General features: G+C 34.2%; 49 protein-coding genes (2 of these 49 only partly in view). 36 read left to right on the forward strand and 13 right to left on the reverse strand.

Translation table 11 applies throughout. The annotated features are described in order from the left end of the window. Window positions 1-675 carry the 3' portion of an HAD family hydrolase gene (locus tag CLU83_RS07235; RefSeq protein WP_100430986.1) on the forward strand. The gene continues 3 nt to the left of window position 1, outside the view, so only the last 675 of its 678 coding nucleotides appear in the window; its start codon lies off the left edge, out of view; its stop codon occupies window positions 673-675. A gap of 180 nt (window positions 676-855) precedes the next feature. Here the strand turns inward: CLU83_RS07235 and CLU83_RS07240 are convergent, their stop codons facing one another. Beyond that, window positions 856-1,863, reverse strand: a complete 1,008-nt coding sequence (locus tag CLU83_RS07240; protein ID WP_100430987.1) for an LLM class flavin-dependent oxidoreductase — start codon at window positions 1,861-1,863, stop codon at window positions 856-858. A gap of 641 nt (window positions 1,864-2,504) precedes the next feature. On the opposite strand from CLU83_RS07240, the gene CLU83_RS07245 reads away from it, so the two are divergent. Beyond that, a complete protein-coding gene (locus tag CLU83_RS07245; protein WP_100430988.1) occupies window positions 2,505-2,723 on the forward strand; it encodes a hypothetical protein in 219 nt (72 codons plus the stop codon). A gap of 476 nt (window positions 2,724-3,199) precedes the next feature. Next, a complete protein-coding gene (locus CLU83_RS07250) occupies window positions 3,200-4,087 on the forward strand; it encodes a carbon-nitrogen hydrolase (protein ID WP_100430989.1) in 888 nt (295 codons plus the stop codon). Window positions 4,088-4,159: 72 nt separating this feature from the next. Here the strand turns inward: CLU83_RS07250 and CLU83_RS07255 are convergent, their stop codons facing one another. The 3 genes from CLU83_RS07255 to CLU83_RS22035 all read right to left on the reverse strand — a co-directional run bounded on the left by CLU83_RS07255 (window position 4,160) and on the right by CLU83_RS22035 (window position 7,887). Further along, window positions 4,160-5,419: an OmpA family protein gene (locus tag CLU83_RS07255; protein WP_100433654.1), complete on the reverse strand. Its 1,260-nt coding sequence runs from the start codon at window positions 5,417-5,419 to the stop codon at window positions 4,160-4,162. Window positions 5,420-6,193: 774 nt separating this feature from the next. Further along, a complete protein-coding gene (locus tag CLU83_RS07260) occupies window positions 6,194-7,453 on the reverse strand; it encodes an OmpA family protein (protein ID WP_100430990.1) in 1,260 nt (419 codons plus the stop codon). 287 nt (window positions 7,454-7,740) lie between these two features. After that, complete coding sequence (locus tag CLU83_RS22035; RefSeq protein WP_157802024.1) at window positions 7,741-7,887, reverse strand: hypothetical protein; 147 nt, start codon at window positions 7,885-7,887, stop codon at window positions 7,741-7,743. A 32-nt stretch (window positions 7,888-7,919) separates the two neighbouring features. On the opposite strand from CLU83_RS22035, the gene CLU83_RS07265 reads away from it, so the two are divergent. After that, a complete protein-coding gene (locus tag CLU83_RS07265; protein WP_100430991.1) occupies window positions 7,920-8,960 on the forward strand; it encodes an agmatine/peptidylarginine deiminase in 1,041 nt (346 codons plus the stop codon). 76 nt (window positions 8,961-9,036) lie between these two features. Here the strand turns inward: CLU83_RS07265 and CLU83_RS07270 are convergent, their stop codons facing one another. Further along, on the reverse strand, window positions 9,037-11,310 hold the full coding sequence (locus CLU83_RS07270; protein WP_100430992.1) for a M1 family metallopeptidase: 2,274 nt from the start codon (window positions 11,308-11,310) through the stop codon (window positions 9,037-9,039). Window positions 11,311-11,569: 259 nt separating this feature from the next. Here CLU83_RS07270 and CLU83_RS07275 point away from each other — a divergent pair, with 259 nt between their 5' ends. Together CLU83_RS07275 and CLU83_RS07280 are read left to right on the forward strand one after the other, a co-directional pair. Next, complete coding sequence (locus CLU83_RS07275; RefSeq protein ID WP_100430993.1) at window positions 11,570-12,421, forward strand: aldose 1-epimerase family protein; 852 nt, start codon at window positions 11,570-11,572, stop codon at window positions 12,419-12,421. A 16-nt stretch (window positions 12,422-12,437) separates the two neighbouring features. Further along, complete coding sequence (locus tag CLU83_RS07280) at window positions 12,438-12,989, forward strand: GNAT family N-acetyltransferase (RefSeq protein ID WP_100430994.1); 552 nt, start codon at window positions 12,438-12,440, stop codon at window positions 12,987-12,989. Between the two features lie 141 nt (window positions 12,990-13,130). On the opposite strand, the gene CLU83_RS07285 is transcribed toward CLU83_RS07280, so the two are convergent. Beyond that, window positions 13,131-13,355 carry a VF530 family DNA-binding protein gene (locus tag CLU83_RS07285; protein ID WP_100430995.1) on the reverse strand — a complete coding sequence of 75 codons (225 nt, stop codon included), beginning with the start codon at window positions 13,353-13,355 and terminating at the stop codon, window positions 13,131-13,133. A gap of 70 nt (window positions 13,356-13,425) precedes the next feature. Between CLU83_RS07285 and smpB the strand changes: the two genes are divergently transcribed. After that, window positions 13,426-13,878 (forward strand): SsrA-binding protein SmpB, encoded by a 453-nt coding sequence (gene smpB, locus CLU83_RS07290; protein ID WP_100430996.1) that lies wholly within the window; start codon window positions 13,426-13,428, stop codon window positions 13,876-13,878. A gap of 151 nt (window positions 13,879-14,029) precedes the next feature. Here the strand turns inward: smpB and CLU83_RS07295 are convergent, their stop codons facing one another. After that, entirely contained in the window at window positions 14,030-14,683 is a 654-nt protein-coding gene (locus CLU83_RS07295; RefSeq protein ID WP_100430997.1) for a M15 family metallopeptidase, read from the reverse strand. Window positions 14,684-15,022: 339 nt separating this feature from the next. Here CLU83_RS07295 and CLU83_RS07305 point away from each other — a divergent pair, with 339 nt between their 5' ends. The 17 genes from CLU83_RS07305 (at window position 15,023) to CLU83_RS07385 (ending at window position 33,956) form a co-directional block, all read left to right on the forward strand. Then, entirely contained in the window at window positions 15,023-15,640 is a 618-nt protein-coding gene (locus CLU83_RS07305; RefSeq protein ID WP_100430998.1) for a TetR/AcrR family transcriptional regulator, read from the forward strand. 106 nt (window positions 15,641-15,746) lie between these two features. Beyond that, window positions 15,747-17,000, forward strand: a complete 1,254-nt coding sequence (locus tag CLU83_RS07310) for a TolC family protein (protein ID WP_232727004.1) — start codon at window positions 15,747-15,749, stop codon at window positions 16,998-17,000. A 16-nt stretch (window positions 17,001-17,016) separates the two neighbouring features. Continuing rightward, window positions 17,017-17,955 (forward strand): HlyD family secretion protein, encoded by a 939-nt coding sequence (locus CLU83_RS07315; protein WP_100431000.1) that lies wholly within the window; start codon window positions 17,017-17,019, stop codon window positions 17,953-17,955. A 4-nt stretch (window positions 17,956-17,959) separates the two neighbouring features. Beyond that, window positions 17,960-18,886 (forward strand): ABC transporter ATP-binding protein, encoded by a 927-nt coding sequence (locus CLU83_RS07320; protein ID WP_100431001.1) that lies wholly within the window; start codon window positions 17,960-17,962, stop codon window positions 18,884-18,886. A gap of 11 nt (window positions 18,887-18,897) precedes the next feature. Beyond that, on the forward strand, window positions 18,898-19,641 hold the full coding sequence (locus CLU83_RS07325; RefSeq protein WP_100431002.1) for an ABC transporter ATP-binding protein: 744 nt from the start codon (window positions 18,898-18,900) through the stop codon (window positions 19,639-19,641). A gap of 1 nt (window position 19,642) precedes the next feature. Next, entirely contained in the window at window positions 19,643-20,749 is a 1,107-nt protein-coding gene (locus CLU83_RS07330) for an ABC transporter permease (RefSeq protein ID WP_100433655.1), read from the forward strand. Continuing rightward, the gene (locus CLU83_RS07335; protein ID WP_100431003.1) at window positions 20,746-21,870 is read left to right on the forward strand and encodes an ABC transporter permease; all 1,125 of its coding nucleotides are present in this window, start codon (window positions 20,746-20,748) and stop codon (window positions 21,868-21,870) included. Before CLU83_RS07330 ends, CLU83_RS07335 begins: the two co-directional genes overlap by 4 nt. A 391-nt stretch (window positions 21,871-22,261) precedes the next feature. After that, window positions 22,262-23,611 carry a sigma-54 dependent transcriptional regulator gene (locus CLU83_RS07340; protein ID WP_100431004.1) on the forward strand — a complete coding sequence of 450 codons (1,350 nt, stop codon included), beginning with the start codon at window positions 22,262-22,264 and terminating at the stop codon, window positions 23,609-23,611. Window positions 23,612-23,615: 4 nt separating this feature from the next. Next, window positions 23,616-24,758, forward strand: coding sequence for an FIST signal transduction protein (locus tag CLU83_RS07345; RefSeq protein WP_100431005.1), 1,143 nt, complete (start codon window positions 23,616-23,618; stop codon window positions 24,756-24,758). Window positions 24,759-24,760: 2 nt separating this feature from the next. Then, window positions 24,761-27,805, forward strand: coding sequence for a PAS domain-containing hybrid sensor histidine kinase/response regulator (locus CLU83_RS07350; protein ID WP_100431006.1), 3,045 nt, complete (start codon window positions 24,761-24,763; stop codon window positions 27,803-27,805). Window positions 27,806-27,949: 144 nt separating this feature from the next. Beyond that, complete coding sequence (locus tag CLU83_RS07355) at window positions 27,950-28,384, forward strand: response regulator (RefSeq protein ID WP_100431007.1); 435 nt, start codon at window positions 27,950-27,952, stop codon at window positions 28,382-28,384. A gap of 199 nt (window positions 28,385-28,583) precedes the next feature. After that, the gene (locus tag CLU83_RS07360; protein ID WP_157802026.1) at window positions 28,584-29,696 is read left to right on the forward strand and encodes a glycosyltransferase family 4 protein; all 1,113 of its coding nucleotides are present in this window, start codon (window positions 28,584-28,586) and stop codon (window positions 29,694-29,696) included. Window positions 29,697-29,868: 172 nt separating this feature from the next. Then, window positions 29,869-30,018, forward strand: a complete 150-nt coding sequence (locus CLU83_RS22805) for a hypothetical protein (RefSeq protein ID WP_369828798.1) — start codon at window positions 29,869-29,871, stop codon at window positions 30,016-30,018. Further along, a complete protein-coding gene (locus CLU83_RS07370) occupies window positions 30,011-31,237 on the forward strand; it encodes a glycosyltransferase family 4 protein (RefSeq protein WP_100431010.1) in 1,227 nt (408 codons plus the stop codon). Before CLU83_RS22805 ends, CLU83_RS07370 begins: the two co-directional genes overlap by 8 nt. 2 nt (window positions 31,238-31,239) lie before the next feature. Beyond that, on the forward strand, window positions 31,240-32,313 hold the full coding sequence (locus tag CLU83_RS07375; protein ID WP_100431011.1) for a glycosyltransferase family 4 protein: 1,074 nt from the start codon (window positions 31,240-31,242) through the stop codon (window positions 32,311-32,313). A 563-nt stretch (window positions 32,314-32,876) separates the two neighbouring features. After that, complete coding sequence (locus CLU83_RS07380) at window positions 32,877-33,443, forward strand: Crp/Fnr family transcriptional regulator (protein ID WP_100431012.1); 567 nt, start codon at window positions 32,877-32,879, stop codon at window positions 33,441-33,443. A 108-nt stretch (window positions 33,444-33,551) separates the two neighbouring features. Beyond that, window positions 33,552-33,956, forward strand: coding sequence for a hypothetical protein (locus tag CLU83_RS07385; RefSeq protein ID WP_369828756.1), 405 nt, complete (start codon window positions 33,552-33,554; stop codon window positions 33,954-33,956). 267 nt (window positions 33,957-34,223) lie between these two features. Here the strand turns inward: CLU83_RS07385 and CLU83_RS07390 are convergent, their stop codons facing one another. From CLU83_RS07390 to CLU83_RS07405, 4 genes are all read right to left on the reverse strand, one after another. Beyond that, window positions 34,224-36,041: an alkaline phosphatase gene (locus CLU83_RS07390; RefSeq protein ID WP_100431014.1), complete on the reverse strand. Its 1,818-nt coding sequence runs from the start codon at window positions 36,039-36,041 to the stop codon at window positions 34,224-34,226. Window positions 36,042-36,336: 295 nt separating this feature from the next. After that, window positions 36,337-38,079 (reverse strand): RagB/SusD family nutrient uptake outer membrane protein, encoded by a 1,743-nt coding sequence (locus tag CLU83_RS07395; protein ID WP_100431015.1) that lies wholly within the window; start codon window positions 38,077-38,079, stop codon window positions 36,337-36,339. 15 nt (window positions 38,080-38,094) lie between these two features. Beyond that, complete coding sequence (locus tag CLU83_RS07400; protein WP_100431016.1) at window positions 38,095-41,064, reverse strand: TonB-dependent receptor; 2,970 nt, start codon at window positions 41,062-41,064, stop codon at window positions 38,095-38,097. A gap of 176 nt (window positions 41,065-41,240) precedes the next feature. Continuing rightward, complete coding sequence (locus CLU83_RS07405; RefSeq protein ID WP_100431017.1) at window positions 41,241-44,933, reverse strand: two-component regulator propeller domain-containing protein; 3,693 nt, start codon at window positions 44,931-44,933, stop codon at window positions 41,241-41,243. Between the two features lie 279 nt (window positions 44,934-45,212). On the opposite strand from CLU83_RS07405, the gene CLU83_RS07410 reads away from it, so the two are divergent. From CLU83_RS07410 to CLU83_RS07465, 12 genes are all read left to right on the forward strand, one after another. Beyond that, a complete protein-coding gene (locus tag CLU83_RS07410; RefSeq protein WP_100431018.1) occupies window positions 45,213-46,523 on the forward strand; it encodes a TolC family protein in 1,311 nt (436 codons plus the stop codon). Between the two features lie 121 nt (window positions 46,524-46,644). Beyond that, window positions 46,645-47,754, forward strand: a complete 1,110-nt coding sequence (locus CLU83_RS07415) for an efflux RND transporter periplasmic adaptor subunit (RefSeq protein WP_100431019.1) — start codon at window positions 46,645-46,647, stop codon at window positions 47,752-47,754. Between the two features lie 185 nt (window positions 47,755-47,939). Beyond that, window positions 47,940-51,176, forward strand: coding sequence for an efflux RND transporter permease subunit (locus CLU83_RS07420; RefSeq protein WP_100431020.1), 3,237 nt, complete (start codon window positions 47,940-47,942; stop codon window positions 51,174-51,176). Window positions 51,177-51,253: 77 nt separating this feature from the next. Beyond that, a complete protein-coding gene (locus CLU83_RS07425) occupies window positions 51,254-51,559 on the forward strand; it encodes a hypothetical protein (protein ID WP_100431021.1) in 306 nt (101 codons plus the stop codon). A gap of 16 nt (window positions 51,560-51,575) precedes the next feature. Next, window positions 51,576-51,761, forward strand: coding sequence for a DUF2892 domain-containing protein (locus CLU83_RS07430; protein ID WP_100431022.1), 186 nt, complete (start codon window positions 51,576-51,578; stop codon window positions 51,759-51,761). Between the two features lie 196 nt (window positions 51,762-51,957). Next, window positions 51,958-52,260, forward strand: coding sequence for a helix-turn-helix transcriptional regulator (locus CLU83_RS07435; RefSeq protein ID WP_100431023.1), 303 nt, complete (start codon window positions 51,958-51,960; stop codon window positions 52,258-52,260). Window positions 52,261-52,345: 85 nt separating this feature from the next. Further along, entirely contained in the window at window positions 52,346-52,582 is a 237-nt protein-coding gene (locus CLU83_RS07440; protein ID WP_100431024.1) for a thioredoxin family protein, read from the forward strand. 2 nt (window positions 52,583-52,584) lie between these two features. After that, window positions 52,585-52,971, forward strand: coding sequence for a rhodanese-like domain-containing protein (locus tag CLU83_RS07445; RefSeq protein WP_100431025.1), 387 nt, complete (start codon window positions 52,585-52,587; stop codon window positions 52,969-52,971). 16 nt (window positions 52,972-52,987) lie between these two features. Further along, a complete protein-coding gene (locus CLU83_RS07450) occupies window positions 52,988-53,962 on the forward strand; it encodes a permease (protein ID WP_100431026.1) in 975 nt (324 codons plus the stop codon). 2 nt (window positions 53,963-53,964) lie between these two features. Further along, a complete protein-coding gene (locus CLU83_RS07455) occupies window positions 53,965-54,423 on the forward strand; it encodes a DinB family protein (RefSeq protein WP_100433656.1) in 459 nt (152 codons plus the stop codon). A 34-nt stretch (window positions 54,424-54,457) separates the two neighbouring features. Beyond that, entirely contained in the window at window positions 54,458-54,871 is a 414-nt protein-coding gene (locus CLU83_RS07460) for a nitrophenyl compound nitroreductase subunit ArsF family protein (protein WP_100431027.1), read from the forward strand. A gap of 1 nt (window position 54,872) precedes the next feature. Next, on the forward strand, window positions 54,873-55,577 hold the full coding sequence (locus CLU83_RS07465) for an aromatic aminobenezylarsenical efflux permease ArsG family transporter (protein WP_100431028.1): 705 nt from the start codon (window positions 54,873-54,875) through the stop codon (window positions 55,575-55,577). A 238-nt stretch (window positions 55,578-55,815) separates the two neighbouring features. Here the strand turns inward: CLU83_RS07465 and CLU83_RS07470 are convergent, their stop codons facing one another. After that, a complete protein-coding gene (locus CLU83_RS07470; protein ID WP_100431029.1) occupies window positions 55,816-57,234 on the reverse strand; it encodes a carboxymuconolactone decarboxylase family protein in 1,419 nt (472 codons plus the stop codon). A 30-nt stretch (window positions 57,235-57,264) separates the two neighbouring features. Further along, on the reverse strand, window positions 57,265-57,671 hold the end of the coding sequence (locus tag CLU83_RS07475; protein ID WP_100431030.1) for an alpha/beta hydrolase. 505 nt of this gene lie beyond the right edge of the window; the window shows 407 of its 912 coding nt (coding positions 506-912); its start codon lies beyond the right edge, outside the window — the gene reads right to left on this strand; it ends in the stop codon at window positions 57,265-57,267.

Raw genomic sequence — 57,671 nt, forward strand, 5'->3', positions numbered from 1 at the left:
AAATTTAAAGGCGTTATTTTTGATTTGGACGGCACATTGGTTAATTCGCTAGAAGATATTGCAGATGCTATGAACAGTGTTCTTCAAAACCTGAACTACCCAACTCACAGTTATGAAACTTATCAGTATTTCATTGGCAGCGGTCTTAGAAATCTAGTAAGCAAATCGTTGCCAGAAACCAATAACGATGAAAAACATATCGACAGCTGCTACCAACTGATGATTGAAGAATATAGCAATAATTGCACCCGCAAAACAAAAGCATACGATGGGATTATCGAATTATTGGATCAGTTGATTTCAAATAATATAAAACTAAGTGTCTTTTCGAATAAATCGGATGAGCTTACCAAAAAAATCACTGCCGATTTGTTTCCTGGCTATTTTGATAATATTGTTGGTTTGAGTGTCGAAGCACTAAAAAAACCAAACCCTTCTGAAGCTATAGAAATAAGCAAAAGACAGGGATTTAAAACCGAAGAAATCATTTTTGTCGGAGATTCTGGCATTGATATGCAAACAGCAGCAAATGCCAATATGCTTGCAGTGGGCGTGTTATGGGGCTATCGTCCAGAAGAAGAATTGATTGCTACAGGAGCAAAATATGTAATAAGCAATCCTTTGGATTTAATGAAGGTTTTACAGCCCGATAATGCTGCTATATTGACACAATAGTAGTTTTTATAACTCGAAAATGCCTTATATTTTTTGCTTCTGAGAAACACTAATCGAGCTTAGCCAATATCAAATATGCGAATCAAGGGCTATATACAGCTTTTTGGTTCTAAGCGAAAACCTAACAGGTTTTAGAAACCTGTTAGGTTTAATCAGATTAATAACAACACTTGATTGGCATTAAATACTGTCCACAACTTCTTTATGCATCCGCAGACTTTTCAACTTATCCTGATGGCTGTATATCGGACTGCTAATCATCAATTCGTCAATGCGGGAATGTTGGATAAATTCCTTTAATTCCTTGGTTAATGTTTCTTTACTGCCTATAAACGAACCAGCCGTCATTTGGTTGACATGAAAGCGGGCTTCTTCGCTCATGTTATTCATCAAATCGGTCAAGGAATCCACTGGAGGCTGTAATGGTTTTCGGGTATTCTGAACTAAATTCTGAAACATTTGATACAAACTGGTCGATAGGATTTCGGCTTCTTTATCCGTATCGGCAGCAATTGCATTGACGCATGCCATGGTTTTGGGTTCTTGTAAATATTCTGATGGCTTAAAATTTTCCCTGTAAAACTCAAAAGCGGGAATCATTTGCCTAGGTGCAAAATGTCCCGCAAAAGCATACGGCAATCCATACGCCGCCGCCAATGAGGCACTGTCCATACTCGATCCTAAAATCCAAATAGGAACGTTTGTCCCTTCGGCTGGAAAAGCTCGGACACTAGCCGTAGCATTTTCCTCAGAAAAATAATCCTGCAATGCCGACACATTCTTTGGAAACCGCTGTGACTCCTCAAAAAAGTCTTTACGTATGGCCTGCGCTGTCTGCGAATCTGTTCCGGGTGCTCTTCCCAAACCAAGGTCAATCCGGTCAGGATACAAAGTCGCCAATGTCCCAAACTGTTCGGCAATAATCAACGGAGAATGATTAGGCAGCATAATTCCTCCCGATCCCACTCGTATATTTTGTGTCTGGCTCGCCACATATCCTATCAAAACCACCGTTGCCGTACTCGCCACATGTGCCATATTGTGATGCTCCGCCAGCCAAAAACGTTTATAGCCCAAAACATCAACAAGCTGAGCCAGTTCTCTGATTTTTTGCATCGTTTCGGCAGCATTGCTTCCTTCGGTAATTATAGCTAACTCTAATAAAGATATCGGTATTGGGGTTTTCATAGACATTTCAAGTTTACACAAATTTAGACATTACCGCCAATGGTATTTAGCCCAAGATGTTAATTGAATTATAATTTTTACCGAGTTTATGCCTATTCTTTTGGAGCAGAAGTATTTGTTATTTCATCAACAGTAGTCCCGCTGTCCGCTTCAATCTTGTGAACCGAACCCCGGTTCACAAGGATTTTTACTTCTATCGGGGCTAGGCGAGATGTTTTGTTTTTCAGTTGAAATGATTCAGTTTGCGATTATTAATAGCAAGATTTTGGTTTTGAAATGAATTACCCCGAGGCAGAGCCATCGAGGTATCAATCGGAAGAAAGTAAATTTTTAGTTTTATGAAAACCTTAGGTTTTCAAACTTTCCTCTTTAACCCCGAGGCAAAGCCTCGAAGAATTCTACTGATTAAATACATATATTTACTACAAACATAACGCAAAAGCCACTCAAATTAAATGGCTATATACTACATTGGAGCAGGTATATACTAGTTAGTGGCAAGCTTGTCAAAATTGCAACTAAAAAATAGATTTGTTAATATCTCGAAAAAAATGTTTATAAAAAATAACTATCATTAATTATCTTATTATTTGATTTGTCTATTTTTACATTAGATTATTTATCAATAAAAAACCAGAATTATGAAGTTTATAAAAGTAGTTGCAAGACCTTGTGATTCTCAAGGTAATGAAAGAAGACAGCAGTTATCTCCACAAGAATCATTTTATTTAAATATTGATCTTATCGGAGGAATTTCCGAAACGAGAATCATGCTAAAAGGAGGAAATATATTAATGCTTGGAGGAAATTATTTTACAGATTTTAATTTAAAAGATAAAATAGATTTCGAAAATCTATAGTTAACTGCTAAAAACAGGTGATATTCAATTGCGCTCGCTATACGAAGTTTCTCTACTACGTAACACACGCTGAGCAAGCAATCCGTAATTAAAATCTTTGAAAAATTTTGATAATTATTTAGGAACTACCAATGACATTTTTCAGCATCCCAACAATCTACAAACTTGTCCTGCTGACGAAGGAAGCCTCTCCGCTAGTCGCTCCGCAGTCCAAGTAAAAAAAATCACTTTGTCGAATAGGACTGTAGAGATGCTTCCTTCGTCAGCATGACAATATTGTGTGCAGATACTATACGTTCATACATTTTAAACAGGTTAAAACAGTAACAAAATTTAAAATTCAGTCTAAATCCGCAAAATCTGTGTAATCTTCAGACTATTGAATAATGTGACTTAAACTTTTTCAAAAAATCCAAAAGTCAGTACCGCTGCTCTTCATAAAAAAATAACTATTTTTGCACTCTAATTTTTTTACCATGTCAAAGAAGAAATACAAAATAGCGGTGATTCAATTGAATCTAAACGACGTTGCCGAAAACAACCTTAAAAAATGTTTAAGCTGGGTTCGGGATGCAGCCAGTCAAGGTGCTGAAGTGATTTCGTTGCCGGAGTTATACAGCAGTCATTATTTTTGTCAAAGTGAAGATGTAGATAATTTTGCTTTGGCAGAACCATTGTACAGCACTTCATTTATTGCTTTTAGTGCTTTGGCAAAAGAATTAGGTGTGGTAATCATTGTTCCTTTCTTCGAAAAAAGAATGGCAGGAATTTACCATAACAGTGCGTACATCATTGACACAGATGGATCTGAAGCTGGTTTATACCGCAAAATGCACATTCCAGACGATCCTCATTTCTATGAAAAATTCTATTTCACTCCAGGTGATTTAGGTTTCAAGGCCTTCCCTACCGAGAAAGGAAAAATAGGAACTTTAATTTGTTGGGATCAATGGTATCCGGAAGCTGCACGATTAACTGCTTTGCAAGGTGCCGATGTACTATTTTACCCAACAGCAATAGGATGGCATCCATTAGAAAGAGAACAATACGGCGAAAACCAGCACGGAGCATGGATGAATGTTATGAAAGGTCACGCTGTTGCCAATGGCGTGTATGTAGCTGCCGCTAACCGAATTGGATTAGAACAATATATTGAAGGAACAGCAGGAATTCAGTTTTGGGGATCCTCTTTTATAGCTGGACCGCAAGGTGAAATTTTGGCGCAGGCCTCACATGATAAAGAAGAAATTCTTATTGCCGAAGTAGATTTGGATCTACAGGAAAATGTACGCCAAAACTGGCCTTTCTTTAGAGACAGAAGAATCGATGCCTTTGGGGATATTACCAAAAGAGCTATTGATTAATACAATTTAACATATTTAAAAAGCCGTTTCAAAAAAATTGAAACGGCTTTTTCTATTTAGTTGTTTTAGAATTTATTTTACTTGAAAACTAACTCTTCTTACGATTTGACGTGCCTCTTTAGAATTTTTATTTACAGAAGTATCTTCTCCATTAGCGATTACATTTAATCTAGAAGCATCAATTCCAGATTTCACAGCTATTTCTTTCACAGCTTCAGCTCTTTTTCTTGATAATTCTGTATTGTAGCCTGAACTTCCAATTTCGTCAGCATATCCTATAATATCAGTACTTTTTGACGGATTGCTTTGCAGATATTTAACTAAGAAAGCAACGCCGGACAAAGAAGCATTAGTTGGTTTTGTTGAATTAAAATCAAAATAGACATTTACATATCCTCCGTTAATCAGTTCCTCTATATTATTATTTGATGGAACATTACCGCCATTTTTCGCATACGTTTTGTCTAAGTAGCTTTCTAATTCATCTGGAACACCATTTTGATTATGATCTATGGATTGTCCTTTTGTATTTACAGCAACTCCGGTAATAGAGTTTGGTTCTAAATCATACAAATCGGCTACACCATCTTTATCAGAATCCAAAAGACTGGTTTCTAACAGACTTAATCTTCTTTCTAAATCATCGGAGATTGTTTTTCCACCAATCCAGTCAGCATGTTTCTCGTTCTTTCCTAAGTAAACAGTTAAACCAGCAGTTAAATTTATTATTACGCCGTCAATTGCTGTTGAAGATGATGCTTTCATTCCGTCAAAGTTATAATTCTGGCTTCCATGAACAATTCCGCTTAGATCTGCAGTTAGAGCAACTCGATTGCTTAGCCTAACTTGACCTGTTAGACCAAAAATTCCATTAACCATATAGTCCTCACCTTCAAAACCATTTTTAGAGGTCAATTGTGAAGCTCCCAGACCTGTATGAAGTAACAATCCAAATGTATTGGTGAAAGTTTCAAAATTTAAAGCTCGTCCAAGATTAACAACTCCCTGCAGACTCGTTCTTAAATAGGTGCTTTCAAACGGTGGAGTATTATCTCGTTCACTAAATTTGTCATATTCAAAATCAAGTTTCCAGCCAAATTTAGGACTTAACATATACCTCGCTCCTAAATCTATATGAGTCGGATTAAAGGTAGGAGTAAAATATTTGTTTGTTATCGCTCTAATCGGTTTATTTGCACCGGCATTTAGTTCAACTGACCACTTATTATACGCTGTATTATCAACTGAAGATTGAGATGAAGTGGTACTCACATCCTGTGCAGTTGCTGCTAATGATAATAATAAAGATAAAAAAGATAATTTTTTTTTCATAATATAAAAGTTTAATTCAAAACGATTTAAATCAAAGTTTAAATACATTTTAAAATTGTTAAAGAATACTAATATTAATTAAAAAATTTGGGGCTTTTTTAGAATTAACTGAAATAGCAATTATTTAAATTTACTTATTTCATTAATACAGTTTCATTATGTAATGAAGAACTGATAGGTAATTATTTTATTTTTAATTTTTAATTTTTTAATAAAAGATATTGAAGGCTCTCTTATCAATTAAGATTTATTTTTGTTTTTTTCATATTTAGATGTAATAGTATGCAACCAAACATCAATAAATATCAAGACTAAACAATAGCGCAGCAGTTTATCATAATGTTGTTTTTTTAGTGAGTATTTAAATTAGGTTTTCAAATTTAATATAAATATGTGAGTTATTTTATACCGTATTCCTTTTTTTTTAAATTAATACACTGAATTTTAACATATTCACCTCTAAAAATATTGATAAAAAACCAAAAATGATACCTTTTATGCTTTTTTATCAATAAATCAAAATATTAATAAATTGATATTTTGATAAAAAAAGTAATTATTTAACGACAAAAAATATCTAAAATGAATTTTAATGCGCTATTAATTACATATAAACAATAAACAGCCAGTTCCATAATTAATCAGAATCTAAATACACCTTCAAACATTAAAACGGAATACTTTAGACATACTGCAAAGGAATTATGTGCAAAATTTCCATAAAAAAGCCGTTCCAAATAATTGAAACGGCTTTGACCAATTGAAATTAAAAATTTATTTTACTTGAAAAGTAACTCTTCTTACGATTTGACGAGCTTCTTTAGAATTTTTATTTACAGATGCATCTTCTCCGTTGGCGATTACATTTAATCTGGAAGCATCGATTCCAGCATTTGTAGCTATTTGTTTTACAGCTTCAGCTCTTTTTCTTGATAATTCAGTATTGTAGTTTGAACTTCCTATTTCGTCTGCATATCCAATAATGTCTGCATTTTTAGACGGGTTGCTTTGCAGATATTTAACTAAGAAAGCAACACCAGGCAAAGAAGCATTTGTTGGTTTTGACGAATTAAAATCAAAATAGACATTTACATATCCTCCATTAATTAATTCTTCAATGCTGTTATTATTTGTTGTGGCATTGCCATTTTGTCCATACGTTTTTTCTAAGTAGCTTTCTAATTCATCCGGCACGCCATTTTGATTAGTATCTATAGATTGCCCTTTAGTATTTACAGCAACCCCCGCAATAGAATTTGGCTCTAAGTCATACAAATCCGCTACACCATCTTTATCAGTATCTAAAAGACCGTCTTCAATCAATTGAACTCTTTTTTCTAAACCTTCATATTTATCTGTCTCTCCTACCCAGTCAGCATGTTTTGCATTTTTACCTAAATAAAACGTCAAACCAACTGATGCATTTAATAATAGTCCATCCAATGTACCCGTGTTTGTTAGGCTCATTCCGTCAAAATTATAATTTTGTCTCGTCGTAATTATTCCGGTAAGATCACCAGTCAAAACAGCTCTATCGCTTAATTTAATCTGTCCAGTCACACCAATAATTCCATTACCAGCATAATCTTGTCCATGAAAATCATCTGAAGTTAATTGAGAAACCCCAAAACCGCCATGAAACAGCAAACCAAAAGTATTAGTCCAGTCCTCAAAGTTCAATGCCCTCCCCGCATTAATTACTCCTTGAATACTTGTTCTTAACTGAGTACTTTCAAACGAAGGAGTATCGTTTCGTTCCTTAAATTTATCGTATCCAAAATCCAATTTCAGACCAAATTTTGGATTAAACATATATCTTGCACCTAAATCAGCGTGAAAAAGATTAAGACTTGCTGTACTGTAACCTGGTGAAATTGTTCTGATCGGCTTGTTTACACCTCCATTTAATTCAATCGACCATTTATTATAAGCAAGATTGTCAATTGAAGGATTTACTGTAGTTGTTGCAACGTCTTGTGCGTTTGCAGTAAAAGATAAAGTCAAAAGCGATACTAATAATAAAGTATTTTTCATAATATTCAAATTTAAGTTTTGGTTTCTGTTTTAAAATTCTCATCAAAATTATACTTTGAGTCGTAGAATATGTTATATGCGGTGTTACATAATTTCCACGTTTATTGCCCAATAAACAATTACAAATGAGATAAACAAAACAACTCAAAGACATCTATTGATTATTTATCAAAAAGTGCTTTTTTTAATCTTTCAAAAAAAATTAGGACATATTTAAGGAGAGAAACAAAAGACTCTATCAGGATAAATGGTTTCCTGCTGTCCGCTATATTCCCGATTAACAAAAACTACAGCAAAAGGCCTTGTTTTTCTAAATCGGGAGATGCCGCTTCTATCAGGACTAAAAGGAGATAATTGGCATTTTTGGCAACAGTCCAAATAACTTTCAGCCAATAACTCACAATTCCTACTTTTATTAATCCTGCTGTTTGCATATCTTTGCACGCATTTCAATCAGCATTTATCTATGACTACAGTTACAAGACGATTTCCTGCAGAGTGGGAAAAACAGCAAGGAATTTTATTGTGTTTCCCGCATAATGGCAAAGATTGGCCAGGAAAATACGAAGCCGTACAATGGGCATTTGTTGAATTCATCAAGAAAGTTGCAGCTTATGAGCAAGTTTTCTTGATAGTTGCCGATGAAAATCAAAAAAGCAAAGTAAGCGAAATGCTGGAAACAGCTCACGTAAAAATGAGCAATATCTCTTTCATTATACACAAAACCAACCGTAGCTGGATGCGTGATTCCGGGCCAATTATTGTAAAAAATGGTACAGAAAGAGAAGCATTGAATTTCAATTTCAATGGTTGGGCCAAATACAAGAATATCAATTTAGACAAACATGTTCCTGCCAAAGTTGGCGAATTTTTAAACATTCCTGTAACTCAGGTGATGTATAAAGGCAACCCCGTAATTGTTGAAGGCGGTGCTATTGATGTGAACGGCCGCGGTACTTTATTGACTTCCGAAGAATGTTTGATGCATCCTTCTATTCAGGTTCGAAACGATAATTTTACTAAAGAAGATTACGAAGCTGTTTTCAAAGAATATTTAGGAGTAACAAATGTGATTTGGTTAGGCGATGGAATTGAAGGTGATGATACCCACGGACACATCGATGATTTATGCCGCTTCATAAACGAAGATACCATAGTCACCATAATAGAATTAGACCCAAAAGACAGCAATTACAAACCATTGCAGGACAATTTAAAACGACTGCAGAATGCTAAACTGGAAAACGGAAAAGCGCCGATTATAGTTTCTCTGCCAATGCCAAAACGAATTGATTTTGAAGGATTGCGTTTGCCTGCCAGTTATGCCAATTTCTTAATTTTAAATAAGTGTGTTCTGGTTCCAACATTTAATGACAGTAATGATAGAATTGCTTTGAACATTCTTGCAGAGTGTTTTCCAGACCGCGAAATCATCGGAATTAGTGCTGCTGATTTTATTTGGGGATTCGGAACATTGCATTGCCTAAGCCAGCAGATTCCTGAATAAATTAATATTCTATAAATAAAAAAGACTTGCAGATAAAATTTCTGCAAGTCTTTTTTATTATTACGAAGCACCTTTTTTAATCTCTTGTAAAAGGTAGTTTTTGATCGGAACTGATAATCATATCAAATCCAATTTTAGCTTCATTAAACTGAAATGTAACTCCTGCTTCTTTAGATTCAAACGAATCCTTTCCTATTGGTGTCAATGAAAATTTCGGATAGTTTGTAATTTCTGCAAAAAGTACACTGTTGTTCTCTGTAATCTCTATTTTCAATGGAGCGGCTTTAGTAGAAAACTTTCCTAAATAACCGTCTAAAATAATATCTTTCTCAATTACTCCTTTATCAGACTTCCAAGTATTATTGCTTTCATCCACATCAGGAAATACATGACCTGGATCAATAATAACACTTTCTATTTCTTCAGTAGTATTTACTTTGAAAGACCAATCCACATTACGCTGCCAGATTTCGACAGGCAAATTAACACGGGTTATTTTTCCGATTTTCGTTTTTACATCTAAAACCACAGGCATAGCCATTTTTTCAAAGTTTTCGATAGTAATTATTGCTCCTTTGCTTGGATCATTTTTCACATATTTAACCGAATTTACTCCTTGGTCCAAACGCCAGTTGTTAACAAACCATCCTTTCCAAAACCAGCTTAAATCCTCACCTGCCACATTTTCTATCGTTCTGAAAAAGTCATCTGGAGCTGGATGCTTGAAAGCCCAACGTTCAACATAAGTTCTAAAAGCCAAATCAAAACGTTCAGGTCCTAATATTTGTTCTCTCAACATTACTAATCCGGCACTAGGTTTAAAATAACACAAAAGACCAATATTCTTTTCTTTCATATTGTCTGGAGAGCTCATTACCGGCTCAGTATTAGGATTTGTAAAATAATCGGCATTTTTATGAAGATCCATTACTTTACTTTTATACTCGCCGTTATTAAAATCAACCGAACTTATTGAGTTGATAAAAGTATTGAATCCTTCATCCATCCACCCAAATAAGCGCTCATTAGACCCTACAATCATTGGGAACCAGCCATGACCAAATTCATGATCTGTAACTCCCCATAAATCTTCACCTTTGGATTCCCAACCGCAAAAAACAATTCCCGGATATTCCATTCCGCCTTCATTTCCTGCCACATTGGTAGCTACTGGATAAGGATATTCAAACCATCTTTTAGAATAATTTTCAATCGAAGTTTTTGTATATTCAGTAGCACGTCCCCAAGCTTCAGTTCCAGCACTTTCAACTGGATAAGCTGATAATGCAAGTGATTTTTGACCGCTTGGCAAATTAATTCTGGCTCCATCTAAAATAAACGCTGGTGAAGATGCCCATGAAAGATCTCTTGCATTCTTGATTTTAAAATGCCATGTTTTTTCAGAAGCAGTTCCTGTTTTTGAAGCATTGGCAGCTACTTCTTCGGCTGTACGAATCATTATTGTTTTTTCGCTTTGCTTTGCCTCAGCAATTCTTTTTTGCTCGGTGGCAGTATATACGACCTTTGAGTTTTGCAACTCGCCTGAACAAACTACAATATGATTAGAAGGTACAGTAATATTCACATCAAAATCACCATATTCCAAATAAAACTCTGATGCTCCTAAATATGGGTTGGTATTCCATCCTCTCAAATCATCATACACGCACATACGCGGATACCATTGCGCTATGGTAAAAATTTTGCCGTTTTTAGTATCCAAAACTCCCGTTCTATCTGAACCTTCTTTTGGAGAAATAAAAGAGAAATCAATTTTGATGCTTACCACACCGCCTTTTGGTTTCAAATCATCTGGAAGAAAAACCTGCATTCTGGTATCGGTAATAATGTATTTTGCCTCTTTTTCAACAGATTTCCCCTTTGAAACAGAAACTATCTTAACGGATTTAATTTTATGCCCTCCGTCAAAAATTTCACCTCTTGCACCATTACGGCTTCCGTTAAGAGGTATAAGCGCATTTCCTCTTGAATCGGCTTTGAATAAATTTTGATCCAAATGCATCCAAACAAATGACATTTTATCATTACTGTTATTGGTATACGTTACAATATCTGTACCAACAATTTCATTTGTCTTTTCGTTTAATTTCGCCGTTAATTTATAGTCCGCTCTATTTTGCCAATAGGCATAACCCGGCTCACCGCTTGCCGAACGTGTCGGTGTTGCATCTTTGGTGTAAAAAAATGGCCCAAAAGCATCATGATAATCATACTTAGAAACGGGTTTAGAAGAAGAAGTGCCAGAAGCAGGAGTTTCCTGACTCCAAGAGGTACTAACCACAATTAATAAAGCCATTTGAAATAAGGCTCCAAAACGATTGTTTTTCATATGCAGATATTTATGTTTTTTTAATTGAAACAGTATTTAACAAGTACAATAATACCTAAACTTTTGTCTTTTTATTTATACATATTTCATGTTTTTAATCATTCAAAAGCAAATTAATGGAAAAAAAATTGATTTTCTAATTAAAATTAAGAATTTGATTGATTTTAGCTTCAAATAAAAATTTAGTTTTTCTTCTTTAAATAAGAATTATAAAATATCTTTACAAATAGCATTTTACCAATTAAAAATAACAATTATCGTGACCACTACCATATCAAACTCCATTTTAACTGCTGAAATAAAACATACAGGAGCCGAATTATGCTCTTTAAAAGATAATTCAAATAAAGAATACATCTGGAATGGAAATCCTGAATTTTGGGGAAAGCATTCTCCTGTTTTATTTCCAATTGTGGGCACTTTAAAAAACAATACCTATCAGCATAACAATATCGAATACCATTTATCCCGTCATGGTTTTGCCCGTGAAATGGAATTTAAATTAATTGACAAACAAGAAAGCAGCGCTACATTCTCATTAGTAGCTTCTCCAGAAACCAAAGAAAAATATCCTTTTAATTTTGATCTGCACCTAATTTATACACTGGAAAACAAAACATTGAAAATAGAATACAAAGTATTCAACAAAGGGGAATCAAAAATGTTTTTTTCAATCGGTGCGCATCCTGCATTTGATCTGCCAAATAATTTTGAAAATTACAGCTTGGCTTTTGAAACAAAAGACTCTTTAGATTATTATTTATTGGAAGATGGTCTAATTTCGAATGCAACAAATGAATTATCATTGGACAAAAATGAATTGCATTTGAATTATAAACTATTTGAAAATGATGCTTTGGTTTTTAAAAATATAAAATCCAAATCGGTTACTGTTTTAGAGAATTCTACACCGTTTTTGAAAGTGAGCTATCCTAGTTTTCCAGATTTAGGAATTTGGACGCCGCCAAATGCTCCTTTTATTTGTATTGAACCTTGGTTTGGATATTCTGATACTGTGGATAAATCCGGTTCGCTTTTAGATAAAGAAGGAATTCAGATCTTGGATCCGAATAAAACTTTTCATTCTGCTTTCAGCATTGAAATTCTATAAAACAATTTAAAAAAGTATGCTAGAAATCAAATTTTTACCTTTTCCAGTATTAAAAACTGAACGATTATTATTGCGCCAAGTAAACGTTAATGATGCGGAGACACTTTTGGCTCTGCGTTCCAATGACGAAGTCATGAAATATATTCCAAGACCGTACCTTAAAAACAAAGAAGATGCCCTGGAAATTATTGTTCTGTTTGATAATAAAATAGAAAACGGAATTGGCATTAACTGGGGAATTACATTCTTGGATAAACCCGAAGAAATCATAGGAATCATTGGTCATTACCGCATGAAACCTGAACATTATAGAGCCGAAGTGGGCTATATGCTTTTTCCTGAATACAATGGAAAAGGAATTGTTTCGGAAGCACTGCAAAAAGTGGTTGATTATGGTTTTAATGACATGAAACTGCACTCGATTGAGGCAATTTTGGATCCTGAAAATATAGCTTCGGAAAGGGTTTTGTTGAAAAATGGTTTTGTAAAAGAAGCTCATTTAATTGAAAATGAATACTACGACGGTCGTTTTCTGGACACTATGATTTATTCTAAATTGAATAAATAAACAGCAAACACCATTATTTCCTTATGAAAATCAATGCCCTAGCCCAAATGGAAACGGCATCCTGTTGTCCTGTCTCGTCCCAAAAGACGAGAAGGACAACAGATATAGTAGACAGCTGGAAATAGCTCCTAACTATTTGGATTATATTTTTGGAATGGTTTTTATATAGAGCTCTTCGACTTGTTTTCGAGCCCAATCTGTTTTTCGCAAAAAGGTAAGACTTGACTTTACACTTGGGTTTTCGTTGAACGATTTTATTTTAATCAGTTCCCCCAAAGTGTCAAATCCATAATATTCCACTAATGTTTCCACTATTTTTTGAAGTGTTACTCCGTGAAGCGGATTCTTTGATTGTTGTTTTTCCATAATGCAAATTTATGGCATTTTACCAAAAACAATTGGTCTTTCATTAATTAGTTCCTAAATTTGCCATACTATGCAAAAAAATGTAAACATACTCAATAAAAGAGCCCGATTCGATTATGAAATTCTGGAAACCTACACTGCAGGAATTGTATTGGCTGGAACCGAAATCAAATCCATTCGGTTAGGCAAAGCCAATATTACTGAAAGTTTCTGCGAATTTAGCGGCACTGAACTTTTTGCCATCAATACGTACATTGAAGAATATAGCTTTGGAAATCAATTTAATCATAAAGCCCGAAGTGAGCGCAAACTGCTTTTGAACAAAAGAGAATTAAAAGGTTTGGCTCGAAGTGTTCAGGCCAAAGGATTGACTATTGTTCCCTTAAAATTATTTACCAATGAAAAAGGGATAGCCAAATTACAGATTGGTCTTTGCCGAGGCAAAAAAACATACGACAAGAGAGAATCGCTAAAAGAACAGGATACCAAAAGGGATTTAGACAGAATCAAAAAGGCTTATTAAATAAATCCTGTTAATTTTTTTTTAATGTTATTTATTACAAAAAATATTGCAATTACAATAATTAAAAGCTAATTAAGGATGAAAAATAAACATAAAGAAAGAATATAAACCTAACTAATTTGATGACAATAAAGAACAGCTGGCCTTAAAATTATTTGCATTCCCATTTAAAATTAGAAACAGAATCATTCAGACCAGCTTTCAAATTGTAATGCCACCATTCTGAATCAAACGAATTGAAGTGTTCCTTGATCATAATTTTCTTCAGTAAATTTCTGTTATTTCTAATAATTTTCGAAAAACCAGGAAAATCATGACTGGCTTCTTTACCAAAAAAATCAAACGGAGTACCCATATCAAGTTCCTTTCCATCAAAATCCACGAGTGTTATATCGACCGCTCCTCCTCTATTATGAATAGAACCCTTAGCTGGGTTTGCAACATATTCTGGATTTGGAACAATTGCCCACATTCTTTTCTGAATATCCAACGGACGGTAACAATCAAATAATTTAATTTTAAAACCTTTCTTCATAAATCTTTCGTTAGCCAAAATCAATGCTTTTACAGTTTTGTAACGCAAATAACATTCGGCACAATCATAAACTTTAGATTTCAGAAAATTATCATCAGTAGCATATTTCATATCATACACAAAATCTTTGCTGTAATCTTTCAAATTTACAAAAGCAGTATCATTAACTGTATTTGAAGGCAAAATTCGAGTAGCTGCAGTCTGGGCAAAACTATTCCCAAAACACACAAAACAAAAAACAACAAACAAAGGTTTCCAATAAAATATCATATCAAATAAATTTTCATAAAAATAGGAATTTTAAAATGGTGCTGGAAAACATTTGTAACAAAAAGTTCCAGCAATAGCATTTGACCAAAATCTATAGCCCAAAATGACGACCCCAATATCTTTTTTTTAGGTCAGGAAATTCCACTTGCCGTTTTCTTGAAGAACCTTCATTAGTTTTAACTATTCTTGGAACCAATACTGCTATTAACTACAACTTTAATCAACTAGTAATCAATAATTTTAACAATTTAAACAAAATGTTTAATCAAATGATTAAACATTTTGTTTAAATAAAAAATCTTTCATACATTTATAATGTAATTTAATTCAAAACTCACAATGAGTAACCAAAAGCCCGATACCAGCACAGAAGAAAAAATTAAGGAAGCCGCTAAGACAGTTTTCTACAAAAAGGGATTTGCTGCAACCAGAACTAGAGACATTGCTGAAGAAGCCGGTCTTAATCTTGCTTTATTAAATTACTATTTCAGAAGTAAAGCCAAATTATTTGAACTTATAATGACTGAAACTTTAACGATTTTTGTTAAAAGCATGAGAACAATATTGAATGAAGAAAACACTACACTGGAAGAAAAAATAGAACTGCTTTCATCAAATTATATTGACTTTATAATCAAAGAGCCAGAATTGCCCACATTTATTGTAACCGAAATTCGTCACAATCCTGGTGGGATTTTAAAAAAACTTCCTGTAAAGGAAACTCTTATTGATTCTGCGTTTTTAAAACAACATCAGCAAGCAGTAAAAGAGGGCAGAATCACTGAACCTAATCCGTTACATTTTTTAATGAATCTGATGGGACTCGTAGCATTTCCTTTTATAGCAAAACCAATAATTATGGGAACAAGGAACCTGCAGATAGAGCAATTTAATGCTCTAATGATTCAGCGCAAAAAACTAATTCCTGTATGGATTAAGGCTATGATGGAATCATAATTTTTTCTGGACATACTTTAATTATATAATTAGATCGCGATAATAAATACGATAAAAATTGACAATTTAACACTTAATAATTATGCATATTAATTGTTTAAAAAAAATGTGCACTATACTGTTCATTTCAATGGCAGTTTATAGCAGTAATGCACAGACCGAAATTCTTACCCTTGAAAATTGTCATCTACTGGCAAGAGAGAATTATCCCGCCATTGCTAAGCTGGACTTAATAAACAAAAGCAGTGATTACGATATTCAAAATGCTAACAAACGTTATCTTCCTCAAATATCATTTTCAGGACAGGCATCTTATCAATCAGAAACAGTAAGTTTTCCTGATGCATTAGGACAAGGAGGAATACTTCCTTCGATAAGTAATGACCAGTATAAAATACAAGGAGAAATCAACCAGCTTTTGTTTGATGGAGGGAACACAAAAAATCAAAAAAAATTGATAAAAGCAAATTCAGAATTACAACTCCAGAATCTCGAAACGAATTTATATGCCATAAAACAGAGAATTAATAGCATCTACTTCTCTATTCTTTTGATGGACGCGCAATTAAAACAAAATGAGCTGAACATTGAAAACCTTCAGACTCAAGTACAAAAAACAGAAGCTGCACTTAAAAACGGCATTGCTTTTCAAAGCAGTCTAGATGAGCTAAAAGCAGAAATCTTAAACATTGAAATGGCAAGAACAGAATATCAATCTAATAAAATTGCATACCTAAAAATGCTTTCCTTATTCATTGGCAAAAAACTTTCGGCATCAAGCCAATTACAGCTTCCGCAGCCAAATTATATTTCTGCCGACATAAACCGGCCAGAACTGAAGGCGTATGATTTGCAAAAAACAATTTATGATGCGCAGGAAAAACAGTTACAATCGGACTACCTGCCACAAATGAGTGCCTTTTTTCAAGGTGCATACGGAAGGCCGACACTAAACATTATTGAAGATAAATTTGGCTCTTGGTATGTAGCAGGAATAAAACTTAACTGGTCTTTAGGAAGCTTATATACTTTATCAAACAAGAAAAATATTTTTAAACTAAACCGCCAGACAGCTGAAGCAGATAAACAGACATTTTTACTAAACACAAAATTAGATCTTTCGCAGCAGGATGAACAGGTCAAAAAATATTCTGAATTAATTCAGCAAGATGAACAGGCAATTGCTTTAAGATCATCTGTATCAAAATCTGCTGAAGCACAACTCAATAATGGCGTCATTACAACCCATGAGTATATCCAAAAGGTAAATACTGAACATTTAGCGAGACAAACTAAAATACTTCACGAAATACAATTGCTGCAGGCAAAATATAGTCAAAAATTTATCTCTGGTAATTAACAATAAACAATATAAAATGAAAAAATCATTATTACTCATCACAATTGCACTAATTTTTATTGGCTGCAGAAAACAGAATGAATATGATGCATCTGGTAATTTTGAAGCCAACGAAGTAATTGTTTCAGCACAACAGAATGGAATTCTTCTGTCCTATTCTGTCGAAGAAGGTTCTCAGCTAAAAAAAGGCGAAAAAGTTGGTCAAATTGATATGCGTACTATTGAGCTTCAAAAAGAACAGGTTGAGGCGAGCATTAGTGCATTGTCACAAAAAACAATAAATCCAAATAATCAATCGGAATTAGTTAAACGCCAATTATCTGTTCAGGAAGCACAACTCGAACAACAGCTACGGGAGCGCACCAGAACACAAAATCTTGTAAAAGCAGATGCAGCAACTCAAAAACAGCTCGACGATAATAATGCCGCAATTGATCAGTTAAAAAAACAAATAGCTGTGACTAAACAACAATTAACGTTGAATACCTACAATACAAATACACAAAACCGAAGCATTTTAAGCGAAAAAGAACCTCTTAAGAAATCTGTTGCACAATATCAGGAACAGCTTAATAAAGGGCAGATTATTAATCCTATTGACGGAATAGTTCTGGCAAATTATGCACTGCAGGGAGAATTACAGGTTATAGGAAAACCTATTTACAAAATCGCAAATACAGATACGCTTAATTTAAGAGCTTATATTACGGGAACACAGCTGCCAGAAATTAAAACCGGACAGCAGGTAAAAGTACGAATTGATCAGGGAGAAGATAAATACAAAGAGTATTCTGGAATTATCACATGGATTTCAAACAAATCTGAATTTTCGCCAAAAACAATCCAAACTAAAGAGGAAAGAGCCAATCTGGTTTATGCGATTAAGGCAAAAGTAAAAAATGACGGCTATCTAAAAATTGGAATGTACGGCGAAATATTGTGGTCTAAACAATAAAAAGATGTATTCAGTAATTGCAAAAAATATAATCAAAACATACGGTGATGTAAAAGCTGTAGACGATGTTTCTTTTGAAATCAAAAAAGGAGAGCTCTTTGGTCTCATTGGTCCAGATGGAGCGGGAAAAACATCAATATTTCGGATTTTAACTACGCTCCTGCTTGCCGACAGCGGAACAGCATCTGTAGAGGGCCACGATGTGGTAAAAGATTATCAGGCAATACGAAACCGCGTGGGTTATATGCCCGGACGTTTTTCGCTATATCAGGATTTAACGGTAAAAGAAAACCTGACTTTCTTTGCAACGGTATTTGGAACTACAATTGAGGAAAACTATGATCTTATCAAAGATATTTACGATCAAATAAAACCTTTTAATGACCGCAGAGCAGGAAAACTTTCCGGCGGTATGAAACAAAAACTGGCGCTTTGCTGTGCGCTTGTACACAAACCCGAAGTTTTATTCTTAGATGAACCCACAACTGGGGTCGATGTCGTTTCTCGCAAAGAATTTTGGGAAATGCTGGCAAAACTTAAAAAACAGAATATTACTATAGTCGTTTCAACTCCTTATATGGATGAGGCTGATCTTTGTGACCGCATTGCGCTGATTCAGGGAGGAAAAATCATGTCGATTAATGAACCGCAAGTGATTGTTCAGAATTTCCCTAAGCATCTTTTTGCAGCCAAATCTGATGATATTTATGCACTTTTGAAAGATTTACGTGCTGATCCAACGATTGAAAGCTGTTATGCATTTGGTGAATATCTGCATTTTACGCTGATTTCAGATACCGATGAAAAGCTGGTTTTAAAAGAAATTTCAAACAAGCACAATCATGAAGGATTTGAAGTAAAAAGAATTACGGCTTCGATTGAAGACAGTTTTATTCGCTTAATGAAAGAGCAAACTGCAATACAGCATTAAAAAAATACCCAATGGAAGATAAAGCAATAATCTGTAAAAATCTCACTAAACAATTTGGCGATTTTAAAGCAGTTGACAGTATCAGTTTTGATGTTGACAAAGGAGAAATCTTTGGGTTTCTTGGAGCAAATGGAGCCGGAAAAACCACGGCAATGCGTATTCTTTGCGGACTTTCTTTTCCAACATCTGGCGAAGCTTCAGTTGCAGGTTTTAATGTGTATAAACAACAGGAACAGATTAAAAAAAATATTGGTTATATGAGTCAGAAGTTTTCCTTGTATGATAATCTAACGATATTAGAAAATATTGAATTTTATGGTGGCGTATATGGCGTTTCCCGTCCAGAAATTAAAGAACGAAGCAAAGATCTTGTCGAAACTTTGGGACTCGAAAAAGAAGCTAAAAAACTCGTTGGCGCACTGCCTTTAGGATGGAAACAAAAGTTAGCTTTTTCCGTGGCAATATTTCATCGACCAAAAATTGTGTTTTTGGATGAACCAACAGGCGGTGTTGATCCAATTACAAGAAGACAATTTTGGGATATGATTTATGAAGCCGCAGCAACGGGAATTACTGTATTTGTTACAACACACTACATGGATGAAGCTGAATACTGTGATCGCATAACCGTTATGGTTGACGGACGTGTAGAAGCTTTAGACAGCCCCACAAATTTAAAAAAGCAGTTTAATACTCACTCAATGGATGATGTTTTTTATCAACTAGCAAGAGGTGCTAAAAGATCAGGAGATTAAGATGAAACAGTTATTAGCCTTTATTAAAAAAGAATTTTATCACGTATTCAGAGATCGCAGAACACTGCTGATACTTTTTGGCCTTCCAATTGTGGAGATTATTTTGTTCGGCTTTGCACTAAGCAGTGAGGTGAAAAATATTGGTGTTGGCATTCAAGACAATGCGCATGATGTAAATTCACAGCAAATAATCAACAAAATACAAACCAGTACTTATTTCAAAGTAAAAAGCCCTATTATTAATTATAAAGATATAGAAAGCCGTTTTAAAGAAGGCAGTATAAAGTGTGCAATAATAATCCCTTCCAATTTTAGTGCAGATTTATATCGTAACGGTGGAGCTCACATACAAGTTATAGCGGATGCTTCTGATCCCAACACGGCAACTATAGTAACTAATTATCTTAAAACCATTATAGCAATTTACCAGCAGGAACTTAACCCAAATACAAAGCTGTCTTATCAAATCATACCTCAATTGAGGCTGTTATATAATGAAGAACAAAACGGTTCGCTTAACTTTATTCCAGGTGTTATTGCACTAATCTTTATGATTGTCAGTACCGCATTAACATCCGTAGCAGTGGTAAGGGAAAAAGAACTGGGAACCATGGAAATTTTATTGGTCTCCCCTTTTAAACCTATTATGGTTTTAATAGCAAAAGCAATACCTTATTTGGTTTTATCTTTGATTAACTTTATAATTATACTATTGCTCTCTGTCTTTCTGCTCAATATTACAATACAAGGAAACCTCCTGCTTATTTTTGGCGAAAGCATCTTATTTATAATTACCTGTCTTTCTTTGGGCTTATTAATTTCAAATATCACAAATTCTCAGCAGACTGCTATGCTTATATCGATGATGGGGATGATGCTCCCTACCCTATTATTAACAGGATTCATGTTTCCACTAGAAAATATGCCTTGGATATTTCAGGTTATCTCACATGTTTTGCCTTCTAAATATTATTATGACATTATGAAAGCTGTTATGCTGAAAGGTCTTGGTTTTAATTATGTTTGGAAAGAAACACTTCTTCTCGCAGGAATGTCAATTGTACTATTGACAATTGCTTTAAAGAAATTTAAAATCAGATTATCATGAAAGAACTTGGCTTTTTGCTACAGAAAGAATTTCGCCAGATACTCAGGGACAAAATTATCCTGGCTATAATGTTTGCGGTTCCAACCATTCAGTTAATCATTATGCCGTTAGCGGCAAATTTTGAAGTAAAAAACATCAACGTTGCTTATGTTGATCACGATCATAGCACCTATTCTCAAAAACTAATCAATAAAATTGGTTCCTCAGGATATTTCCGAATTGTTGACTGTCCTCTTTCTTATAAAGAAGGATTAAAATTGATTGAAGAAGGCAATGCCGATGTTGTCCTTGAAATCCCAGCTGGTTTTGAGCGCGGTTTAGTCAGAGAAGGCAGTCAGCAGGTTAATATTGCTGTAGATGCTATTAATGGAACAAAATCTTCAATAGGAAGTGGTTATTTAATGTCAGTAATTGCAGAATTTAACTCCAGCCTTGATGTCAATATTAAATCACCTAGAGGAATTATTTACACCCAAGCGGCATCTGCAAGCATTGAAAATTCAAACTGGTACAATCCTAAGGCAGAATATAAATACTACATGGTTCCAGGAATTTTAGTTTTACTGCTCACTATGATCGGAGGTTTTATTACAGCCCTTAATATTGTAAAGGAAAAAGAAATCGGCACAATCGAACAAATCAATGTTACGCCCATAAAAAAATGGCAGTTTATCTTGGGTAAACTTATTCCGTTTTGGATTGTTGGCATAATAGTTTTTACTGTAGGCCTTATTGTTATGTATGTCATATATGGAATCTTTCCACAGGGAAGTTTAGCCCTGTTATATTTATTTGCAGGTGTTTATTTAATTGCTCTTTTGGGTCTTGGCCTGCTGATTTCTACTTTTGCAGATACACAGCTGCAGGCGATGTTTATAGCATTCTTCTTTATGATGGTTTTTATGCTGATGAGCGGTTTATTTACAAGTACCGACAGCATGCCTGACTGGGCAAAAACTATCTCTGATTTTACGCCGGTTGCACATTTTATTACTGTTGTTCGTCTTATCGTTTTAAAAGGAAGCGGTTTTAAAGAAGTAAGCGATGAATTACTGTATCTTATCGTTTTTGCTGCCGTCTTAAATAGCCTTGCAATCTACAACTATAAGAAAACTACATAAAAAAGGGTTGTTTTGTGAAAAAAAGAATATTATTTAGAATCCCGCAACAAATTATTTTTTAGTTTTCTAACACAAATTCTCCTTTTCCGGAGACAGCCTAAACATGATTGCCATTGTATCTTCAACGAGTCTTTATGGTAATCATTAGTCAGCCAAAAAGTTTATGAAGCAGTATGGATTTATTTCCTATATCCTGAACAAAAGCAAATTCAATATGTGCATTGCAAACTGCCCTTTTAATCCCCAGTTTTGTTTTTTTTTGTTAAAAATAGCCATCGAGGTTAGGTCTGCAAGACTTTAAGTTACTGAAATAGTAGTATTTATCATAAAAAAAAGAAAACCTTTACTTTTTTTTATATCTTTAATAGACAAAAGTAAACGAAGAAATGCTATGAGCCTAATAAAAATATTTCTAATTGAAGACGATGTTTTTTTTGGTGAAACCTTAAAATACCATTTAACGTTAAATCCAGATTTTGAAGTCCATCTTTACTCTTCTGGAAAAGAGTGTTTAAGCCATTTATATCTCAAACCAGACATCCTTTGTTTAGACTTTGGTCTACCTGATATTACGGGAGATTTACTTTTTAAAAAGATAAAAGAAACCAATAATTCGATTCCTATAATCATCATCAGTGGACAGGAGGATATTGAAGTAGCTGTCGAATTCTTAAAATCGGGTGCCAAAGATTATATTGTAAAAAATAGCCACACCAAAGACTTACTGTGGAACGCCATTATTAAAATAAGAGAAAATTTAAGTTTAGCTCTTGAAGTAGAAGAACTTAAGGAAAAATTAGAACAGAAGTTTAGTTTTGAAAAAACAATTATTGGCCAAAGTGATGCAATTAAGAGTGTTTTCAATAAAATAAACAAATCGATCAATACCAATATAAATGTTTCCATAACCGGAGAAACTGGAACTGGCAAAGAGGTCGTTGCCAAAGCTATCCATTATAATTCCGATTTAAAAGACAAACCCTTTATAGCGGTAAATATGGCCGCAATTCCAAAAGAGTTAATGGAAAGTGAGTTCTTTGGGCATGAAAAAGGAGCTTTTACGGGTGCTGATAATAAAAGCATCGGTAAATTTGAACAGGCAGACGGCGGAACTATTTTCTTAGATGAAATAGCCGAATTGGATTTAAATCTTCAAAGTAAATTACTTCGTGTTTTACAAGAAAGAGAAGTTGTACGTTTAGGCGGTTCGACAAAAATAAAATTCAACGCCAGGCTGATTATTGCTACTCACAAAGATTTAGCTCAAGAAGTTAAAAAAGGAAAATTTAGAGAAGATTTATATTATAGAATTATTGGATTACCTATTGAGCTGCCTCCTTTAAGAGAAAGAGGAAATGACACTTTATTACTGACAAAACATTTCATTGATCTGTTTGTAAAAGAGAATAAAATGAAACCTATTATCTTATCAAAAGAAGCTAAAGATAAATTATTGAAATATCCTTTCCCAGGAAACATTCGAGAATTGAAGTCGGCTATAGATTTAGCATGCGTGATGTGTGAAGCAAATGAAATCGTGGCTGATGATTTTTCGTTTAACAGCATTCATGACACCAATTTTTTTCTTTCAGAAGAGAAAACACTAAAAGAATATAACACTGAAATTATTTTACATTATCTCAATAAGAATAATAACGATGTATTAAAAACGGCCAAAAAACTTGACATTAGTAAGTCAACCATATACAATTTAATTCAGTCATTGGAAATTAAAAAATAAAATCATGAAAGTAACAACAGCTTTATACAAAGAGAATTCTTTTATTGAAAGAGAGAATGAAGAGGTCTTAAATTTTGATCAAGCGCAATTAGTGCTTGGATTTGGATCACGAGATTTAATATCAAGTCCGATCTCATTTGAATTTATAAAAAATGAATTTCCAAATTCAGAAATACTTTTATGTTCGTCCTCTGGAGAAATTTATGGCCAGCAGGTTATTGATAATACGATTTCGATAATAGCTATGTCCTTTTCAAAAACTACATTAAAAACATCAGAAGTTGATATTGATGATTACTCCTCCAGTTTTGAAGCAGGAATCTCATTAATTAATACATTCCCACAGGACGATTTAAAATTAGTATTTGTCCTTTCTGATGGTGGAAAAGTAAATGGCAGCGAACTGGTAAAAGGGATGAACCACGTCAAAAAAGAGTCCGTATTAATTACTGGAGGGTTGGCTGGCGATGGAGCCAAATTTGAAAAAACTTATGTAGGGTTAAATAAAATTCCCGAAACAGGGAAGATTATTGCAGTAGGTTTTTATGGCGATAAATTAGAAGTGTCTCATGGCTCCATTGGCGGTTGGGAAAGTTTTGGATTAGAAAGAACCGTTACCAAAGCTACCGGAAATGTATTATTTGAAATCGATGGCAAAAATGCACTTGATTTATACAAAACATACTTGGGTAAATATGCGGATGAACTCCCAGGGTCAGCGTTATTATTTCCTTTATCCATAAAATTAGACGAAAGCGAAGATCCAATAGTACGAACAATTTTATCAATAGACGAAAAAAATCAATCCATGACTTTTGCAGGTGATATTCCAACAGGAAGCAAAGTGCGCTTTATGAAAGCTAATTTTGATCGATTGATCGATGCAGCAAGCGATGCCGCTACTACCTGTTTAAAAATGAATAATACCAATCCAAAATTAGCCATCTTAATTAGCTGCGTGGGAAGAAAACTCATTCTAGGCAATAGAACTGAAGAAGAAATAGAAGCCGTTTCAGAAATATTTGGTGAACAAACAAAACTCACTGGTTTCTACTCTTATGGCGAAATTTCTCCTCTAAAACCCATGGCAAATTGCGAATTGCACAATCAAACGATGACTATTACTTGTTTAAACGAAAGAGATTAAATATGGATTATCATAAACATTTGCAAAAACAAATTAAAAGACATCTACCGCTTGAATTGGCTGATGATCCTTCCATACAATCATTTATCCAGTCTATAAACGATTCCTACTTAGCTTTTGAAAGAGATAAAGAATTGATGGATCATTCTTTTCAGGAAAGTGAGAAAGAATATAATGAAATTAATCTAAATTTAAAAAAGGAATATGCTTTAAAACAAGAATCCATTTCTAATTTATATGATAGTCTGGAAACTTTAGATGAAAATTATGCAGGCATAAACCCAGATGATGATGTTGATGATTTACTCTTTATTTCTAAGTATTTGAATAAGCAGATTGAAACTAAAAAAGCCATCGAAGATAGTCTGTCCAGAACAGTAGAATTACTAAAAACATTATTTGAGAATCTTCAATCCGGTATTTTGGTAGAGGATGAAAATCAAAACATCTTATTTTCAAATCAACTTTTTTGGGATCAAAAGAAAAAATCGGTGACTCCCGAAGAAACAGAGGGAATCAATTTTTCGGTACTATTTGAAGAAAATAAATTCTTATACAAAAACCCTGAAGCCTTTGTTTTAAGAGTTAAAGAACTTTTGAAAAATAAAAAAATCGTTACTAGAGAGTTAATAGAAACTATTGACAATCAATACTTAGAGCGCGATTTTATTCCAATTTTTATAGACAAAGCACACAAAGGCCAATTATGGAAATATACAGATGTTACTGATCAAATACTAAATCAGAAACTTCTTGAACAAAGCGAAGAACGAAGCAGACGAATTATGAATGCTTCTCTAAATGCTATAATCACAATAGATAACATAGGTAAAATTACATTTTGGAACCAACAGGCAGAGACTATTTTTGGATGGAAAAAAGAAGAAATATTGGGCAAAATATTTACAAATTACATTGTCCCACCCTATAATAAAGAAAATTATGATAATGGTATCAAGCAATATCTGGCCAATGGCGAAGATACTTTTTTAAACAAACAGATAGAACTGGATGCGATTAATAAAGAAGGAATTATATTCCCCACTGAAGTCTCTATTATTCCAATTACTCAAAATGGAGAAACTTTTTTTTGTTCCTTTATTCAAGATATTTCCAAAAGAAAAAAAGCTGAATCCAACTTAAAATTTCAAGAAGAAAAGTATCGAAACATTATTGCAAATATGAATTTAGGTTTAATAGAAGTAGATAACAATGAGATTATACAATTTGTCAATCAGAGTTTTGCAACCATGTCTGGGTATGAAGTGAGTGAACTTTTGGGTAAAAACCCAACAGACGTTTTTATTTTTGGAGAAAATAAAGAAAAAATATCCTCGAAAATTACTTTACGCGAACAAGGCATATCTGATTTATATCAAGTTCCCATTAAAAACAAAAGAGGAGAACTAAAATGGTGGACAATAAGCGGCGGACCCAATTATGATGACAATGGAAACCTTATTGGTTCAGTGGGAATCCACTTGGATGTAACGGAACAAAAGCAATTAGAAATTGATCTTGAAGCCGAAAAAATAAAAGCTCAGGAAGCATCCAAAGCCAAAGAAACGTTTCTAGCTAATATGAGTCATGAAATACGTACGCCTCTTAATGCTATTATTGGTTTTTTACGGGAATTAGAAAAGCAGGAACTTACAGACCTTCAGAAAAAGTATATCGAAAACAGCTCTATTGCATCCAAACATTTGCTTTCTATAATCAATAACATATTAGATATTTCTAAAATTGAAGCTGGCGAAATGGTACTTGAAAAAGAAGATTTCATTTTAAAAAATTCCATTAAAAATGTAATCCAGATTCTCAAACCAAAAGCTCTAGAGAAAGGGCTAAAACTCAATTTTAAATTATCTGATCAAGTAAATAAGGTATTGAAGGGAGATACCTTACGATTGGAACAAATACTTTACAACCTGATCGGGAATGCTTTAAAATTTACTTCAAAAGGCAAAATATCTGTTGGATGCGACGTCATTAAAGATAATAACACCTTTCAGGAATTATGCCTATCCATCTCCGACACAGGAATAGGGATGGACGATAGTTTTATCAAAAATATTTTTAGGAAATTTTCGCAAGAAGATAAAACCATTACTAGAAAATTTGGAGGAACGGGTTTAGGTATGGCCATAACCTATGAACTTATCCAATTGATGGATGCCAAAATAGCTATTGAAAGCAAAAAAAATGAAGGAACTACTATTCGCATTTATATCAACTTTATAAAAGGAAATCCTGAAAACATCTCTAATTTAAAACAGCAGGAAAAAAAGATAGACCTTAACGGGCTTTCCATTTTATTAGTTGAAGACAATGAAATGAATCGAATGGTAGCACAAAATACGCTTCAATATTATGATTGCACCGTCACAGAGGCTGAGAATGGAATGGAAGCAATTAATATATTAAAAAATCAAAATTTTGATATTATATTGATGGATCTTCAAATGCCTGAAATGGATGGTTATGAAACTACCAAAATCATTAGAAGCGATTTTAAACTAACGACTCCTATTATTGCACTTACTGCAAATGCTTTTAAAGCAGAAATTGAAAAATGCAAAAATGCAGGAATGAATGATTATGTTACAAAACCTTTTGATGAAACTATTCTTTTAAATACCATTGCAAAATATACTGTACATAAACAAATTGTAACTCTTAATGAAAATGAATCTTTGAGTAATGAAAAACTGTACAATCTTAACTCTTTAAATAATTTAAGCAGAGGGAATTCGGAATTTGTAATGAAAATGGTTCGTCTATTTATAAAACAAACAGTAAGCGAAATCGAAAATATCACAAACGCATTGGCAGTTGATGATTTTCCCGAAGTGAGCAGATTAATTCATAAAATAAAACCAAGCGTAGAAAGTTTAGGTATTACATCCATCCTGGATGAGATCAAATTACTTGAAAAAATAGCTAAAGAAACTACTGATAAAGAACAAATTATCTCCCTTTTTTCAATTATAAAACCTGCATTACTGCAAGTTATTACCCTCCTTCGGGAAAATGAACTAGACAAATAACCTTTATTTTTTCATCATTATTGGAATTATTTTCCAAAATTTGGAAAAAAGAGCATAACCCAAAAACCCTAACACCCTTGTTTTAATGGCGTTAGGGTTTTTGGCTTGATATTGGCATAGCTGTTATCAAAACAGCACTATACCATGGAAAATTCAGGTCAATTCAAATTCTTTATCGTAGACGACGATATATTTTGTGCCAATATGTACGAGCAATACTTATTAAACTTAAACTATACTGATATTACTTGTTATAATAATGGAAATGATTGCTTAAACAATCTTGATCAAAAACCAGATATTATTTTCTTAGATCATAATATGGAGGACATTACTGGTTTTGAAGTATTAAAAAAAATAAAAAGGCAAAATCCTAATATCTATGTTGTCATGATTTCGGGTCAGGAAAACATCGCAACAGTCATTGATGCTTTAAAATATGGTGCTTTTGATTATATCATAAAGGATAGTATTGTTAGTGAAAGAATGAATTTGATTATCACTAAAATCATTAAAGTAAAAGAAGATCTTAAAAAATCTAATCCTATTATCATAAGGCGATTTTTGTTCTTTTTCTAGAATTATTTTCAAATATCATATCTGTTTATGGAATATATAACTCAAGTTTTTTGAATATGTGCTTTCTTTTGTTTTCTGCTTTTTTCATTTCTTATTAAACAGTTTTGGACTTTACAGGGTTATTACAGGTCTTATTATTAATCAAATCATTATGATTTTGTTTTGGCAAAATCAATTGAAAAAAAAATCAATTTCAATCATGGAAATAATACACATAGTACTCGGAAAAGCCAATCTTGAAAGAATGAATGGCGTGAATAAAGTAGTGCATCAATTGACCTCCAAACAAACTGAATTTGGAGAAAAAGTATCAGTGTGGGGAATTACAGATGATTTACTAAATAATTATTGTGACCGCAATTATGAAACCGAATTATTTTTAAAAAAAAATAACCCTTTTGCTATATCCAAATTCTTGAAAGAGTCTATTTTGAGCAAAAAAAACAAAGCTATTTTTCATTTTCATGGCGGATGGATACCTGTTTTCTATACCCTCTCAAAATTATTGCATCAAAACAACATTCCGTTTGTTTACACTCCGCATGGCGCTTACAACGCTGTTTCTATGCAAAAAAGTTCCTTGAAAAAGAAAATATATTTTTCATTGTTTGAGAAAAAACTACTTGAAAATTCGACTAAAATTCACTGTATTGGACAAAGCGAAATAATAGGCCTAAAAAAAATATTCAAAAACAAGAAATCTATTTTACTGCCTTATGGGTATGAGAATAATACCGCCATCTCAATCGAAAAATCAAATAATCCTGAAATCATTTTTGGCTTTATCGGACGGTTGGATATTCATACCAAAGGTTTAGACACTTTATTAGAAGCATTTCAAAATTTTCAAAAAAAAGTTCCAAACTCAAAACTTTGGATTATAGGAGATAGCTCAGAAAAAGTGATTTTGGAACAACAATTAAAAGACAAAAGCTTTGCAAAAAACGTTATTTTATTTGGAAGAAAATTTGGAGAAGAAAAAAACGAACTACTCAAAAAGATAGATGTCTTTGTTCAACCTTCCCGTAATGAAGAATTACCTCTTTCGGTAATTGAAGCCGCAAGTTTTGGTAAACCTTGCATTGTAACTGATGCCACAAATATTAGCCAATTAATTACTAAAAGCCAAGCAGGAAAAACGATTTATGCCCAAAGCGGTAATTTGCTTGAAAAGGCAATGTTTGAATTATTCTCTTGCTGGAAAACTCCAAACGCGTTTATTGAAATGCAGTACAATGCTGTCAAAGTGATATGTGAAAATTACAATTGGAAACAATTAATATCCCGATTTAACATCGAACTATATCATTAAAAAATCCTTTGGTTAGGCAATCAGGTGTCTTTATCTGCTTTGAGTAAAAATGGCATTCAACTTGAAAATAATGTAAGTATTGGGGAATTTGCCTATCTGGAAAGCGATAAATGTTTCCATAAGACACTAGGGAGTAACTAAAAAAGGCGTTAAAATTAGTAAAAATTGCTGGATAGGAAGCAAAGTAACCGTTCTAGATGATGTACAAATAGGAGACGGAAGCATCATTGCTGCTGGGAGCGTGGTAAACAAATCATTTTCTGGAAACAGCATAATTCGTGGTATTCCCGCCAAACTTTTAAAAAACAGAAATCATGAGTAACAAAACTATTGTAGCCACTTGCTATGCTGTAAATCCATACAAAGGTTCTGAAGACGGAATGGGATGGAATTTTGTTTACCAAATTGCCCGATTCAATAAAGTGTATGCCATTACAAGAGAAAACAATCAAGAATCCATTGAGAAATACATGAGTCAAAACCCAGATTCTGTTTACAGCAATATTACGTTCCTTTATTTTGATTTACCGTATTGGATGCGTTTCTGGAAAAAAGGAGGTCATGGTGATATGCTTTATTATTATATGTGGCAAATAGGAATTGTACGTTTCATCAAAAACAAGAACATTCAATTTGATATTGCTCACAATGTAAACTTTCATAATGATTGGACTCCAAGCTTTTTATATAAATTAGGAAAACCAATGGTTTGGGGGCCGGTGGGTCATCATCCTATTATTCCTGAACAATATTTGAAATTCGCTTCTGTTGCATCTAAATTTAAAAACAGTTTAGCTTGGCTAGTGAAAAAATTCCTTTGGAAATGGTCTCCCAGCTTAAATAAAACCATTAAAAAGGCCAATCATATTTGGTGCATGAATAAAGGTGTTCCAAGTGTTTTAAAATTAAAAAATGAAAATTTTTCTATTTTTCCATCAGTAGCTTCGGAAGATTTTTATATCGATGCTATTCCAAAAAAGGAAAACTTCCATATTATAAGTGTTGGTCGTTTTGTGACCTTAAAGGGATTTGACTTAGCACTACACTCCTTTTCTGCATTTATTAATTCGCTTACAATATCCGAAAGAAAAATATGCAAGCTCACTCTCGTGGGATCTGGACCTGAAAAAAAATTATATAAAAAAATTATAATCCAAAACAACATTCAAGCCTATGTAGAAATTATTGAATGGATTGACCGATCTGAATTAATGAAATTATATGAAAAATCGGCAGTTTTTCTATTCCCATCCCATGAAGGAGCTGGAATGGCTGTCGCCGAAGCATTGTCTTTTGGATTACCAATCATTTGTCTAGAAAATGAAGGATCTGGACAATACATTGACAGCAGCTGCGGATTTGCAATTCCTGAATCAGATTATCTTGAGACCGTCATGGATTTAAAAAAAGCAATTCAAAAATTATATTCGAATCAAGATCTATTACATCAAATGAGTACCAATGCCCGAAAAAAATATAAAAAACGATTTACTTGGAATAGTCGAGGGGAACATTTAAAAACCATTTATAATCAATTATAGTCATGAGAATCATAGCCATCCATTTATTGAACGATTATAGCGGAAGCCCAAAAGTATTGATGCAATTACTAAAAGGCTGGTCAAAAAAAAATATAGAGACACATCTGTATACTTGTAGCGGGAGAGAAGGATTTTTACCTAATGTTGATCAAGTAAAAAACCATTTCTATTGGTATCGTTTTGCAAAAAAACCTTATTTAAGACTTTTGTTTTTAATAACGAGCCAATTTTTACTAGCTGTACAATTACTAATAAAATTACAAAAAAAAGACATTGTCTATATTAACACTATTTTCCCTTTTGGTGCTGCAATTGCGGGTAAAATAAGAGGCTGCAAAGTTATGTATCACATTCATGAAACTACAATGAAATCAAAAATTTTAAAACTATTCCTTTTTAGAATTGTAAAAATAACGGCTTCGGAAGTGGTTTATGTTTCACATTTTTCAGCAAATCAAGAACCTTTGAATGTGAAAAAAAATGTAATCTATAATATCCTTGAAAGTAGCTTTATAAAACAGTCCCGTTTGAATTTTAATACCAAAAAACAATCCAAAATAGTGTTAATGATTTGTTCATTAAAAGCCTGCAAAGGAATAAATGAATTTCTAAAATTAGCGCAGATAAATCCAATATTTACTTTTAAATTAGTTGTAAATGCCTCCCAAAATGAAATTAATGCTTATTTCGAAAAAGAAAATATCCCGAGTAATTTAATCATATATCCTACTCAAAAAGATACCCATCCCTTTTATAAAGAAGCGAGTGTGGTTCTTAATCTGTCCGATACGAATTTATGGGTGGAAACTTTTGGACTAACCATTCTTGAAGTAATGGTGTATGGATTACCTACGATTGTTCCTCCTATAGGTGGTGGTGTTATCGAACTCGTTGAAGAAGGCAAAAATGGATACCTAATAGACTGTAAGAATATAGCTCTCATTTCAGAAGAACTAAATACGCAGTTGTTAAATTCTACTTTATATTCTCAAGTGAATGAAAGTACATTAGCTTACCGCAAGTACTTTTGTGAAGACTATTTTGAAAATGAGTCAATCCGAATTCTTTCCAATTAATTCATTTTTATTCCAAAATATGGAAATTATACAAGCATGCCAATTAAACAAACTCCCAATTTTATTGGGTTTACAAAAAACAGCATGATTATTGGAATATAGATATCAAATGAAACTAATATCAATTATAACTGGTTTTTTTATTTTTTAGTTTTTATTGATGGTTAAAAAACTCCAAGAATATAAAATGACTTTAAAAAATCAGAACAGAGATAATTCCAAAAACAAATCCTAAATGTTAAGATCCGCCGAAGGCTTTACCACCCTTCGGCTTCTTTTTTGAATTTTCTTGGTCAAACTAATAAACTACTTCGGGGCAGAGCTACCGATATATTAATTGGGAAATATAATTTTAGTTTTATGAAAAACTAGGTTTCCAAACTTTCCTTTACCTAAACAGATCCAGTCACCATTGCCTGAGTCATTATTGGCAACAATATTTATTGCCTTTGTATCTTTCGCGTCAATGAAAAATCATCAAATATTTTATAGTCCTCTTTCTTATTTTGTTTTTCTTTGTTCGAATTTTAGCTTCCCTATAATAATTAAAAAAAAAAGATTTGATGGATGAAATAAAAAAACACTTTGAAAAACAGGTTTCAATTTCAGACAGGGACTGGCAATTATTTTCTTCCAAACTAGTCAGAAGGGAATTCTTAAAAAAAGATTTTATAATTAAAGCCGGAGAAAAAGAAAATTACCTTTCCTACATAGAAAAAGGCATTGTACGTTTTAGCATTCCAACAGCATTGGATGAGCTGACTTTTGGATTCGCATTTGCTGAAAATTTTGTGAGTGCCTATGATTTTTTCCTAACACAAAAACCTTCCAACTATAACCTGCAAACCATAACAGACACAATATTATGGAGCATCAGTTTTGAAGACCTCCAGCATATTTATGCAGAAACCACTGTTGGCAACACTATTGGCAGGCTGGCGAGCGAGTCTTTGTTTCTGAAAAAATCAAAAAGGGAATTATCTTTGTTAACGGAATCGGCAGGAGAACGCTATTTGAATTTGTTTACTGAACAGCCTCACTTACTAAAGCTCATACCGCTCAAATATATTGCCTCCTATATTGGCATTACGCCTCAGGCACTCAGCAGGATCAGGAAGCGAATTTCTTAACCTAAGTTCATTGTTTTGTATTGTTCAGAGTACCAACTTTGTACTGTAAAATCAACATTTATGAAACCATTATTTGTATTACTCAGCTCTTTTGTCTTATCTATCTTTGTGACAAGGATTCTAAACCATAGCTATGACCTGCGGTTATCGGCACGAATTGCCATGTTCTTGATGCTGCTCTTTACTGCCGTGGGGCATTTTATTTATGTAAAAGGCATGGCGATGATGATACCCGATATACTTCGCGCAAAAACAGAATTGGTATACCTCACAGGCATACTTGAAATCCTTTTGGGAATTGGGCTTCTAATTCCTGACATCAGCATTTACTCCGGATGGATTTTAATTGTTTTTTTGGTGCTCATACTGCCGGCTAATATCAATGCCGCTCTAAAAAACATTGACTACCAAACGGGCACTCATGAAGGAAGCGGCATCTATTATCTTTTGTTTCGAATTCCACTGCAGGCTCTTTTTATTATCTGGACATATTTGAGCTGCATTAAAATATAAAAGCATGTTTCTTTGCAACGCTTTTCAGGCAAAACAATAAAAATGTATCTACCGCTGCATGAGATTACATCTAAGACCAGGCACAGCATAAAACCCTCCGCAATTCTCTGAAAGAAAGTCGAATTGCGGAGCGCCAGGTCTATTACTTTGGATATTGCTTGAAATATGTGATTGATTGCTAAAAAATGTTTTCCAAATGAATTATGTCACCGATTAGTTTAATGTTCAAAAATTGATTCCAGAAGCTTTACAGAAAAAAAGACAATTTTAAAAAAGAGCCACCATGATTTTGACATAAATATCAGTGTTCTGATACACTCCTGTAAAATTTTGAGCTCCAGATCCATAAGCAAAAACAGGAACTGGAACAGCTGTATGGTCATTTGTACTAAAACTTCCATGAACATATCCTTTTGTTATACTGCCATCTATTAATGATAATCCGCCTGTTTCGTGATCAGCTGTTACAATTAATAGCGTTTCAGGATTTTTATCTACAAATTCCATTGCTTGTCCAACCAATTTGTCAAAATCAAGCATTTCGCGAACCACATATTCTAAATTATTTTTATGCCCGCCATAATCAATTTGTGCACCTTCGGCCATAATAAAAAATGGATTTTTTGTTTGAGAAAAAACATTCGTTGCTTTAACTAAAGATTTGGTTAAAAAATCTCCCCTTCCCTCTTTTATAGAAACGACAGCCGAATCATCTAAAACTATAATTTTATTGTTTTTAATGGTATCCAAACTACTGAATTTCTCCGAAAAGGAATACCCTTTTTCAATCAGCAATTTAGTTAAGTCTTTTCCGTCTTTCCTAGCCTTAAATTCTTTTAGTCCGCCACCTATAAGAATATCCGATGGATTGCTTAAAAAATCATAGGCTATTGGCTCACCGTAACTTCTTTCAGACTGATGTGCGTAAAAAGCGGCGGGAGTTGCATCGGTTATATTACCCGAAGAGATAATGGCTGTTTTAAAATTTTTCTTTGCTAACTGCTGTGTAATTAATTCTAAGGGTTTTCCGTTTTCATCCACACTAATAAATCTGTTATTGGTTTTATTTCCCGTTGCCATCGCTGTTGCTCCAGCAGCCGAATCGGTAATATAACTATCCAATGCTCTAGTAATTGAAAATCCTTGAGTTGGAATATTAAAGAGGCTTAATTGTCCTTTGTTGGCTGTGTAACCAGCATAAATTTGAGCTAATCCCATTCCGTCTCCAATAAGAAGAATCACATTTTTTGGTTTCTTCTTAACGAAAGCTACCACGTTTTTAGGTATATATGCTGTATGGAATTCTGTATTTTGATAAAATGCTGTTTTAATATTATTGATAAATTGTACCAGTGCCACAACATTATCCGTACCAATAAAATCAACTTTTAAATTCATCAAAGTCATCCATGTATTGACATTGTCCTGCGTGTCCCAGAATCTAATTTTTTTGTGCTGATCGTGTACTTTTTTAATTGCCGCTTGAATCTTTTGTAAATCGGCTTGTGTCAAAGTACCTTTACCATTCCATACGACAAGTTTTTTTAAATCCTCACTGATCATTTCAACGCGGGACAATTCTTCGGGCGAATAATTTTCATTAAGCCTTCCGTCAAAATAGATAAATTCCGGATATGTGGCCCAATCCTGTGGCAAAGGTCTGTTTCCTGAAATAACAATTTTTACATTTTTGCTGGAAATTATTTCCGGAAATGTTTGTAACTGCTGCACAATTTCTTTTAGGGCAGCATCGGCATCAGATTTAATGTCTATCATCAAAATTAAAGGCTTATTATCAGGATATACTTTGCCTGTCAGACTTTTTAATTTATATGAAAGCGTCTCAAGATATAATTTTTTTAGCGTATTGTGCGGCACAATCTCTTTTGGAGTATGAGCGACAAACAGCTCATTATTAATTAAAAAAACATCCGCTTCGATGACGCCAGCCTCATTAGAATATGCTCCATAAAAAGGCAGTGAGGATGCATAATCATTATGCGAATGAATATTAGAAGAATTGTATTCCTGTGCTTCTGCAAACAGGAAAAATTGGAGGCAGAAAAGGGTTATTATTTTTTTCATCGAAAATAGAAATTTATTCATTTGCAAAGCCGTAGGTAACTTTGGATAGAATTTTATTTATTGCAATTGTAGTATATAATTTGTCTTTTATCTCTTTTTACAGCTGCAGACTTGAAATAAGCCTGCAGCGTAAAAAACTAAAAAAACAACATGAAACAAACGATTACCAGCATTTTTCATTAACTTGACTTCGGCTGGCATTTTTTTATATATTATTAGTAAAAAATTTGAAGGCTGATTAGTATCTATTTAAAGAAAACTAATAGCCCTCAAATTAAATATATAATCACCTGAATTAATATCCTTGGTTTTGTATTAGATATCCAGGAGTATTAGACGCACCATCAATTGCTACCTGAGGAATTGGGAATAATCTTTTATTTACATCGGTATCCGCTTTTTCAGTCCATTTATCTTCAAAATGTCCAAAACGAATTTGGTTGGTTCTTCTTAAACCTTCCCAATAAAATTCAAAACCGTATTCTCTGTACAAAATATCTAAATTGACAGCCGGAAGAGCCGCTGGAATTGGAGCGCGTGCAGTTCTTGAGGTTCTTACTTTATTCATATCGGCTAATGCCCCTGCATTATCTCCTTTTCTTAATTTAGCTTCAGCGCGCATCATAAAAATTTCAGCATATCTAAGCAGCACCATATCAACACTGCTGAAATAATTTCCATCAGGAGAAGTATGACTGAATTGGTATTTAGATACTCTATATCCAGCAGCATGCATACTGCCTTCCTTAGTGAAATCAACTTTCAGAGTAAGATTCACATAGCCTACATTTTTGTCAGGTCCATTTCCTTTTATCTGTTTAACAGGATAAATTCTGTAACCGCCGTCGCATTTAAAAAAAGCTCCATTAGCATCTTTTCTTGGAGACCAAGGAATACCTCTAAGGATTCCTCTGTCTATTTCAAAGGTCTCGGCTTTTACACAATAATAATGATCCTGATCGTTTAATGGTGAAAATCCTGTAAGATCTTTTAAATTTGCCGGTACTTTTGCATTATTTTTGTAAAATCGGGAATCAGCATCCGCAGGATCTACATTGCCATAAGCATTAACCCATGTTTGATAAAAATCTGATGTTATAGCCGGTCCATCTGTTCCATCTGTCTCAATTGATTCAGGTCTAGCGAACATTGATCCTGGTATTGACCAATATGCCCAACGATTGTGCTCATCTTTTAAAACACCGCGCTGATCTATTGCAAAGATTAATTCTTTATTTGAATTGTTAGCATCATCAAATAAATCAAAATACTCAGGAGATAAACTGAATTTACCTGAATTTATAATATTATCTGTATACTTAATGACCTTATCCATATCAGCATCAGTAAATGTTGGTTTACCATAAGGATCACGGTAAACAGCAGCATTTAGATTCAATCTTGCAAGAAGTCCCCAAACTGCAGCCTGAGTCATTCTTCCTGGTCCTTTAGTAGTATTAATAACATCGGCTACAGACAATAACTCACTTTCGATATAAGAAACGGCATCTTGCCCTCTAAGTATTTCTGAAGTACTAGCTGATGATTCTTTTTTAAACACAAGTCCCCAGCTGTCTAATGTCTGCATGTTCAAATAAGCTCTCAGTGCTTTCATTTCATATAGTGCTCCTTTTGCTTCTGTATTTCCTCCTTCTGCAAGAGGCGTCAATACTTCAATAGCAGATAATGTTCTGGAGATATTTTTAGTAAGAGCATTCCAAGTACTTGCAACCAAGTCATTAGTAGCTGTCGTTGTATGTGCGTGTACTGCTAAATATTTACCGCCATCATACCAGTCTGTTCCTCCTCTGTAAGGCAAAATACCTTCGTCGCTGGCAATTAACTGCAAACCAAAATTGTTTGTGTGATACCATGTTGCTTTTAATTGTCCATAAGCGGGAGCAATTGCACCGCTAATTGCTTCTGCCTTTCCTGCGCCGTTTAAGGATTCATCAAGCACCTTTTCTTCTAAGTCAGTACAGCTCCAGTTAAAGAATAAACTGAATGCAAGACCTGCTACTATTATTTTATTTTTCATGTTCTGTATTTTTGATTAAAATGCTGCGTTTAAGCCAAATGAAATGGTTCTGCTTCTTGGGTAACTGAAGTAGTCAATTCCAAAAGACTGAATTTCGTTTACTGAAGTTCCTGTGTTAATTTCAGGATCATAACCATTGTATTTTGTAATTACAAATAAGTTTTGTCCAGTTATCGAAAGACGTATGTTATCCATTACATTATTCAATCCAATTAATTTTGGGCTTAAATTATAGCCCAGTGTTGCATTATTTAATCTTAAGAAACTGCCGTCTTCTAAATATCTCGTAGAAACGGTATTGGAATTAATCGTTGCTTCATTTAAATATTGTGAAGCTCTGTCAGTAGTGTTAAAAGAATTTGCTAAACTTCCTCTATTGAATGATGTCATTGCTACGTGGTTGTAAATTTTATTGCCGCCAGTACCATTAAAATTTAATCCTAAATCAAAATTCTTATATTTAAAATTCAAATAAAAGGCATATATATAATCTGGTAATGCACTTCCTGCAACAATACGGTCATCATCCTTAATCGTACCATCTGGATTTGTATCTGCAAATTGATTCCTGCCATCGGCACCAATTCCTGTAAATTCATACATATAAAAAGAACCAATAGGATGTCCGTTTAGCACACCGTTTATAGTAGCTCCTGATTGTCCGCTTCCTTGTGCCCCTCCAGTTGTTAATATTTTATAAGGAGAGTCTTCAACTTTGTTATCTGTAAATGATATATTCCCACCAATGCTATAAGAGAAATCTTTGCTTTTGTCACTGCTGTAATCTAACGCAACTTCAATACCATTGTTTTTGATCTTCATATTCGGAATGTTTGTCCAATAGGTTGATGCAGGCTGAATAGGGTCTACAGGTGCTACTTCTAATAAAATATTATCCGAAATTTTGTTAAAATAATCAACAGTACCCGATACTCTATTATTGAATAAACTAAAATCTAAACCTATATTGGTTTGTGTTGAAACCTCCCATTGAAGATTTGGATTAGCTAAACGAGTATATATTGAACCATAAGGATACCCGCCTAAATCTTTAGTCGCTGGATCTAATGGATAAGTATCATATCCACTGTTACTTTCTGTATAACTTGCTTTGGTTTTTTTAGAAGGAATCTCTTGAGAACCGGTCTGCCCCCAGCTCGCTCTTAATTTAAGATTGTTAACCGTTTCAGAGTCTTTTAAAAAATCTTCTTTCGTTATATTCCAACCCAATGCTACAGATGGAAAGTATCCATAACTGTTGTTTGAGCCAAATTTAGTAGACCCATCAGCACGGATGGTTGTTGTAAGCAGATATTTATTTTCATAGCCATAATTTAATCTTCCGAAAAAAGACTGAAGTTCATTTTCTGTAGCAGATGATGATTTGGTTGTAAGCTCAGTTGCTGCTCCTATTTGATTTTTTGGTTCTACACCATTATCCGGAAACCCCTTAAAGCTATAATTCTTTTGATTTAATTGGATATTCTGGTATGAATGACCTGCTAAAACTGTAAAACTATGAACTTTAACATTAAAATTATAGGTTAATGTGTTTTCGTACAAAACATTATTATTCGTAGTGATAATATTGTTCAAAGTACTTACGGTAGTGTTAGTTGCCGATGTATATGGCAAAACCTGTATATCTCTTTCAGACATAGAATAATCAACACCAAGATTAAATTTATAAGTTAATCCTTTTATGAATTCATAAGATGGTGCAATATTCGCTAAAATACGATTGTTATTCGTTTCATCAGAATAAATTCTCTGACTGATTATAGGATTCAAAATATCATTACTCAAATTAACATTTGGTTGGCCATTAACATAAACTGCATCAGTCGGATTCATAGTCAGCATGTTACCCACTATAGTTCTGGCATCTGGTCTTGAATTTTCAAGTTTTGAGGCTGTCATATTAAAAGCAACATTAAACTTATCGTTCAGTGCTTTTTGACTTAAATTTAAACGTCCTGAATAACGTTTTAAATCACTATTACTCAAAATACCCTGCTGATTATCTATACCAACTGATGCTGCATACGTTGATTTATCTGTTCCTCCGCTCATCGATAAATTAACGTTTTGTGAAACACCTGTTCTGGTCAATTCATCCTGCCAGTCTGTATTTGCTCCGCCATCTTTCAGACTTCCATTTACCGCAGTAACTTGTTTTCTAAATTCATCAGCACTAAAGACATCGACTTTACTGGCCATTGTTGAAAGTCCTGTAGTCATAGAAAGGTTTATTTTAGCCTGCCCTTTTGCTCCCTTTTTAGTTGTTATTACCACCACGCCATTTGCAGCTCTCGAACCGTAAATAGCAGAAGCTGATGCATCTTTAAGTACTTCAATACTTTCAATATCCTGTGGATTAATAAAATTTAGGGGATTTGAAGCAACACCATTACTAGAATTGTCAAGGGCAAATCCGTCTACCACATAAAGAGGTGTTGTTCCTGAACGCAAACTTCCAACTCCTCGAATAATAATATCTTGTGAAGCTCCCGGTTCCCCGCTTGAGGCTGTCACATTAACACCGGCAACTTTACCTTGAATCAGTTGTCCAGCATTGGCCACCACCCCTTTGTTAAAATTTTCACTTTTTACCGAAGAGATAGCTCCGGTTACATCAGATCTTTTTTGGAAACCATAACCTACCACTACTACTTCATTTAAAGTACTAACTTCTTCAGTTAGCGCAACAGTCAATTTTTGAGTGTCCGAATAAGGAACTTCTTTTGTTTTAAATCCTAAATAAGAAAAAACTAAAACACCCCCATTTTGCTGTACTGTAATTTTAAAATTACCGTCAAAATCTGTTGTAACAGATCCTTTTGGCTCTCCTTTTACATAAACAGAAACACCAGACAATGGTGTTTTTTCGGTATCAGAAACCACAGCTCCTGATACTGAGACCTGCGAGTAGGAATATGACATACATCCTAAGGCAAGAATTAACAATGCATAAATTTTTTTCATTTAAATACTTTTTTATGTTTCGTCAAAAGTATTTTAAGCGCCTTGCTAAATGGGGTAATTTTGATTCATAAAAGAGGATTTTAGATTCAAATTAGGATAAAATTAACGGCAAAAAAGGGGGGTTTTGTTCCCTAACATTGAACTAACTTTATGTAAACACAGGGCTAACAAAATTCTTAAGAGAATGCTTTATATTCTTTAGGACTTTTTCCAAAATATTTCTTGAAAGATCGCCCAAAATACTTTGGGTCATTATAACCACACTCAAAACTGATCTCAGAAACATTTAATTTCTTAGTCCTTAATAGTATCTCCGCCTTTTGTAATCTAAAAGAGGTTATTACATCTGAAGGAGATTGGTTTAATGTTTCTTTAAATATACGATAGCATTTTACCCTCGAAATTCCCAAATGCTCTACAAGTGTTTCCACATTAAAAGATGAGTCCTGAAGCTCCTTTTTTATCATTTCCAAAGCTTGTTTAACCAGCTTGTCATTATTAGTTATCAAAGGATCATCCTCTGTTAAAATTTCAAATATTTTTTGCTGCATTTTATTCTCCTGCTGCGTTTCTTTATTTTTATCAATCAGTGAGGCTATCTTTTTTGAAATAAACGAAGCACTGGCAGGTAATTGAATTAGAGTTTCTATTCCAAGCTCTAATAATTGTTCATGCAGCTCATAATTAATATCTTCAGATATATAAATCATGGGCATTTTCAGACCTGAATTTTTTCTATTAGAATTTAAAAAATAAACCAGCTCTTTTGAGAATGTTGCCTGGTAAAATACCAAGGCAGAAAAGTTTATCTGTTTTATAGCGGAGTTTAAATTAGCCACTGAATTCTCAAAAAGCAAGTGATAATTACTACTCTCCAATACCTGATTTGCGGCAGTATAATCCGATTGATCGCTAAAAACTAAAAACAATTCTTTATCCGAAGATAATTGATCCTGACTGTTAAAATGCTTCCACGAAATTGTTTCTTTCATTTTTAAATTTTCGGAAGCAAATTCTAAAGGAATTTGTAAAGTACTTTTAAATTTCCCATCCGAATTATCAAAAAATTCCCCTTTTAAGTCTTCCAATAATACATGCAGCGCTTTTAAATAGGGACTGTAATGTAAAATATTGTACCAATTATTTTTTAAGATTATGCTATCAGAAACTACAGTGACTTTTAAAAAATTATTTTCATACCCAATTTCGATATTTAAGGTACTGTCTGTTTCAGAATATTTACTTATATCATTGAAAAAATACTGCAGTAATAACTTTAATCGCAATACATCTATGGATACAAAATTAGGCGAATTGTCAATTTCACAATTTAAGTTAACCTGATTGCGCTGCAGCTCTTTTTTTAATTTTTGAATACTATTCTTTAAAATAGGAAAAAGATTAATTGCTGATTTTTTTACAGAGCCAATATCTTTAACATAACTCAAATAATTCCATCCCGAAATAAGATCGGCCAGTTTACCTGATTGGAAAAGTAAATCCCGCTCTGCTTCGTTGTCTTTTTTATGTGAATTTGAGATTTTAATAATCTTAGCAATTGGATCTTGAAATTCTGCCAGCATAAATGCTCTGAATTTTTCTATTTCAAAATTTTCGTTCTTAAGATCGCTGTGAAGCCTTAAAAGTTTTTCTTTCTGCTCTAGTATTTTTTTGTTCTTTTCATCCAGTTTTTCATTAATTGCCTGCAAATCTTTTTTCTGACTTTCAATAACTGCAGTCCTGGCCTGTATTTTTGCCACAAGATATTTTTGCTGCGCTGCAGCAGTTTTATTTTTAATATAAATCAACAGCATACAGCTAATTAGAATAATAACTGATAATAAAATATAAAACAGAACAGTCTCATAAAATGCTTTACTAATATGGAGAGTAAAAAAAACTGGCTGAGCAATCCCATTTTTACCTTGTTTTATAAAAAATTGGTAATCCCCAGAAGATAAATTGGCATATTCTATTTTTCTGATATCCTGCAATAAAATCCAATTTTTATCTCTTCCTTCTAATTTATAATAAATTTCACATTTACTTTCTTTAGGAAATACAATAGGCGTTATTTCAATTTCTAATTCATTATTAGTGAAACTTTTTTCTATTGCAGCTAAATAATTTTCGTTGCCATCGACAGTTAATTTGATTTTTTCAGTAGAATTATTGGAGTGAATATTGTTCGGATTGAAATAATTAAGTCCATTTACCCCACCAAAAAATAAAAGCCCTTTATTATCCTTATAGTAGGCTCCTTCTGAAAATTCTGGTGCCTGCCATCCATGATTTGGATTATAAGACGTGATTTTAAAAGTTCTTTTATCAATAGATGCAATTCCTTTAGTGGTACTAATCCAAACCTTATCTCCGTTATCGATAAGACCATAAACCATATGACTTGGAAGACCATCAGACTCAGCAATATTTTTAACCAATCCCTTTTTTTTATTAAAAATACTGACACCGCCTAAGGAAGCAATCCAATAATTATCAGTAGTCTTATCAATCAGGACTGAATAAACACTATTACCTAAAATACCTTGCTGTTTTGAAATTTGGTTTACAACGTTAGTGTCTAAATTAAAGACAATAACGCCATTATTTTCAGTGGCTAAAATTAAATTCTGCTTGTCTTTTTTAACGCACCTAATGTGGTATTTATTCAGTGCTTTTTGCCCTTTAAAACTCTCGAATTTTTCAGTTGCCAAATTATATTTAGCCAAACCGCCCCAACAGCCTATCCAAAGCTGTTTATTTTCATCTTCATAAATAGAATATGATCTGTTATTGGGCAGTTCTTTGATGTTTTCCGCCTCGTAACAAGTATGTTTTGTACCGGAAATATGTATTATTCCTTTATACGTTCCCACCCAGATTGTTCCGTCACTCGCTGTAAACAAACTCCTGACTCTTTCCCAATCCGGATTTAAAACTGCTTCATTTATTACATACTTTTCGTAACAATGCCTTTTTACATTGTACCGATAGAGTCCATTTGTGTAATAACCCAGCCACGTTTTTCCATCAGCATCTTTAGTAATGGCTCTAATGGTCTCTGTTGGTAAATGCGGCTCTTTTATAGGATGTGGCACTATTGTATTTATTCTTTCTGAACCTGCATAAGCCATACTCAAACCGCCGTCTTTTTGCCCTAACCAAATGTTCCCGAAAGCATCTTCGTGGAGCGTTTCTATTTCGTTACTGTTAAATGAATAAGGTAAATATAAATCAGATGTCAAATGCTGAATACTTTTAGTAATATCATTAGCGATAATATACAGTCCATTTTTTCGGGTAGCATACCAAATATTCCCTGCTTTATCCTTTAAAACGTCATTGATAATAAGTTCAGGATATTTTTTTAACAAGATGCTTTTTAAACTTTTAGCATCATTTTTTTTTATGGAATTGTAAGGTATCTCCAAAAAAGCACCTCCTTTAAATTCATAGTAAGCTGTACTTGTTTGTACTACGATATTTCCCTTTTGAGAAAATTGAAAGTTTTTTGGAATGCTATTGAACTTGAATTTTACGAATTCACCGTTTCCTATATATCTGTTTACATCGCCTTCTTTAGTAATGAGCCAGATAAAGCCGGCATTATCCTTTGTTAGTTTCGTGATATAGTTACTTGAGATTGCTTTGGGATCCTCAAAATTGTGCTTAAAAATTTTAAAATTATAGCCATCATAATAATTCAGTCCATCCCAGGTAGCAATCCAAAGCCCTCCGTTTTTGTCGTTTTCAATATCAATTACCGAATTATTCGATAATCCCTGATTCGTGGTAAAATTCTCAAACTTTATTTGTTGTCCAAATAACTGTACTGTAATAAAACATAGTACAAATAACCTTATAACCATTTATTTGTTTTTTAACCAGCAAGGATACAATCACAAGTTTAGCTGAACATAAATTGTGTGTTAAGTTTTGAAACTGGTATCAATTAGTTCCAAAAAGTCTTGATGAAAAACATTAAAAATGAATTAAAAAAGAAAACTAAATCCTTTGTTCAATTTAGATGAAAGACCATTTCCATTTTTTTTGAAAGAATATCTTATTTTATAGAGCCACTGTGACAATTGTTACAAACTATCATTTTTCATCATTCTAAATTTGCTTCATAATTAAGAAAACCAATTATGAAGAAAATCAATTTTATACTACTGGGAATTATAGCAATAACCCATTTGGGATATAGTCAAGATACAATAGCGATTTCTAAAAAGGATATTTGGATGAAAGCAGAAGACAAGAACCTGCAAATCAAAATGGCGAATCAAAACTTCAAATCGGCTCAGGCTGATTATCGCCAATCAAATTCGTTGTTCTTACCAAATATCTCGGCTTCACACACTTCTATGGCAACCACCAATCCATTGATGGCTTTTGGTTTCAAATTGAATCAGGGAATTTTAACTCCTTCGGACTTTGATCCTGCAAAACTGAATAATCCGTCACAAACCCAAAATTTTGCGACACGAATTGATGTTTTGCAACCGCTTATCAACGTTGATGGATTGTATGGACGACAAGCTGCCAAATCCAAAATGGATGCCTATCAATTGCAAACCGAAAGAACCAAAGAATATTTGGAACTCGAAATCAACAAGGCTTTTATGCAGTTGCAAATGAGTTACAAAGCCGTAAAAGTAATTGAAAAAGCAAATGCCACGGCTGAAGCCAATTTGAAATTGATTCAGAATTATTTCAATCAGGGAATTTTGCAAAAAACCGATTTACTGTCGATGCAAGTGCGCGTCAATGAAGTTCAAAATCAATTGCAGTATGCCAAAAGCAATGTGCAAAACGCTTCGGATTATTTGGCTTTTCTATTAGATGAAGGTACTGCGAACAAAGTGTACAAACCAATTGAAGAATTGGACAATTCAATAGTGATTGATGCTTTCAACACTTCCTTATTGGATAATCGAAAAGACATTCAAGCGATGAATAAAACAACCGAATCCTATGGCAAAATGCTACAATCGAGTAAAATGAATTTCTTGCCGAGATTGAACGCTTTTGGAAGTTACGAAATGTATGCCCAAGAACTTTTTGGATCTAATTCTAATGGATATGTAGTGGGGGTACAATTGTCTTGGAATGCTTTTGACGGGTATAAATCAATTGGTAAGATGGAAAAAGCCAAAGCTGATTTTCAAAAATCGGAAATAGAGACCCAACAATACAAAGCGCAAAGCCAAATGGAATTAAGCAAAGCCAACAGACAACTTAGAGATGCCGAAAATAAAGTGAATTTAGAAAAACTGGCCTTGGAACAATCCAAAGAAGCCTACCGAATAAGAAGCAATCGCTTTACGCAAGGGCTAGAAAAAACAACGGATTTATTGCTCACAGAAACACAGATGTATCAAAAAGAACTTGAGTATTTACAAGCCGTTTTTGAATACAATTACACACAGGAATACTTGCAGTTTTTGACGAAGTAGCATTCAGATTTCCTGCAAGGTTTTTAAAACCTTGTAGGTATAAAAAGCAGTATAGATAACATACCTACAAGGTCAAAAAAAGACCTTGCAGGATTTAAAGAAAACCATTAAAAAAACAGAAATGAAAAAGATATTTATCCCAATAATGACAATTGCTCTAGCTTTTTTAACTTCCTGCAACGGAGAAAAGAAAGAATCTCTAACTAAAGAACCTGCCATCGTAGTAAAAGTAAGCCGTGCGTCCGAAAACAACAATGGTCAATTTGTAACGGCAAGCGGTAAAATTGAAGCCGAAAACTCAGCCAATTTAAGCACTCGAATAATGGGTTATGTAACCAAAATCCACGTTCAAGTGGGGCAAAAAGTAAATGCGGGACAATTGTTAGTAAGCATCAACAACACCGATTTGCAAGCCAAAAAAGCACAAGTGGATGCCAGTATTATACAAGCTACCGCAGGTTACAACAATGCAAAAAAAGATTACGACCGTTTTGTGAATTTGTTCAAACAGCAAAGTGCTTCGCAAAAAGAATTGGATGATATGACTGCCCGCTATGAAATGGCAAAAGCAGGTTTGGAAGGCGCCAAACAAATGCGCAACGAAGTGATGGCACAATTTTCATACTCTAATATCACGGCTCCTTTTGGGGGCTTGGTGACCAATACTTTTGTAAAAGAAGGCGATATGGCCAATCCGGGAATGCCGTTAGTAAGTGTGGAAGGCGCTTCGAGATTGCAAGTCACGGCTATGGTTTCCGAAAATGACATTAGTGCTATCAAAAAAGGAATGGCTGTAAAAGTACTGGTGAAATCGTCTAACGAAAACCTGAACGGAAAAGTAAATGAAGTGAGTCTATCTGCAAAAAATACAGGAGGTCAATATTTGGTTAAAATCAATTTGGACAAAACCGATTCTTCAGTTTTATCAGGAATGTTCGTAAATGTTCAGTTTCCTGTTTCCAATGCCATACACCCGAGCGATAGCGAACAGGCGAAGCAAACAAAAACAAACGAAAAAGTTTTGGTTCCCGAAAGCGCTTTGGTGCAACAAGGGCAGTTAACCGGAATTTATACTATCGGGACTGGAAATACAGCCATACTAAGATGGCTGCGCATTGGTAAAAACTTCGGCAATCAAGTAGAAGTTTTGTCTGGTTTATCGACAAATGAACAATATATCCTTTCAGCTAACGGGAAATTGTATAATGGAGCTTTGGTTAGTGTTCAGTAGTCGGATAGCAGGTTGCAGTAAACTAAATAGTGTTCAAAGAAATAATGTTAATTCCGCGTGAGGGATAGTAGTGGAAATCCTTTTTATTAATAAATCCCTATAGGGTTTATGGATAAAAAGATTGAAACGGATAGCCCGACCCGACCTTTTTCGGGAGGGTCACGCCCAAATAAATAAAAGAAATTATGCAAGAAGGAATTTCAGGTAAAATAGCCCATTTTTTCATCAATTCGAAGTTAACGATACTGTTGATGGTGGCTTTGATGATTATAGGAGTGTACAGTTCGTTTCTGATCCCGAGGGAGGAAGAACCGCAAATAAATGTTCCGATGGCCGACGTAATGGTGGGTTATCCAGGGGCAAGTCCAACAGAAGTGGAAAGCCGTGTGGCAAAACCTTTAGAAAAAATCATTTCGAATATCAAAGGTGTCGAGCACGTGTACACAACGGCTTTGAACGGTCAAGCTATTTTGATTGTTCAGTTCTATGTTGGTCAAGATGTAGAGCGTTCCTACGTGAAATTGTATGACGAGTTGGCGAAACACGAAGATATGTTTCCGAAAGGCGTTTATAAACCCATCGTAAAAACCCGTTCGATTGACGATGTGCCAATGTTGGGATTAACGCTTTGGAGCGAAACCCAAGATGATTTTCAATTGCGCCAAATTGCCGAAGAAGTGACTTCAGAAATTGAGAAAGTGAAAGACGTAGCGATTACCAAAGAAATTGGCGGTCGAAATCGTGAGTTGAAAGTAATTTTAGACAAAGATAAAATGGCCGAAAATGGTGTGGATGCTTTGGGAGTTATGCAAATGATTCAGGCCAATAACGGCAGTTCACAATCGGGTAGTTTTGTCAATAACGACAAAGAATATTTAGTTACCACGGGACAATTTTTATCGAATGCCGAAGATATAGAAAACTTGGTAGTGGGTATTAATAAAAACCTGCCGGTGTATTTAAAACAAGTGGCCAAAGTGCAAGACGGCCCCTCAACAGCCAAAAGTTATGTGTCGTTTGGGTATGGCAAAGCCAATGAAAAATTCAAATCCGCCAAATCCGAATATCCTGCTGTGACTATTTCTGTTGGAAAAGTGAAAGGTGCGGATGCGATGAAAATATCAGCAAAAATTATTGCCAAAGTAGAACAATTAAAAAAGAGTTTAATTCCAAACGATGTACACGTTGAAGTAACCCGTAACTATGGTGAAACCGCTTCGCACAAAGTAGGCGAATTGTTGTTGCACTTAGGCATTGCGATTATTGCCGTTACGATTTTGGTGATTCTGGCAATGGGCTGGAGAGGCGGATTGGTCGTGTTTTTCTCCGTTCCGTTGACGTTTGCCTTGACTCTTTTTGCCTATTATTTATTGGGTTATACGTTGAACAGAATCACGCTTTTTGCCTTGGTTTTCGTGGTGGGAATTGTCGTTGATGATAGTATTATTATTGCCGAGAATATGCACCGTCATTTCAAAATGAAGCGGCTGCCATTCAAACAAGCGGCAATTTATGCTATTAACGAAGTAGGAAATCCAACAATTTTGGCAACGTTTACCGTAATTGCGGCAATATTACCAATGGCTTTCGTATCGGGATTGATGGGACCTTATATGAGCCCAATGCCGATTGGGGCTTCGATTGCGATGATTTTATCTTTGTTTGTAGCTTTGACTGTTACACCTTATTTGGGGTATCATTTGCTGCAGGAGAAAGAGGAACAAGAACACAAACAGGAAGCAGGAATGGAAACCAGTTGGGTGTATAAAATCTATAACAAATTGGAACGACCTTTATTGGAAAGCAGTTCTAAAAGAAAAATTCTCTTATTGATAACGGTTGTTTTATTAGTTGGTTCGGTAACGATGTTTTTTACCAAATCGGTAGTGGTAAAAATGTTGCCTTTCGATAACAAAAATGAATTCCAAGTGGTAATTGATATGCCCGAAGGAACGACATTGGAACGTACTGCGGCCGTGACCAAAGAAATTGCACAATATCTTTCGACCAAGCCAGAAGTGGTGAATTACCAGAATTACATAGGTACTTCGGCTCCGATAACTTTCAACGGTTTGGTGCGTCATTATGATTTGCGCGGTGGCAGTAATATGGCCGACATACAAGTAAATTTATTGCATAAAGAAGACCGTGATTTACAAAGTCACGACATCGCCAAGGAAATGCGTCCTGAGATTCAGAAAATTGCTAAGAAATATGGTGCGAATGTAAAAATTATAGAAGTTCCACCAGGACCACCAGTTTTATCGACTTTGGTTGCAGAAATTTATGGTCCTAATTATAAAGATCAAATAAAAGTAGCGAATCAGGTAAGAACGATTTTGCAAAACAATCCAGATGTAGTTGACATAGATTGGACGGTAGAAGACAACCAAACGGAATACAAACTGAAAATCGACAAAGAAAAAGCAATGTTGAACGGTATTGCACCTCAACAAGTGGTAGGTAATCTGACATATTTATTGAAAGAATATCCAATTTCGAATTTGTATGATGAAAATTCCAATGATAATGTAGGCATCGTTCTTTCGCTTGACGACAAAGACAAAACAAGTTTGCAGGACATTGAGAACCTAAAAATTAAAGGAATTCAGGAAAATATGATTCCGGTGGGCGATTTGGTAAAAGCAGAAATGGATACGTTACAAAAAACCATTTACCGAAAAGATCAAAAACGCGTGGTTTATGTAACTGCAGATATGGCTGGAGCGCTGGAAAGTCCTGTGTATGCCATTTTGGGAATGAATGAAAAACTAGCCAAAATGCAATTACCAAAAGGATATAAAGTCAACGAACTCTATATGGAACAACCAACAGACGAAAGTGATTTTACCGTAAAATGGGATGGCGAATGGCAAATTACCTTGGAAGTTTTCCGTGATTTGGGAGTGGCGTTCATGGTGGTTATCGTAATTATTTATATGCTGATTGTGGGCTGGTTCCAAAACTTCAAAACGCCTATGGTGATGATGTTAGCCATTCCGCTTTCGCTAATAGGAATTGTGTTTGGCCATTGGTTGCTCAATGCTTATTTTACGGCGACTTCATTTATCGGAATGATTGCATTAGCTGGAGTAATGGTCAGGAACTCGGTATTGCTTATTGATTTTATCGAAATCCGACTGAACGAAGGCGTACCCTTGAAACAAGCCATTATTGAGGCTGGTGCGGTACGTACTACGCCAATTTTGTTAACCACAGGTGCTGTAGTTATTGGAGCTTCCATTATTTTGTTTGATCCTATCTTTCAAGGTTTGGCGATTTCATTGGTATTTGGAGCCATTGTTTCTACAGTGTTAACCTTGCTGGTAGTGCCTTTGATATATTACATCACCGAAAGAAAAAAATGGGAATCCTCCCCCAACCCTTCCGAAAAAGGGGAAATAGAAACTCCTAATAAATAAAAAATAGTTTCAAGTTTAAGGTTTCAAGTATTAGAAACCTTAAACTTGAAAACTCATAAACCTTTAAACATAAAACAATGAAATTACTACTCATAACCGCAGTCAAAGAATTTGAAAATCAAATCAAACAATTACTCAAAAAAGCAACCGTTCAATCCTTTTCCTATCAAGAAGTAAAAGGTCTTAAAAATAGTTCTGGTGAAGCAATTGAATCCAATTGGTTTGGCAGTGAAATAAACGAAACAGACTCCGTTCTTTTTTATGCTTTTACAGCAAAAGAAAAAGTGGAGAATTTATTTGAATTGGTAGCTGATTTTAACAAAGAACAAGAATCTTTATCGCACATTCATATTGCCGTTCTTACCATCGAAAAATCAAATTAATCTAACATAAAAGAAAATGAAAAATAGAATCGTAAGAGGTATTGCAGGTACCTTCATCTTATCCAGTTTACTATTATCCATCTATTTCAATCAAAATTGGTTGTGGTTTACGGCCTTTGTAGGTGCCAATTTATTACAATCATCTATAACCAAATGGTGTTTGATGGATCAAATCTTGGACAAATTGGGAGTGAAAGACTAAAACAGCCATATTATTTCATGTTTTAAAATAACAAAAAAGAAATAAAATGAGAAAAAAAGCTGTCAGAGCATTAGTTAAATCAATTTATAATTGTAAAAAGCATAAAAAATTATTGTCTTTTATTAAAATAAATTTGTAAAAAAACTGTTTTCCACCATTCTTATTCGTAATTTTGCGAACTAATTAAAAATAAAGAATGCAAAATACAAAAACAGATTATTTTACAAAAGAGCAAGAACAAACAGCCCGTTTTGCAAAAGCATTAGGACATCCCGTAAGAATAGCCATTTTGCAATTACTTAATTCTCAATCTTGCTGCTATCATGGAGATATGGCGGAGGAGCTGCCTATTGCTAAATCAACCTTATCACAACACCTAAATGAACTTAAAGATGCCGGTCTGATTCAAGGAACCATTACACCTCCTACTGTAAAGTATTGTATTAATCGTGAGAATTGGATAATTGCAAAAACATTAATAGACGACTTACTTAGGTAAAAAAATTTGACTACATAATTCGTAGTTCTACGAATACCGAATAACTAAGAGTTAAACACGACTTTCAAAATTAAAATAGCATATCATGAGTAAAACAATTAAAGTATTAGGACCAGGTTGTCCAAAATGTAAAACAACATTTCATAATGTTGAAGAAGCAGTGAAGCAATTAGGCATTGAAGCAGAAATAATCAAAATTGAAGACATCGAAGAAATGATGAAATACAATGTGCTAACTACTCCTGTGTTACTGGTGGATGAAGTTATAAAAGTAAAGGGCAGAATTGCTCAAATAGATGAAATTAAAGAATTCTTAAAATAACAATGGAAAATCAGACATTAGTAAAAGAAATTTGCACAACAACAACGCAAGAATGGGTAGCAAACGGAGCATTGTTAGTAGATGTGCGGGAGACAGAGGAAGTAGCGGAACTGTCTTATGATGTCCCTAATATAATGCATATTCCACTAACACAATTTGAAGAACGTTTCTCGGAAATTCCAAAAGATAAAGAAGTTGTTATGGTTTGTAAAAGTGGTGGCAGAAGTCTAAGAGCTGCAGGGGTTTTAATAAATCACGGTTATGATAAAGTAGTAAATATGCAGCACGGAATGATTCGTTGGGCGCAGAAAGGATTTCCAACTAAAGGCAATACAGCATCAGTTTTAGGAAATACGCAAGACAGTGGATGTTGCGGTAAATGCTGTTAATCTAAAATAGATCATTATGTTCGACTGGCTTCAATATTTTGCTGATTGGCTGATATATTCCCTTTTTTCAATTGAGCAACATACAAAATTAGGAGATGCTTTAAATTTCTTCGTATTTGACACTCTGAAAATTGCGTTATTGCTTTTTGTGATAACCACCGTAATGGGAATTGTTAATTCTTATTTTCCTGTTGATAAAGTACGTAATTTTTTAAGCCGCAATAAACTCTACGGTTTAGAATATCTGTTTGCTTCCATCTTTGGCGTTATCACGCCATTTTGCTCTTGTTCTTCCGTTCCTTTATTCATTGGCTTTGTAAAAGGAGGGATTCCGCTTGGGATTACATTTACCTATCTCATTACAGCTCCATTAGTAAACGAAGTAGCAATCGCCATCTTTTTAGGAGCTTTTGGATTTAAAATAACAGCCATTTATGTAGTGACAGGAATAGTTTTAGGTATTATTGGCGGTTTTACTCTGGGCAAATTAAAACTGGAGAAACACCTTTCTCCTTGGGTGCAAAATATTATTGCCAATGCACAAACCGAAGAAGAACTTGAAGAAGATAAACAAACATTAGCACACCGATTTCCAGACATTTTAAAAGAAGCCTACACTATTGTTAAAGGAGTTGCACCCTATATCATTATCGGTATTGCCATTGGCGGACTGATGCACGGGTTTATTCCAACGGGCTTTTTTGAAGCTTATATCAGCAAAGAAAATCCTTTTGCGGTGCCAATAGCCGTAATTTTGGGTATGCCAATGTACAGTAATGCTGCAGGAGTTATTCCAGTCATACAAGTGCTGGCAGCCAAAGGTGTTCCGCTTGGAACTGCAATCGCATTTATGATGGGAGTTATTGGCTTGTCATTACCGGAAGCAATGCTTTTGAAAAAAGTAATGAACTGGAAATTAATAACAATTTACTTTGGAACCATTGGCTTCTTTATGATTTTATCTGGTTATTTATTTAATGCAATCTTATGAAAATGAAAACACAAACACAGCTTTTCCTTGATCTCTGGCAGGAAGCCCGAACAAGGTTTACCAACCAAATCGAAAATATAACAAAACAGGATTTAGTGAAAAAGCTAGATACTGCTCCAAACTCCGTTGGTTTTCTTATCCGTCATATTGGCGATGTAGAACTTCTTTTTGCCAAAAATGTATTTGGTGAAGCCAATGTAAAAGTAGTGGCTAAAACACTAATTGAGAAACACGATACAGGTGAGTGGACAAATCTTCAGGAGTTAAAAGATTATATAGCGTATTCCTTTGAATCTTTAAAATCCATAGTGGAAAAACAAACTGATGACGACTGGGAAATTGTGATTTCCACAAACGAATTTGGCGCAAAAACCAAAGCCGAAGCTTTTGGCAGAATAATTTCACATACGGCTTATCATGCTGGACAAATGGCTATCGTCAATAAATATGGAACAAATTAAAATCAAATAAATTAATAATTAAATTTTAAACAAAATGAAGAAAAGCATTTTAACATCCGTTTTAGCAACCCTAATATTGCTATTTGTTTCTTATAATGGAAATGCTCAAACAAAAACAGCTGCTGAAAAAAATAATTCGACAGCAACTATCCAAGTGATTCAATTTCACTCGGAACACCGTTGTATGACCTGCAACAAAATCGAAGAATTAGCTAGGGTTGCTTTAAAAAAATATCCTTCAATTCCGTTTTCTTTGGTCAATGCCGACGACAAAAAGAACGAAAAATTATGTACCCAATTTGAAGCTTACGGAAGCTCCTTGTTTCTTTACAATACCAAATCCAAAAAAATAAAGAATTTAACCGAAATGGCTTTTATGAATGCGGGAGATCAAGAAAAATTTATCAAGGAATTTAATAAAAACATGGGCGCTTTCTTAAAATCATAGTATGGAGTGGATAAACGAATTGGCACAAAATCAAGAAATGCCGCTATTAGCGGCATTATCTTTAGGGTTATTGACAGCCATAGCACCTTGCCCGTTAGCAACCAATATAACGGCAACTGCATTTATTGCCAAGACCATTAACTCCCGAAAGAAAGTTTTATTGAGTGGCTTGCTGTACACTTTGGGAAGGATGTTCTCCTACTCCACCCTAGGCGTAATAATATATTTTGGTGCAAGCAAATTCCAAATCGCCAGACTTTTTCAAGGAAACGGAGAAAAGTATATTGGTTTTGTTTTAGTAATTCTCGGGTTAATAATGCTCGACATCATTAAGCTCAATTTTATAAAAGGAGGCAATTGGATTGAAAAACTTTCAGATAAATTCAAAACCAAAGGTTTACTAGGGGCTTTCCTTTTGGGAGCTTTATTTGCTTTGGCTTTTTGTCCTTACAGCGGCGCACTATTTTTTGGAATGCTTATTCCCATGACTATCAAATCTGGTTTGGCAATGCCTGTATTGTTTTCTATAGGCACTGGATTACCAGTTATTCTCTTTGCATTTATTATCGCTTTTAGTATGGAAAAGCTGGGAATATATTTCAAAGCTATAACGAAAATAGAAAAAGTAATGCGGGTTGCAGCTGGAATTATATTCCTGATTACGGGGCTTTATTACATCAGCATTTATTTTAAAATCACCGAATGAAAACTTTTTTTTAAATAATACTGTTCCTGTTAATTCAATTTTCAAAAGTGTAAAATAAAAGCCTTTAGATCTCAATTCAGAGAAGTGAGAAATATAGATTTCTTTTTGTTCACATTATTTATCCCCAGCTTTTGCAACTGATCCCATAAAATGGCACTTTTAAAGAAGTACATACTATCCATTTATCAAGAATTCAGAATTAACTCCATAATAACAAGTTACTTCCAGATCGAAAGTATTATTTGCCAATACCCTCATATACTTCCTTCACCACTAATGTAGCCGAAACTATTTTTGGCCACCCAGCATAGAATGCAAGTTGTGTTAAAACTTCGTCCATTTCTTCCTTGCTAATACCATGCTGTACTGCCCTTTCCATATATAGTCCAAGGAATTGTATATCACCTGCTGCAATCATTGCACATACTGTTGCCAGGCTTCTGCTTCTTGACGATAAACCTGCACGAAGCCAAACTTCACCATACAGCAACTCATTGGTATATTTAGCAAATCCTTCTGACATTGGCTCAATATTTTGTTGAATAAATCCAAGCCTGTTTTCATCACCCGGTAATGCCTCGTCTTTATTTAGCCTCAATGGGTCTGTAGATGGTAACTCAGCTTGTAAGATCCCTTTGCTTGCAAACAATTCTTTAGCAATACCTACAGCAGAAAATGCATTTGGCCATCCTGAATAAAATGCAAGGTGTGTTATAATTTCTGAAAGTTCACCCGGAGTAACCCCATTTTCTAATGCTTTAGAAAAATAATGCGGCATACCCACAGTATGATTACGGGCTATCAGACTTGAAATTGAGACAATACAACGGTCATGTTTTGACAGACCCGGACGTTCCCAAACTTCACCGACTAATTTTTCAACAGTATACTTGCTAAGCGTTGGTGAAACACTACTTAGAAAATCAGGAGCTATAGCTGGTTTTGAATCAGCATTCCCATCAGTATTTATTTTTAGGGCCTTAACTATTGCCAAGCCAACACTAGCCGCAGATTGTGGGTTTTGACCTGTAATCAATTTTCCATCAATAGCTATGTTATTACTCCAATTAGGCGAATGTTTATAATTTGCTCCATGCCCGATTAAGGTATCTTCAAGTAAGAATGGTACAACATTGGTAGATTGTACTTCTTCCTCTTCACCATTTGTAAATGCAGCTACATTTTTACCTGCAACTAAATAGAAGCCATTGCTTAATTTTACATTTACTAATGCGGCCGGACCATGACAAACTGCCGAAACAATTTTCCCTGATTCGTAAAACTGAGGTACTAATCTTAACACCGCTGGGCTATCTGCAAAATCCCACATTGTTCCATGACCTCCGGCAAAGAATATTGCATCATAATCTCCTGCTTTTGCGTCATCTAATTTTAAAGTGTTCTCTAAAGCATTTCTAAAATCTGCATCAGCCCAATATTTAGCATTTACCGGATCATTAAAGTCCTCTAATCCATCCAACGGTGCTTTACCACCTTTTATTGAAGCAATATTGACTATTACACCGCTTTCTTCAAGTTTTTCCAATGGGTGTGTTACTTCACTAAGATTAAAACCAGTAGGAATACTAGTATCTCCTTTTACATCGCAACTTGTTACAACGAACAAAACTTTTGCTGTTCCTTTTCCTTTATTCATTTTTTTAAATTTTAATCTTTTATTAATTATTTACAATACTTTGAAGAATTCTACCATCTTATTAACAGCTTGCTCTACATATTCCGGCACATCATACAAGGCGATATGGGTGGCGCCCTCTACAATGAATAATTCTTTTTCACCCTTTGCAAGATTATAAGCCTGCTCACTAAATATTCTTGTATCAGCTTTACTTCCGGCAATTAGTAAAAGTGGCTGAGTTAGAAAGTCACCGAGGTAATCAAATACAGAAAATGTCGTCATTTTGTCTATACTTGTAAAAAGGAAACGCCCCATAGAATTTGGATGGTGACCTCTTGGAGTTCTATAATAATCATAGCCTTCACGGAGCATATCAGGAGTTTGCTCATTAATATCTTCAAACTTTTCAGGAACGAAAGGAACGTACATCAGTTCAGCTCCATTTGCTTGTGCGG

Source organism: Flavobacterium sp. 1 (genome assembly GCF_002797935.1).
In the GTDB taxonomy this organism is placed as follows: Bacteria; Bacteroidota; Bacteroidia; order Flavobacteriales; family Flavobacteriaceae; genus Flavobacterium.

Excerpts from the sequence above, each read along its gene's own strand:
- CLU83_RS07240 (WP_100430987.1), bottom strand. The coding sequence starts at position 1,863 with ATGAAAACCCCAATACCGATATCTTTATTAGAGTTAGCTATAATTACC.
- CLU83_RS07245 (WP_100430988.1), top strand. The coding sequence starts at position 2,505 with ATGAAGTTTATAAAAGTAGTTGCAAGACCTTGTGATTCTCAAGGTAAT.
- CLU83_RS07250 (WP_100430989.1), top strand. The coding sequence starts at position 3,200 with ATGTCAAAGAAGAAATACAAAATAGCGGTGATTCAATTGAATCTAAAC.
- CLU83_RS07255 (WP_100433654.1), bottom strand. The coding sequence starts at position 5,419 with ATGAAAAAAAAATTATCTTTTTTATCTTTATTATTATCATTAGCAGCA.
- CLU83_RS07260 (WP_100430990.1), bottom strand. The coding sequence starts at position 7,453 with ATGAAAAATACTTTATTATTAGTATCGCTTTTGACTTTATCTTTTACT.
- CLU83_RS22035 (WP_157802024.1), bottom strand. The coding sequence starts at position 7,887 with ATGCAAACAGCAGGATTAATAAAAGTAGGAATTGTGAGTTATTGGCTG.
- CLU83_RS07265 (WP_100430991.1), top strand. The coding sequence starts at position 7,920 with ATGACTACAGTTACAAGACGATTTCCTGCAGAGTGGGAAAAACAGCAA.
- CLU83_RS07270 (WP_100430992.1), bottom strand. The coding sequence starts at position 11,310 with ATGAAAAACAATCGTTTTGGAGCCTTATTTCAAATGGCTTTATTAATT.
- CLU83_RS07280 (WP_100430994.1), top strand. The coding sequence starts at position 12,438 with ATGCTAGAAATCAAATTTTTACCTTTTCCAGTATTAAAAACTGAACGA.
- CLU83_RS07285 (WP_100430995.1), bottom strand. The coding sequence starts at position 13,355 with ATGGAAAAACAACAATCAAAGAATCCGCTTCACGGAGTAACACTTCAA.
- smpB (WP_100430996.1), top strand. The coding sequence starts at position 13,426 with ATGCAAAAAAATGTAAACATACTCAATAAAAGAGCCCGATTCGATTAT.
- CLU83_RS07295 (WP_100430997.1), bottom strand. The coding sequence starts at position 14,683 with ATGATATTTTATTGGAAACCTTTGTTTGTTGTTTTTTGTTTTGTGTGT.
- CLU83_RS07305 (WP_100430998.1), top strand. The coding sequence starts at position 15,023 with ATGAGTAACCAAAAGCCCGATACCAGCACAGAAGAAAAAATTAAGGAA.
- CLU83_RS07310 (WP_232727004.1), top strand. The coding sequence starts at position 15,747 with ATGTGCACTATACTGTTCATTTCAATGGCAGTTTATAGCAGTAATGCA.
- CLU83_RS07315 (WP_100431000.1), top strand. The coding sequence starts at position 17,017 with ATGAAAAAATCATTATTACTCATCACAATTGCACTAATTTTTATTGGC.
- CLU83_RS07320 (WP_100431001.1), top strand. The coding sequence starts at position 17,960 with ATGTATTCAGTAATTGCAAAAAATATAATCAAAACATACGGTGATGTA.
- CLU83_RS07325 (WP_100431002.1), top strand. The coding sequence starts at position 18,898 with ATGGAAGATAAAGCAATAATCTGTAAAAATCTCACTAAACAATTTGGC.
- CLU83_RS07330 (WP_100433655.1), top strand. The coding sequence starts at position 19,643 with ATGAAACAGTTATTAGCCTTTATTAAAAAAGAATTTTATCACGTATTC.
- CLU83_RS07335 (WP_100431003.1), top strand. The coding sequence starts at position 20,746 with ATGAAAGAACTTGGCTTTTTGCTACAGAAAGAATTTCGCCAGATACTC.
- CLU83_RS07340 (WP_100431004.1), top strand. The coding sequence starts at position 22,262 with ATGAGCCTAATAAAAATATTTCTAATTGAAGACGATGTTTTTTTTGGT.
- CLU83_RS07345 (WP_100431005.1), top strand. The coding sequence starts at position 23,616 with ATGAAAGTAACAACAGCTTTATACAAAGAGAATTCTTTTATTGAAAGA.
- CLU83_RS07350 (WP_100431006.1), top strand. The coding sequence starts at position 24,761 with ATGGATTATCATAAACATTTGCAAAAACAAATTAAAAGACATCTACCG.
- CLU83_RS07355 (WP_100431007.1), top strand. The coding sequence starts at position 27,950 with ATGGAAAATTCAGGTCAATTCAAATTCTTTATCGTAGACGACGATATA.
- CLU83_RS07360 (WP_157802026.1), top strand. The coding sequence starts at position 28,584 with ATGGAAATAATACACATAGTACTCGGAAAAGCCAATCTTGAAAGAATG.
- CLU83_RS07370 (WP_100431010.1), top strand. The coding sequence starts at position 30,011 with ATGAGTAACAAAACTATTGTAGCCACTTGCTATGCTGTAAATCCATAC.
- CLU83_RS07375 (WP_100431011.1), top strand. The coding sequence starts at position 31,240 with ATGAGAATCATAGCCATCCATTTATTGAACGATTATAGCGGAAGCCCA.
- CLU83_RS07380 (WP_100431012.1), top strand. The coding sequence starts at position 32,877 with ATGGATGAAATAAAAAAACACTTTGAAAAACAGGTTTCAATTTCAGAC.
- CLU83_RS07390 (WP_100431014.1), bottom strand. The coding sequence starts at position 36,041 with ATGAAAAAAATAATAACCCTTTTCTGCCTCCAATTTTTCCTGTTTGCA.
- CLU83_RS07395 (WP_100431015.1), bottom strand. The coding sequence starts at position 38,079 with ATGAAAAATAAAATAATAGTAGCAGGTCTTGCATTCAGTTTATTCTTT.
- CLU83_RS07400 (WP_100431016.1), bottom strand. The coding sequence starts at position 41,064 with ATGAAAAAAATTTATGCATTGTTAATTCTTGCCTTAGGATGTATGTCA.
- CLU83_RS07405 (WP_100431017.1), bottom strand. The coding sequence starts at position 44,933 with ATGGTTATAAGGTTATTTGTACTATGTTTTATTACAGTACAGTTATTT.
- CLU83_RS07410 (WP_100431018.1), top strand. The coding sequence starts at position 45,213 with ATGAAGAAAATCAATTTTATACTACTGGGAATTATAGCAATAACCCAT.
- CLU83_RS07415 (WP_100431019.1), top strand. The coding sequence starts at position 46,645 with ATGAAAAAGATATTTATCCCAATAATGACAATTGCTCTAGCTTTTTTA.
- CLU83_RS07420 (WP_100431020.1), top strand. The coding sequence starts at position 47,940 with ATGCAAGAAGGAATTTCAGGTAAAATAGCCCATTTTTTCATCAATTCG.
- CLU83_RS07425 (WP_100431021.1), top strand. The coding sequence starts at position 51,254 with ATGAAATTACTACTCATAACCGCAGTCAAAGAATTTGAAAATCAAATC.
- CLU83_RS07430 (WP_100431022.1), top strand. The coding sequence starts at position 51,576 with ATGAAAAATAGAATCGTAAGAGGTATTGCAGGTACCTTCATCTTATCC.
- CLU83_RS07435 (WP_100431023.1), top strand. The coding sequence starts at position 51,958 with ATGCAAAATACAAAAACAGATTATTTTACAAAAGAGCAAGAACAAACA.
- CLU83_RS07440 (WP_100431024.1), top strand. The coding sequence starts at position 52,346 with ATGAGTAAAACAATTAAAGTATTAGGACCAGGTTGTCCAAAATGTAAA.
- CLU83_RS07445 (WP_100431025.1), top strand. The coding sequence starts at position 52,585 with ATGGAAAATCAGACATTAGTAAAAGAAATTTGCACAACAACAACGCAA.
- CLU83_RS07450 (WP_100431026.1), top strand. The coding sequence starts at position 52,988 with ATGTTCGACTGGCTTCAATATTTTGCTGATTGGCTGATATATTCCCTT.
- CLU83_RS07455 (WP_100433656.1), top strand. The coding sequence starts at position 53,965 with ATGAAAACACAAACACAGCTTTTCCTTGATCTCTGGCAGGAAGCCCGA.
- CLU83_RS07460 (WP_100431027.1), top strand. The coding sequence starts at position 54,458 with ATGAAGAAAAGCATTTTAACATCCGTTTTAGCAACCCTAATATTGCTA.
- CLU83_RS07465 (WP_100431028.1), top strand. The coding sequence starts at position 54,873 with ATGGAGTGGATAAACGAATTGGCACAAAATCAAGAAATGCCGCTATTA.
- CLU83_RS07470 (WP_100431029.1), bottom strand. The coding sequence starts at position 57,234 with ATGAATAAAGGAAAAGGAACAGCAAAAGTTTTGTTCGTTGTAACAAGT.